This is a genomic window from Burkholderia sp. 567 (assembly GCF_040545115.1).
GTDB classification, from domain to species: domain Bacteria; phylum Pseudomonadota; class Gammaproteobacteria; order Burkholderiales; family Burkholderiaceae; genus Burkholderia; species Burkholderia ambifaria.
In genome coordinates this window covers 114320-159899 of sequence record NZ_JBEPLG010000015.1, presented here as the reverse complement: position 1 = coordinate 159899, position 45580 = coordinate 114320, and the positions used below count along the sequence as shown (strand labels likewise).

Annotated in this window: 36 protein-coding genes, 1 tRNA gene and 2 riboswitches (1 of these 39 only partly in view); of the genes, 14 read left to right on the top strand and 23 right to left on the bottom strand. The window is 68.1% G+C overall.

Features of this window, described 5'->3' with window-relative positions:
- Positions 1-103: 103 nt before the first annotated feature.
- Positions 104-805, bottom strand: a complete 702-nt coding sequence (locus tag ABIC50_RS31825) for an AraC family transcriptional regulator (protein ID WP_471685832.1) — start codon at positions 803-805, stop codon at positions 104-106.
- Positions 806-1001: 196 nt separating this feature from the next.
- On the opposite strand from ABIC50_RS31825, the gene ABIC50_RS31820 reads away from it, so the two are divergent.
- From ABIC50_RS31820 to eutC, 4 genes are all read left to right on the top strand, one after another.
- Positions 1002-2465 carry a mechanosensitive ion channel gene (locus ABIC50_RS31820; protein WP_229061248.1) on the top strand — a complete coding sequence of 488 codons (1464 nt, stop codon included), beginning with the start codon at positions 1002-1004 and terminating at the stop codon, positions 2463-2465.
- Positions 2466-2665: 200 nt separating this feature from the next.
- A complete protein-coding gene (gene eat / locus ABIC50_RS31815) occupies positions 2666-4078 on the top strand; it encodes an ethanolamine permease (RefSeq protein WP_175657302.1) in 1413 nt (470 codons plus the stop codon).
- Between the two features lie 111 nt (positions 4079-4189).
- Positions 4190-5587 carry an ethanolamine ammonia-lyase subunit EutB gene (locus tag ABIC50_RS31810; RefSeq protein WP_105831282.1) on the top strand — a complete coding sequence of 466 codons (1398 nt, stop codon included), beginning with the start codon at positions 4190-4192 and terminating at the stop codon, positions 5585-5587.
- The gene (gene eutC / locus ABIC50_RS31805) at positions 5584-6378 is read left to right on the top strand and encodes an ethanolamine ammonia-lyase subunit EutC (protein ID WP_354168723.1); all 795 of its coding nucleotides are present in this window, start codon (positions 5584-5586) and stop codon (positions 6376-6378) included. Before ABIC50_RS31810 ends, eutC begins: the two co-directional genes overlap by 4 nt.
- 30 nt (positions 6379-6408) lie before the next feature.
- Here the strand turns inward: eutC and ABIC50_RS31800 are convergent, their stop codons facing one another.
- A complete protein-coding gene (locus tag ABIC50_RS31800; protein WP_354168721.1) occupies positions 6409-7293 on the bottom strand; it encodes a LysR family transcriptional regulator in 885 nt (294 codons plus the stop codon).
- Positions 7294-7447: 154 nt separating this feature from the next.
- On the opposite strand from ABIC50_RS31800, the gene ABIC50_RS31795 reads away from it, so the two are divergent.
- Complete coding sequence (locus ABIC50_RS31795) at positions 7448-9064, top strand: MFS transporter (protein WP_354168719.1); 1617 nt, start codon at positions 7448-7450, stop codon at positions 9062-9064.
- 174 nt (positions 9065-9238) lie between these two features.
- Here ABIC50_RS31795 and ABIC50_RS31790 read toward each other — a convergent pair whose 3' ends face one another.
- Positions 9239-9667 (bottom strand): pyridoxamine 5'-phosphate oxidase family protein, encoded by a 429-nt coding sequence (locus ABIC50_RS31790; protein WP_354168718.1) that lies wholly within the window; start codon positions 9665-9667, stop codon positions 9239-9241.
- A 317-nt stretch (positions 9668-9984) separates the two neighbouring features.
- On the opposite strand from ABIC50_RS31790, the gene exaC reads away from it, so the two are divergent.
- The 3 genes from exaC to ABIC50_RS31775 all read left to right on the top strand — a co-directional run bounded on the left by exaC (position 9985) and on the right by ABIC50_RS31775 (position 13585).
- Positions 9985-11511: an acetaldehyde dehydrogenase ExaC gene (exaC, locus tag ABIC50_RS31785; RefSeq protein ID WP_011655645.1), complete on the top strand. Its 1527-nt coding sequence runs from the start codon at positions 9985-9987 to the stop codon at positions 11509-11511.
- 311 nt (positions 11512-11822) lie between these two features.
- Positions 11823-12365, top strand: coding sequence for a hypothetical protein (locus ABIC50_RS31780; RefSeq protein ID WP_175731255.1), 543 nt, complete (start codon positions 11823-11825; stop codon positions 12363-12365).
- Between the two features lie 185 nt (positions 12366-12550).
- Positions 12551-13585 (top strand): helix-turn-helix domain-containing protein, encoded by a 1035-nt coding sequence (locus tag ABIC50_RS31775; RefSeq protein WP_175665532.1) that lies wholly within the window; start codon positions 12551-12553, stop codon positions 13583-13585.
- Between the two features lie 70 nt (positions 13586-13655).
- Here ABIC50_RS31775 and ABIC50_RS31770 read toward each other — a convergent pair whose 3' ends face one another.
- Together ABIC50_RS31770 and ABIC50_RS31765 are read right to left on the bottom strand one after the other, a co-directional pair.
- The gene (locus tag ABIC50_RS31770) at positions 13656-14759 is read right to left on the bottom strand and encodes a glycosyltransferase family 9 protein (RefSeq protein WP_354168716.1); all 1104 of its coding nucleotides are present in this window, start codon (positions 14757-14759) and stop codon (positions 13656-13658) included.
- Positions 14756-16459, bottom strand: coding sequence for a thiamine pyrophosphate-binding protein (locus tag ABIC50_RS31765; RefSeq protein WP_354168714.1), 1704 nt, complete (start codon positions 16457-16459; stop codon positions 14756-14758). The genes ABIC50_RS31770 and ABIC50_RS31765 overlap by 4 nt, the downstream gene beginning before the upstream one ends.
- Before the next feature lie 283 nt (positions 16460-16742).
- Between ABIC50_RS31765 and ABIC50_RS31760 the strand changes: the two genes are divergently transcribed.
- Positions 16743-17204 (top strand): ParC-related protein, encoded by a 462-nt coding sequence (locus ABIC50_RS31760; protein WP_354168712.1) that lies wholly within the window; start codon positions 16743-16745, stop codon positions 17202-17204.
- Positions 17201-17485, top strand: coding sequence for a type II toxin-antitoxin system RelE/ParE family toxin (locus tag ABIC50_RS31755; RefSeq protein ID WP_354168710.1), 285 nt, complete (start codon positions 17201-17203; stop codon positions 17483-17485). Before ABIC50_RS31760 ends, ABIC50_RS31755 begins: the two co-directional genes overlap by 4 nt.
- Before the next feature lie 43 nt (positions 17486-17528).
- On the opposite strand, the gene ABIC50_RS31750 is transcribed toward ABIC50_RS31755, so the two are convergent.
- The 8 genes from ABIC50_RS31750 to ABIC50_RS31715 all read right to left on the bottom strand — a co-directional run bounded on the left by ABIC50_RS31750 (position 17529) and on the right by ABIC50_RS31715 (position 27976).
- Complete coding sequence (locus tag ABIC50_RS31750; protein ID WP_011655650.1) at positions 17529-18917, bottom strand: L-serine ammonia-lyase; 1389 nt, start codon at positions 18915-18917, stop codon at positions 17529-17531.
- A 30-nt stretch (positions 18918-18947) separates the two neighbouring features.
- A complete protein-coding gene (locus ABIC50_RS31745) occupies positions 18948-20084 on the bottom strand; it encodes an alginate lyase family protein (protein ID WP_175676205.1) in 1137 nt (378 codons plus the stop codon).
- 152 nt (positions 20085-20236) lie between these two features.
- Positions 20237-23164, bottom strand: a complete 2928-nt coding sequence (gene gcvP / locus ABIC50_RS31740) for an aminomethyl-transferring glycine dehydrogenase (protein ID WP_354168708.1) — start codon at positions 23162-23164, stop codon at positions 20237-20239.
- Positions 23165-23229: 65 nt separating this feature from the next.
- A complete protein-coding gene (gene gcvH / locus ABIC50_RS31735) occupies positions 23230-23610 on the bottom strand; it encodes a glycine cleavage system protein GcvH (RefSeq protein WP_105831295.1) in 381 nt (126 codons plus the stop codon).
- 114 nt (positions 23611-23724) lie between these two features.
- A complete protein-coding gene (gene gcvT, locus ABIC50_RS31730) occupies positions 23725-24843 on the bottom strand; it encodes a glycine cleavage system aminomethyltransferase GcvT (protein WP_354168706.1) in 1119 nt (372 codons plus the stop codon).
- An 84-nt stretch (positions 24844-24927) separates the two neighbouring features.
- Positions 24928-25061, bottom strand: a riboswitch (glycine riboswitch).
- 32 nt (positions 25062-25093) lie between these two features.
- Positions 25094-25197: riboswitch (glycine riboswitch) on the bottom strand.
- 112 nt (positions 25198-25309) lie between these two features.
- The gene (locus ABIC50_RS31725) at positions 25310-25678 is read right to left on the bottom strand and encodes a hypothetical protein (protein ID WP_175665525.1); all 369 of its coding nucleotides are present in this window, start codon (positions 25676-25678) and stop codon (positions 25310-25312) included.
- A gap of 225 nt (positions 25679-25903) precedes the next feature.
- Positions 25904-26956, bottom strand: coding sequence for an oxidoreductase (locus ABIC50_RS31720; RefSeq protein WP_126226941.1), 1053 nt, complete (start codon positions 26954-26956; stop codon positions 25904-25906).
- Between the two features lie 297 nt (positions 26957-27253).
- A complete protein-coding gene (locus tag ABIC50_RS31715; RefSeq protein ID WP_354168704.1) occupies positions 27254-27976 on the bottom strand; it encodes an SGNH/GDSL hydrolase family protein in 723 nt (240 codons plus the stop codon).
- 280 nt (positions 27977-28256) lie between these two features.
- Here ABIC50_RS31715 and ABIC50_RS31710 point away from each other — a divergent pair, with 280 nt between their 5' ends.
- Positions 28257-30344, top strand: coding sequence for a UvrD-helicase domain-containing protein (locus ABIC50_RS31710; RefSeq protein ID WP_006751043.1), 2088 nt, complete (start codon positions 28257-28259; stop codon positions 30342-30344).
- A gap of 88 nt (positions 30345-30432) precedes the next feature.
- Here ABIC50_RS31710 and ABIC50_RS31705 read toward each other — a convergent pair whose 3' ends face one another.
- The gene (locus ABIC50_RS31705; protein ID WP_011655658.1) at positions 30433-31341 is read right to left on the bottom strand and encodes a c-type cytochrome; all 909 of its coding nucleotides are present in this window, start codon (positions 31339-31341) and stop codon (positions 30433-30435) included.
- A 252-nt stretch (positions 31342-31593) separates the two neighbouring features.
- On the opposite strand from ABIC50_RS31705, the gene ABIC50_RS31700 reads away from it, so the two are divergent.
- Positions 31594-31669: transfer RNA gene (locus ABIC50_RS31700), tRNA-Arg, on the top strand.
- 326 nt (positions 31670-31995) lie between these two features.
- The gene (locus ABIC50_RS31690) at positions 31996-32322 is read left to right on the top strand and encodes a helix-turn-helix domain-containing protein (protein WP_175723733.1); all 327 of its coding nucleotides are present in this window, start codon (positions 31996-31998) and stop codon (positions 32320-32322) included.
- Positions 32323-32711: 389 nt separating this feature from the next.
- Here the strand turns inward: ABIC50_RS31690 and ABIC50_RS31685 are convergent, their stop codons facing one another.
- The 4 genes from ABIC50_RS31685 to ABIC50_RS31670 all read right to left on the bottom strand — a co-directional run bounded on the left by ABIC50_RS31685 (position 32712) and on the right by ABIC50_RS31670 (position 36751).
- On the bottom strand, positions 32712-34112 hold the full coding sequence (locus ABIC50_RS31685; protein WP_354168703.1) for an RNA/DNA-binding domain-containing protein: 1401 nt from the start codon (positions 34110-34112) through the stop codon (positions 32712-32714).
- 264 nt (positions 34113-34376) lie between these two features.
- Positions 34377-35489: a DUF3396 domain-containing protein gene (locus ABIC50_RS31680; RefSeq protein WP_354168702.1), complete on the bottom strand. Its 1113-nt coding sequence runs from the start codon at positions 35487-35489 to the stop codon at positions 34377-34379.
- A gap of 9 nt (positions 35490-35498) precedes the next feature.
- Positions 35499-36227 (bottom strand): VRR-NUC domain-containing protein, encoded by a 729-nt coding sequence (locus tag ABIC50_RS31675; protein ID WP_006751049.1) that lies wholly within the window; start codon positions 36225-36227, stop codon positions 35499-35501.
- The gene (locus ABIC50_RS31670) at positions 36224-36751 is read right to left on the bottom strand and encodes a PAAR domain-containing protein (protein ID WP_354168700.1); all 528 of its coding nucleotides are present in this window, start codon (positions 36749-36751) and stop codon (positions 36224-36226) included. The genes ABIC50_RS31675 and ABIC50_RS31670 overlap by 4 nt, the downstream gene beginning before the upstream one ends.
- Before the next feature lie 415 nt (positions 36752-37166).
- Between ABIC50_RS31670 and ABIC50_RS31665 the strand changes: the two genes are divergently transcribed.
- Positions 37167-38753 carry a TIGR04222 domain-containing membrane protein gene (locus ABIC50_RS31665; RefSeq protein WP_354168698.1) on the top strand — a complete coding sequence of 529 codons (1587 nt, stop codon included), beginning with the start codon at positions 37167-37169 and terminating at the stop codon, positions 38751-38753.
- Positions 38754-38780: 27 nt separating this feature from the next.
- Here the strand turns inward: ABIC50_RS31665 and ABIC50_RS31660 are convergent, their stop codons facing one another.
- The 5 genes in view from ABIC50_RS31660 to ABIC50_RS31640 are tightly spaced (at most 60 nt apart) and all read right to left on the bottom strand, a layout consistent with a single transcriptional unit that may run on beyond the window.
- Entirely contained in the window at positions 38781-41567 is a 2787-nt protein-coding gene (locus ABIC50_RS31660) for a glycosyltransferase family protein (protein WP_354168696.1), read from the bottom strand.
- Positions 41564-42772, bottom strand: a complete 1209-nt coding sequence (gene rffA / locus ABIC50_RS31655; protein ID WP_229061301.1) for a dTDP-4-amino-4,6-dideoxygalactose transaminase — start codon at positions 42770-42772, stop codon at positions 41564-41566. The genes ABIC50_RS31660 and rffA overlap by 4 nt, the downstream gene beginning before the upstream one ends.
- A 60-nt stretch (positions 42773-42832) precedes the next feature.
- A complete protein-coding gene (locus tag ABIC50_RS31650) occupies positions 42833-43483 on the bottom strand; it encodes a class I SAM-dependent methyltransferase (protein ID WP_175657329.1) in 651 nt (216 codons plus the stop codon).
- 8 nt (positions 43484-43491) lie between these two features.
- Positions 43492-44199, bottom strand: coding sequence for a WbqC family protein (locus ABIC50_RS31645; protein WP_126226952.1), 708 nt, complete (start codon positions 44197-44199; stop codon positions 43492-43494).
- Positions 44200-44204: 5 nt separating this feature from the next.
- Positions 44205-45580, bottom strand: the 3' portion of a protein-coding gene (locus ABIC50_RS31640; protein WP_342612645.1) for an NAD(P)/FAD-dependent oxidoreductase. The gene runs 10 nt beyond the window's last position; only the last 1376 of its 1386 coding nucleotides appear in the window; its start codon lies beyond the right edge, outside the window; the stop codon is at positions 44205-44207.

Sequence of the window (45580 nt, the reverse complement as noted above, 5' to 3'; positions counted from 1 at the left end):
CCGAGCCCCGAGCCCCGAGCCCCGAGCCCCGAGCCCCGAGCCCCGAGCCCCGAGCCCCGAGCCCCGAGCCCCGAGCCCCGAGCCCCGAGCCCCGACCCGTCGATCAACGCAGCGGCAAATGAATCTCGGTGCGCAGGTCGGCCGGCGCCGCATCCATCGGCGTATTCAGATACAGCTCGAACGGCGGTGCGTCGGCGGCTCCGCGGCCCGACTGACGCAGCCAGTCGCCATATAGCCACTGGTAGGCCGCCTTCAGGTCCGCATAGGGTCCCGTATGCAGCAGCACCGCGTACTCGCCACCGGCGACCGTCACGCGCTCGACGGGCGGCGTCGGCTCGACATCCGGCGCGCCGTCGGCCGGCACGAAGCACGCCTTCGCGCGCAACTGCGCTTGCGGCGTGGTATCGGGATCGTCGTAGAAGATCCCGATCATCTTCGCGCCGGGGCCGATCAGCCCGTGCTGCGCGACCCACGCGCCGATCTGCCCGAACGCGTCGCCGATCTTCAGGTACGCGCCCGTATGCGGCACCGCATAACCGCGCAGTTCCGGCAGCCGCCGGATCTCGACTTCATGCCTGAACATGTCTTCCTCTCCTCTCTGTAACGGATAAATCGGACGGTGGACTCGCCCCGTCGCACCATCCGCCCGATCGACTCGCCGCACAGCGCGCGACGCGTGTCGCATGGGGACCCACGCCACCGCTCCGGCTTTCGTCTCGACGCTCCCGCGTGCATCCCCGGCACGAATCGACGCCACGGTAGCACGCCGCCGATCGATGAATCTTGCGGAGATACGTAGGACCACAAAATCTGCCCCTTTTTATTTCGAACAAATTGGGTCTCGTCCCCGTCGATCTTGTCTAAAGTTAAAGACGGTGAAATCGGGTGAACGTGTCATTTTTCTCGGGTAAGTTGGTCGGGCCGCACCGCACGGTTTTCGAAGTACGCAGGTAGTTCGTCGATGTCCAATGGCAACGCCACGTTTTTCGGGAGAATAAGAAATGGATGCTTCCAGCTTCATCACGTCGCTGCAGACCACGTTAGGCGGATACCTGCCCAAGATCGCCGGTGCGATCGGCATCCTGGTGATCGGCTGGCTGATCGCCGTGGTGGTGCGGGCCGGCACGCTCCGGCTGCTCAACGCGCTGAAGGTCGATCAGCGGATCACCGAAAGCACCGGCCAGGGCGCACGCGTCGAGCGGATCATCGCCGGCGGGCTGTTCTGGCTCGTGCTGCTCGTCACCGCGGTGGGCATCTTCAATGTGCTCAACCTGTATGCGGTATCCAATCCGTTCTCGCTGCTGGTCACGCACATCGTCAACTACCTGCCGAACCTGATCGGCGGCGCGGCGCTGACGCTGATCGCGTGGTTGATCGCCTCGCTGCTGCGCAGCCTCGCGAACCGCGCGCTGCGAGCGAGCAAGGTCGACGACAAGCTGTCCGAAAGCGCGGGCATGCAGCCGATGAGCGGCTATCTCGGCGACGTGCTGTTCTGGCTCGTGATCCTGATGTTCCTGCCGGCGATTCTCGGGTCGTTCGCGCTGTCCGGCCTGCTGTCGCCGGTGCAGGGGATGGTCGACAAGCTGCTCGCGATCGTGCCGAACCTGTTCGCGGCCGCGGTGATCGGCGTCGTCGGCTGGATCGTCGCGCGCGTGCTGCGCGGCCTCGTGACGAACCTGCTGGTCGCGGCCGGCGCCGACCGCCTCACCGCGAGTCTGGACAGCCCGACGCCGGTGCGCGTGTCGAGCCTGGTCGGCACGATCGTCTACGTGTTCGTGTTCGTGCCGACGCTGATCTCCGCGCTCGACGCGCTGAAGATCGACGCGATCTCGATTCCCGCCACCAACATGCTGAACCAGTTTCTCGGCGCGGTGCCGGACATCGTCGCGGCGATCGTGATCGTGCTGGTCACGTACTATTTCGCGCGCTTCGTCGCGTCGCTCGCGCAGCGGCTGCTGGAAGCCGCCGGCGTCGACGGGCTGCCGGCCATGCTCGGCGTCGAGCGCGTGTTTTCGGGAATCCTGCAGCCGTCGGTGCTGGTCGCGCGGCTGATCGTGTTCTTCGCGATGCTGTTCGCGGCGGTCGAGGCCGCGAACCGCCTCGGCTTCACGCAGGTGCGCGACGTCGTCACGCTGTTCATCGAATTCGGCGGCCACGTGCTGATGGGCGGCGTGATCCTCGTGATCGGCGTGTGGCTCGCGAGCGTCGCGCGCCGCGTGATCGAGCAGGCCGACCGCGAACACAGCGTGCTGTTCGCGCGGATCGCGCAATTCGCGATCCTCGGACTCGTATTCGCGATGGGGCTGCGCGCGATGGGCATCGCCAACGAGATCGTGCAGCTCGCGTTCGGCCTCGTGCTAGGTGCGATCGCGGTGGCGGTCGCGCTGTCGTTCGGCCTCGGCGGCCGCGAAGCAGCCGGCAAGCTGCTCGACCGCTGGTTCAACCAGCGCGGCGGCGGCCAGTAAGCGGCGTCGTGTCGCCCATCCGGCCGCCTCGTGCGGCCGGATGGCGCACGCTTGACGGGCCCGGGCCACAGCCGGCGTTGCCGCCGGCGAAACGCCCGCCCGCATCTTTGCCGAATTTCGATAACACGTCCTTTAATGACTCTCTAGCATCGATTCTCAGTCGCGCGGGCCGGCAGGCCGGCGCCTTTCAGGAGAATCCGATGAAAGCAGAGTCGAATGGCCGGCCCGCCGCCGGCGCCAAATCGTCCGGCCAGCCCGCGCTGCAGCAGACGCTCGGGACCTGGCAACTGTGGGGCATCGCAGTCGGCCTCGTGATTTCCGGCGAATACTTCGGCTGGAGCTACGGCTGGGCGAGTGCCGGCACGCTGGGTTTCGTGATCACCGCGGTGTTCGTCGCGGCGATGTACACCACCTTCATCTTCAGCTTCACCGAACTCACGACGTCGATCCCGCACGCGGGCGGCCCGTTCGCATATGCGCGCCGCGCATTCGGCCCGACGGGCGGCTATCTCGCCGGCGCGGCGACGCTCGTCGAGTTCGTGTTCGCGCCGCCCGCGATCGCGCTGGCGATCGGCGCGTATCTGCACGTGCAGTTTCCGGGGCTCGAACCGAAACACGCGGCGATGGGTGCGTATCTCGTCTTCATGGCGCTGAACATCGTCGGCGTGCAGATCGCCGCGACGTTCGAGCTGGTCGTCACGCTGTTCGCGATCTTCGAGCTGCTGGTGTTCATGGGCGTGGTGTCGCCGGGCTTCGCGTGGAGCAACTTCATGAAGGGCGGCTGGTCGGGCGCCGATCATTTCAGCGTCGGCGCATTCCACGGAATGTTCGCGGCGATCCCGTTCGCGATCTGGTTCTTCCTCGCGATCGAGGGCGTCGCGATGGCCGCCGAGGAGGCGAAGAACCCGAAGCGCTCGATCCCGATCGCCTACGTGGCCGGCATTCTGACCCTCGTCGCGCTGGCGATCGGCGTGATGGTGTTCGCCGGCGGCGCGGGCGACTGGACCAAGCTCGCGAACATCAACGACCCGCTGCCGCAGGCGATGAAGTACATCGTCGGCGCGAACAGCGGCTGGATGCACATGCTCGTGTGGCTCGGGCTGTTCGGGCTGGTCGCGTCGTTCCACGGGATCATCCTCGGCTATTCGCGCCAGATCTTCGCGCTGGCGCGCGAGGGCTACCTGCCCGAATGGCTCGCGAAGGTGCATCCGCGCTTTCGCACGCCTTATCGCGCGATTCTCGCGGGCGGCGTGGTCGGGATCGCCGCGATCTACAGCGACGAGCTGATCCAGTTCGGCGGCCAGACGCTCACCGCGAACATCGTGACGATGTCGGTGTTCGGTGCGATCGTGATGTATATCGTAAGCATGGCGGCGCTGTTCAAGCTGCGCCGTTCGCAGCCGGACATGGCGCGGCCGTTCCGCGCGCCGCTGTACCCGTTCTTCCCGGCGTTCGCGATCTTGGCGGCCCTGGTCTGCCTCGGGACGATGGTGTACTTCAACGGGCTGGTGGCGATGGTGTTCGTCGGCTTCCTCGCGCTCGGCTACGCGTACTTCCTCGCGACCCGTTCGCAGCGCGCGAGCGCGCCGGGCGACGTGGCGCTCGAGGAGTGAGCATGGCGAACCCGCACGGCCGCGCCTGACGGCATCCGGCGCGCCCCGTCGAACGGGCGCGCCGTCGGCGTCCGGCACGGATGAGCAAGGACTGGCAAGGAGATTCGAACGATGGCCTATACGGAGACGATCGGCCCGCGCACGTACCGCTTCGCGGACCTGAAGACGCTGCTCGCGAAGGCGAGCCCGTTGCGTTCCGGCGACCAGCTCGCCGGCGTCGCGGCGGCGAGCGAGGAGGAGCGCGTCGCCGCGAAGATCGCGCTCGCGGGCGTGCCGCTGAAGGCATTCCTGAACGAGGCGCTGATTCCGTACGAACACGACGAGGTCACGCGCCTGATCCTCGACGATCACGACGCGGCCGCGTTCGCGGAAATCTCGCACCTGACGGTCGGCGATTTCCGCAACTGGCTGCTGTCGCCCGTGGCCGACGGCGCCGCGCTCGAGCGGATCGCGCCGGGCCTCACGCCGGAGATGGTCGCGGCCGTGTCGAAGCTGATGCGCAACCAGGACCTGATCGCGGCCGCGCGGAAGCGCCGCGTCGTCACGCGCTTTCGCAACACGGTCGGGCTGGCCGGCCGGATGTCGGTGCGGTTGCAGCCGAACCACCCGACCGATGACGTGAAGGGCATCGCCGCGTCGATGCTCGACGGGCTGATGTACGGCTGCGGTGACGCCATGATCGGCATCAACCCGGCGACCGACAGCCTCGCGGCGATCGTGAAGCTGCTCGCGATGATCGACGGGTTCCGCGAACGCTACGGCGTGCCGACGCAGTCGTGTGTGCTCACTCACGTGACGAACACGATCGCCGCGATCGAGAAGGGCGCGCCGGTCGACCTGGTATTCCAGTCGATCGCCGGCACCGAGAAGGCGAACGCGAGCTTCGGAATCTCGCTCGCGCTGCTCGGCGAGGCGCGCGAGGCCGCGTTGTCGCTCGGGCGCGGCACCGTCGGCAACAACCTGATGTACTTCGAGACGGGCCAGGGCAGCGCGCTGTCGGCGAATGCGCACTTCGGCGTCGACCAGCAGACCTGCGAGGTGCGGGCGTACGCGGTCGCACGCAAGTTCGACCCGTTCCTCGTGAACACGGTGGTCGGCTTCATCGGGCCCGAATACCTGTACGACGGCAAGCAGATCATCCGCGCGGGGCTCGAGGATCACTTCTGCGGCAAGCTGCTCGGCGTGCCGATGGGCTGCGACATCTGCTACACGAACCACGCGGAAGCCGACCAGGACGACATGGACACGCTGCTGACGCTGCTGGGCGCGGCCGGCATCAACTTCATCATGGGGATTCCGGGCGCGGACGACGTGATGCTGAACTACCAGAGCACGTCGTTTCACGACCAGCTCTACGTGCGCGAAGTGCTCGGCCTGCGCCGCGCGCCCGAGTTCGAGGAATGGCTGGAGACGATGGAGATCGCCGACGCGCACGGCGCGCTGCGCGTGGCGAGCGCGCGCGTGCCGCTGCTCGCGGGTGCGAACGACTGGATGGGGATTTCCGCATGAGCGACGCCGTCGAAAAGAACCCTTGGGCGCAGCTGAGGTCGTTCACGAACGCGCGGATCGCGCTCGGCCGCGCGGGCAACAGCTTGCCGACCGCGCCGCTGCTCGCGTTCAACCTGTCTCACGCGCAGGCGCGCGACGCCGTGCATCAGCCGCTCGATGCGGACGCGCTGCGGCGCGAGATCGAGGCGGCCGGCTTGCTGCCGACGCTCGGCGTGCAGAGCGCCGCGCCCGACCGCGACCACTATCTGCGCCGGCCCGACCTCGGCCGCAAGCTGTCGGACGACAGCCGCGGGCTGCTGGCCGGCTACGGCGCGGCGCTGGACGATGCGCCCGACGTGGTGTTCGTGGTCGGCGACGGGCTGTCGGCGTTCGCGGCCGCGAAGCAGGCGCTGCCGCTGCTGCAGGCCGTGCGGCCGCGGCTCGACGCGGACGGCTGGCGGATCGGCCCGGTGGTGGTCGCGACGCAGGCGCGCGTCGCGCTCGGCGACGAGATCGGCGAGCTGCTGCGCGCGAAGGTCGTCGCGATGCTGATCGGCGAACGGCCGGGGCTCAGCTCACCCGACAGTCTTGGCGTGTACCTGACGTGGGCGCCGAAGGTCGGCTGCCACGACGCGCTGCGCAACTGCATCTCGAACGTGCGGCCCGAGGGGCTCCCGCATGCCGCCGCCGCGCACAAGCTCCATTACCTGATGACGCATGCGCGCCGGCTCGGGCTCACGGGTGTCGGGCTGAAGGACGACAGCGATGCGCTGCTGCCGCAGACGGACGCGGAGCGGATCGGTGCGAAATGACGGGGCGGCGGTGCCTGGCGCGCCAGCCGTCTACTTGAACAGCCGCTCGCACAGGAAGTCGACGAACACGCGCAGCTTCGGCGACAACTGCCGGCTCGACGGCCACACGATCGAGAACTGCCCCGGCGCGATCCGGTAGTCGTCGAGCACGGTGACGAGCGCGCCGGTGTCCAGCGCGTCGCGCGCGAGGAAGTCGGGCATATAGCCGATGCCGAGCCCCGCCATGACCGCGCCGCGCAGCGCTTCCATGTTGTTGCAGGTCATCGCGGTGCGCAGCTTCAGCGGCGTGCCGTCGTCCGCGGCCAGCGCCCAGTCCTGCAGCTTGCCGGTGGTCGGGAAGCAGTAGCGCACGCAATCGTGCGCTTCGAGATCGTGCGGCGCCGCCGGCGTGCCGGCCTGCGCGAGATACGCGGGCGTCGCGCACAGCACGAACGCGAACGGGCCGAGCCGCCGCGACATCAGGCTCGAATCCGACAGCGGACCGCTGCGGATCACCGCGTCGAAGCCACCTTCGACGACGTCCACCATCCGGTCGTTGAAATCCAGGTCGAGCTCGACGTCCGGATAGCGTTGCCTGAATTCGGGCAGCACCGGCAGCAGGAACCGGTAGCCGATCACCGGCAGGCTCACGCGCAGTTTGCCGCGCGGGCGCTGCGCGGAGGCCGTCACAGTCGCTTCCGCATCGCGAAAATCCTCGAGGATCCGCTGGCAGCGTTCGTAGAAATGGCGCCCTTCGTCGGTCAGCGTGACGCGCCGCGTCGTGCGATTGAACAGGCGCACGCCGAGCGACTGCTCGAGCCGCGCGATCGTCTTGCCGACGGCGGACGCGGAAATGCCGAGCGCGCGGCCGGCCGCGACGAAGCTGAGCGCTTCGGCGGTGCGGACGAAGGCGGCGATGCCGTTCAGGTTTTCCATCGACATAAGCGGGCCGGCCAGAAGCGGAGAAGAGGCAGATTGCGGAATATTAGTCCGTTATATCCGGAGTCTTGCATGGTTTTTCGCCGATTGAATCGGATTTATCTTTGATCGCTCTGGCGGCGCATCCGCGCCCGCTTTTCGAGGAGCGATGATGGATCACCCGTTTTCACCCGATTCGGCCAGCTCGGCGCGCCGGCGCGCGTGGGTGCTGGCCGCCGTCTGCATGGCCGCCGTCGCGCTGCCGTTGTCGTTTTCGGGCGGCGCGGTCGCGACGCCCGCGATCGGCCGCGACCTGCACGGCGGCCCGGTCGCGATGAACTGGATCACCAACGCGTTCATGCTCGCGTTCGGCAGTTTCCTGATGGCGGCGGGCGCGCTGGCCGACCAGTTCGGCCGCAAGCGCGTGTTCGCGCTCGGCGTCGGCGGCTTCACGCTGATGTCGGTCGCGCTCGCGTTCGCGCCGTCGATGCTCGCGCTCGACCTGCTGCGCGCCGCCCAGGGGCTCGCGGCTGCCGCGGCGCTGGCGGGCGGCACGGCGGCGCTTGCGCAGGAGTTCGACGGCGCGGCGCGCACGCGTGCGTTCAGCCTGCTCGGCACGACGTTCGGGATCGGGCTCGCCTTCGGGCCCGTGCTCGCCGGCGGCCTGATCGCGCACTACGGCTGGCGCGCGATCTTCGTCACGGGCGCGGCGGCCGGCGCGCTATCGCTCGCGTTCGGGCTGCCGCGCATGCACGAATCGCGCGACCCGCACGCGACGGGGCTCGACTGGCCCGGCACGACCGCGTTCACCGTCGTGCTCACGCTGTTCACGTTCGGCGTGATCGAGGCGCCCGCGCGCGGCTGGACGCATCCGCTCGTCGTCGCGCTGCTGGCGGGCGCGGCGCTCGGCGCATGCGCGTTCGTCACGATCGAGACGCGCGTCGCGCGGCCGATGCTCGACCTGTCGCTGTTCCGGATTCCGCGCTTCGTCGGCGTGCAGGTGCTGCCGGTGTCGACCTGCTGCTGCTACATCGTGCTGCTCGTCGTGCTGCCGCTGCGCTTCATCGGCATCGATGGTTTCAGCGAGATCGACGCGGGCTGGCTGATGCTCGCGATCTCCGCGCCGATGCTCGTCGTGCCGTTCGTCGCGGCGACGCTCACGCGCCGGCTGTCGGCCGGCGTGATCTCCGGGCTCGGGCTGTTGCTCGCGGCGGCCGGCCTCGTGTGGCTGGGCGTCGCGCTGCGCGGCGGCGCGGGGCCGGCGGCGATTGCACCGATGCTCGCGATCGGCGTCGGAGCCGGCATGCCGTGGGGGCTGATGGACGGGCTGTCGGTCAGCGTCGTGCCGAAGGAGCGCGCGGGGATGGCGACCGGGATCTTCAGCACGACGCGCGTGGCGGGCGAGGGGATCGCGCTCGCGATCGTCGGCGCGGTGCTCGCGACGCTCGCGCATGGCGATTTGCGGCGGATGGCGGCCGGCGCGTCCGGCACGTCCGGCGCGACGCTGCGGGCCGCCGCGCGGCTCGCGACCGGCGATCTCGCCGGCGCGGCGGCCGTGCTGCCGGGCGTCGATCGTGCGGCGCTGCTCGCGAGCTATACGCACGCGTTCGACCGGTTGCTGATCGGGCTCGCGGTCATCACGGTGCTGTGCGCGGGCGTGGTGTTCGCCTTTCTTGGCGCGCGGCCGGCGGTTGCGGAGGAGCGCGGCGATGAAAGCGACCATGCGCGTGCCGACGCACCGGCGCGGCGCCGGGCCGAGCCGGCTTGTGCGGAGGCAAACGGGCGGTGAACGGTGGGGGCGTCGACGGGGGCTGGCGCTTCCGCGGGAGCGGTCGGGTATTTCGTGCGCGTCACCCCGCTGCAGGAGGAGCCGGCTCCCGCGTCATGTCGGCACGCGCGGTGGGCGCCGCCGCGTCGGTGTGCGCGCATGCATCCGCCGTTTCAACGGCGACATGGCGCAACATCACGCCAGCACGAGCGGCGGCAGCCCCGCTTCGGCGCGCGGGTGCGCGCTTTCGACGTCAACGACCACGTAACGCAGCGCGGCCGGCCACAGGTGCGCATGGCTTCCCGCATCCTCGTCGATCGTCGCGCGCCCTTGCACGAGCCACGTCGTCTGCCGGACGAAATCGACGAACAGCAGCGCAATCGCCGGATTCACGAGCAGGTTGCCGATCGTGTTGAACAGGTTGTTGCCCGCGAAGTCGGGCAGCACGAGCGTACGGCGATCGGGCAGGTCGACGAGCGGGGCGAACGAACCGTCCGCGCGCGGTTGCCGGCCGCGATACGAGCAGTCGCTGTCGCCCGCCGCGTTCGCGGTCGCGACGAGCAGGAACGCCTGTTCGCGGATGAACGCGACGGCATCGTCGCTAAGGGGGCCCGAATCGTTCATGGTGTCGGTCGGCGTGTGGCCGCGGCGTGCGGATTTGCATTGCTCACGCAAGCGACATGCCATGCGGCGCGCGTGGCGCTCGGCGACGCCTGCACAGATGCGCTGTGAAAAATCCGAACACCCGCCGCGCCGCTGTGCCGTCGCGGTGTTCAGAATCGGCACACTCGTTTTGCGTGCGCCGGCACCGCGCCCGGCGGGCGGCCGGACGCACCGCTCCTGTTCCGTTTTCGGCCCGTGTGGCACGCATGTTGCGTAAACCGTGCAGCGCGATCCAACCGGCGCTGCATTCACACAAGCACGATGAACAGGAGACATGTATGAACCCGTTTGACCTGAAACAACTGGGCCTCGACGTCGAATATCCGTACCGTCAGCAGTACGACAACTACATCGGCGGCAAGTGGGTTCCGCCGGTGAAGGGCGAGTATTTCGAGAACGTGTCGCCGATCAACGGCAAGCCGTTCTGCCGCGTGCCGCGCTCGAGCGCCGACGACATCGAGGTCGCACTCGACGCCGCGCACGCCGCGCGCCGCAAGTGGGGCAAGACGTCGGTCGCCGAGCGCGCGAACCTGCTGCTGGCCGCCGCCGACCGGATGGAAAAGAACCTGAAGCTGCTCGCGGTGGCCGAGACGATCGACAACGGCAAGCCGCTGCGCGAGACGATGGCGGCCGACCTGCCGCTCGCGATCGATCACTTCCGCTATTTCGCGGGCTGCATCCGCGCGCAGGAAGGCGGCATTTCCGAGATCGACGACAACACCGTCGCGTATCACTTCCACGAGCCGCTCGGCGTCGTCGGCCAGATCATCCCGTGGAACTTCCCGCTGCTGATGGCCGCGTGGAAGCTCGCGCCGGCGCTCGCGGCCGGCTGCTGCGTGGTGATGAAGCCGGCCGAGCAGACGCCCGCGTCGGTGATGGTGCTGATGGAGCTGATCGGCGACCTGTTCCCGGCCGGCACGATCAACATCGTGAGCGGCTTCGGCAAGGAAGCGGGCGAAGCGCTCGCGACCAGCAAGCGGATCGCGAAGATCGCGTTCACGGGCTCGACGCCGGTCGGCAAGCACATCCTGCGTGCGGCGGCCGACAACCTGATCCCGTCGACGGTGGAGCTGGGCGGCAAGAGCCCGAACATCTTCTTCGCGGACGTGCTCGACCAGGACGACGCGTTCCTCGACAAGGCGCTCGAAGGCCTCGCGATGTTCGCGCTGAACCAGGGCGAGGTGTGCACGTGCCCGTCGCGGATCCTGATCCAGGAATCGATCTACGAACGCTTCATCGAGAAGGCCGTCGCGCGTGTGGAGCGCATCAAGTCAGGCCACCCGCTCGACATGCAGACGATGATCGGCGCGCAGGCGTCGCAGCAGCAGCTCGACAAGATCCTGTCGTACATCGACATCGGCCGCGACGAAGGCGCGCAATGCCTGACGGGCGGCGAGCGCACGGCACCGGGCGCCGATCTCGGGACGGGCTACTACGTGAAGCCGACGATGCTGTTCGGCAACAACAAGATGCGCGTGTTCCAGGAAGAGATCTTCGGGCCGGTCGCGTCGGTGATGACGTTCAAGGACGAGCAGGAAGCGATCGAACTCGCGAACGACACGTTCTACGGGCTCGGCGCGGGCGTGTGGACGCGCAACGGCACGCGTGCGTACCGGATGGGCCGCGAGGTCGAGGCGGGCCGCGTGTGGACCAACTGCTACCACCTGTACCCGGCGCACGCGGCGTTCGGCGGCTACAAGCAGTCGGGCATCGGTCGCGAAACGCACAAGATGGCGCTGTCGAACTATCAGCAGACGAAGTGCCTGCTGGTCAGCTACCAGGCCGAGGCGCTCGGGTTCTTCTGATCGCCGAAGCAGGGGGCGAAGTGCCGGGGCCGGCCGGGCGGCGGGGGATGCTGCCTGGTTCGGTTGCCGGTTCACGATTGCCGGTTGCCGGTTGCCGGTTGCCGGTTGCCGGTTGCCGATTCCGGGCGAGGTTCGACGCTCGGGTGACGCATCTGCCGCCGTCGAGCGGTCCCCGCAGCGATGCAATGCGCCGCCGGCCGCTCGCCCGGCACTTCGCCGCTTTCGCCTCGAGACATTCGACTCGCGGCGTTGCCCACCCCCGGCAGTCGCGCGGCCGCATCGCGCACCGGTGGGCCCCACGGGAAACCAGCATGGCAGAACCATCCCGATCCTATCCGCGCCACCCGGTGTTCCACGCGGGCGAGCTCGACGCGCATCACCGGTTCGGCGTTGTCGACGAAGCCGAGCGGATGAGCGACGTCGTGACGACGCGGCTGAGCATCGGCGTGCGCCAGTTCGTCGAGTCGCAGCCGTTCATGTTCGTCGGCACGACTGGCGGCGAGCCGGCGCGCGTGACCTGCGACATCGTGCAGGGCGTGCGCGACGCGAACGGCGATCTGTGGCCGGTCGTGCGCGTGATCGACACGAAGACGCTGCGTTTCGCGCTGCCGACGCCCGGCGACGGCGACCGGATCGATGCGCGCGAATGCGACGGCCGCGGCGTCGGGTTGCTGTTCATCGATTTCGTGCGCGGCATCCGCTACCGGATCAACGGCCGCGCGACGCTGCGAGCCGATCTGCCGGAAGCGGACGCGGCGCCCTGGCCGGCCGGCAGCCCGATCGTCGAGCTGGCGGTCGCGCAGGCGTATGGCAACTGCGGCACGCGGGTCGTGCGGGTGCAGCCGCGCACCTAGCGAGGGGCCGGGCCGCCGGCGGCATGCATGCCGCACCCGCGCGGTGCGCGGCACGCCGCCTCCGGGTGCGCCCGCATGGCGCGCGGCGGCCGTACGGCGTGCAATGACGGGCTTGTCGCCGGGCCGCGCGGTTCGGCACGGGACTTGCGTGATGGACGCGGTCCCGGGCAGGTGAGGAGAACACGATGGAGCAACGAACGGAGTGCATGGCCGAACCGACGGCCGAGGACACGCGGTGCAGCGCACAGGGTGACGATGCGCTGGCCGGCCAGGCCGTGGTCAGCGTCGCGCACGACGCCGACGAGCAGGCGCGCAACCTGATCGGCTGGCGGCAGACCTACGACCAGCTCGCGGCCGGCCGCTTCGTCGGCACGCTGACCGAGCTGCCGCTCGACACGATGAAGCTGTTTCGCGAATCGACCAGCCACCTGCTGCGCCAGGCGTGCGAGGTGCGCGGCGACGCGTACTGGTTCGGCATCCCGCTGGTGAGCGACGGCAGCGCGCGCGTCGATGCATGCCGCATCGGCCCCGGCGCGCTCGCGTTCCGGCCCGGCAACGTCGAATTCGAATTGCTGACGCCGGCGCAGTTCTCGATCTACGGCGTCGTCGTGCGCGGCGACGTGTTGCGCCGTTACGCGGAGGAAGTCGAGCACCGCGCGCTCGACGAGCGGCTGTTCACGCAGCACGTGATTCAGGTTGGCGACACGCGGCTCGCGCGCCTCTGCGCGCTGCTCGGCCGCCGGCTCGACGACGCGGCGGCCGTCGGCGGCCCGCTGCCCGACGCGCAGCGCGACGACCTGCAGGCCGAGGTGCTGGGCGCGCTGTTCGACGCGTGCGCGCAACCGGCGGACGACGGCGCTGGCGGCGCGCCGTCGACACGGCGCTGGATCGTCGAGCAGGCGCGCGAGTACGTGCTGGCGCACCGTACGCGCCCGGTCGGCGTGCCCGAGCTGTGCGAGCAGTTGCACGTGAGCCGGCGCACGCTGCAGTACTGCTTCCAGGACGTGCTCGGCATGGCGCCCGCGACCTACCTGCGCACGCTGCGGCTGAACGGCGCGCGGCGCGACCTCTGCGGGCGGGCGGCCGGTTCGGTGCAGGACGTCGCGGAGGCGTGGGGCTTCTGGCATCTGAGCCAGTTTGCGACCGACTACCGGCGGCTGTTCGGCAAGCGGCCGTCGGAGACGCTGCGCGATCGCGCCGTGATGGTCGCGGCCGGGTGAGCCGGGTGAGCGTGGCAGCAGCGCGTGCAGGCCGCTGAAGGTTCGATCTTTCGGGGCGACTTCCGTTTTTCTATTCGGCCGCGGCGCCCCCAGCGGCCGCTTCGCGCGGCGCCGGCCACGGCAACGCATCCCAGTCGATCGCCCGGTAAGCGGCTTCGACCGCCGTCAGATCCTCCGGCCGCTCGCTGCGATGCAGCCCGCGCAATTCGGCCGGCACATCGAGCTCGACCGGCACGCAGTGCGGATAGTCGCGCACGCGCAGCGCCGGCCCGATCGTCGTGAAACAAGCGAGCGTCGGCACGTCGAAGCCGTCGGCGACATGCAGCGCGGCCGTGTCGGGCGCGAACAGCACGCTGGCACCCTTGACCCAGGCAATGAAGTGCGCGGTGTCGGGCGCGTGGCGGCTCACGTCGACGTAAGCCGGATGCGCGACCGGGCCGAACCCGACCACCGGCAGCCCGTAACGCTGCGCGAGCCGCTCCACGAATGCCGCGCGCAGCGCGGGCGGCACGCTGCGCACCGCGGTGCTCGCCGTCGGGCAAAACAGCACGTACGGCCGCTGCCATTCGGCCGGCAGCGCGGGCAGCCGCAGCCGCGCGAGCCAGCGATTGCGCTTCGCGGCGGCCGGCACCGTGGCCGGATCCACCCCGAGCGCGTCGAGGAAGAAATCGATCATCGGCTGCCCCGCGAACGCGGGCCAGTACAGGTGATTGCCGAGATCGATGCACGGCGCGTGCGCGGGCAGTGCGTTTGCGGCGTACGGCAGCGCGCGTGACGGCGCGACGACGTCGGCTGCGAGCGCATACAGCACTTCGACGTAGCGCGGTGCGCGGGCCGGCCGGTACAGCGTGAAGCGCACGCCCGGATGCATCGCGCGCAGCGCGGCGAGCGCGGTCAGCCCGATCACCGAGTCGCCGAGTGCGACACCCATCCCGTTGATCACGTGCACGTCCGATGTGCGGCCGTAATCGCGCCGGAACGGCCGATGAACGGCATGCAGCAGGCCGAGCGCCGCCGCGGCGGGCACGCAGCCTTCCGCGCGATCGCTGCCGTGCTCGACGTCGTACGGCGCGACGAGCGTCCCGTCGGGCGCGAGCAGCGTGCCGGGGAGGACGAGCGCGTCGTCGTGCGACAACGCGAGACTGGCCGGTGCGGCGTGCATGCCCATGCTCATGCGCCGCGCGCCCGGCGGCCCTGCTCGCGGATCTGCTCGAGCGTCGCGGCCGGCGTGCTGGCGTCCTGCGGAATGCGGATCTCGATCAGCGCCGGCAGCCCGCAGGTCAGCGCGCGCTCCAGTGCCGGCGCGAAGTCGGCGGTGCGCTCGACCGTCTCGCCATGCGCGCCGAACGCGCGCGCATACGCGGCGAAGTCGGGATTCGTGAGCCCCGTGCCATGCACGCGCCCCGGATAGTTGCGCTCCTGATGCATGCGGATCGTACCGAAATGCCCGTTGTTGACGACAATCGCGACGATGTTCAGCCCGTACTGCATCGCGGTCGCGAGTTCGTTGCCGGCCATCATGAAGCAGCCGTCGCCGGCGAGCGCGACGACGGCCCGCGCCGGATACAGCGACTTGGCCGCGAGCGCGGCGGGCAGCCCGTAACCCATCGCGCCGCTGGTCGGCGCGAGTTGCGAGCGGAAGTGGCGGTACGCGAAGTGGCGATGCAGCCAGATCGCGTAGTTGCCGGCGCCGTTGGTCAGGATCGCGTCGTGCGGCAGGCGCTCGCGCAGCTGCACCATCACGTCGCCGAGCTGGACGTCGCCGGGCATCGGCAGCGGCGCATGCCATTCGCGGTACGCGCGGTGCGCGTCGGCGGCCGTGCTGGCCCATGCGGGGTGCGCCGGCGGTTCGAGCGCGGCGAGCGGCGCCGCGATCTCCGGCATCCCCGACACGATCGGCAGGTCGGCCGCATACACGCGGCCGAGCTCGTCCGCGCCCTGGTGCACGTGGATGAGCGTCTGGCGCGTCTTCGGGATGTCGAGCAGCATGTAGCCGCCCGTCGTCGCTTCGCCGAGGCGCGGGCCGAGCACCAGCAGCAGGTCGGCGTCGCGAATCCGCTTGCCGAGCGCGGGATTGATCCCGAGGCCGACGTCGCCCGCGTAGTTCGGGTGCGCGTTGTCGAAGGTGTCCTGGAAGCGGAACGCGCACGCGACCGGCAACTGCCAGCGCTCGACGAAGGTGCGCAGGTCCGCGCATGCGTCGGGCGTCCAGCCGCTGCCGCCGACGATCGCGAACGGCCGTTCCGCGCGCGCGAGCCGTTCGCGCAGCTCGTCGAGCTGCGCGGCCGACGGCGACGCCGCGACGCGTTTCGCGGCCGGCACGACCGGCTGCGACGCGCACGCTTCGGACAGCACGTCCTCCGGCAGCGCGAGCACGACGGGGCCCGGCCGACCGGCGGTCGCGACGTGGAATGCATGGCTCAGGTATTCGGGAATGCGGCGCGGGTCGTCGATCTGCGCGACCCATTTCGCCATCTGGCCGAACATCCGCCGGTAGTCGATTTCCTGGAAGGCTTCGCGGTCGAGGTGCTCGCGCGCGCACTGGCCGACGAACAGGATCATCGGCGTCGAATCCTGGAACGCGGTGTGCACGCCGATCGACGCGTGGGTCGCGCCGGGCCCGCGCGTGACGAACGCGATGCCGGGGCGGCCGGTCAGCTTGCCGACCGCCTCCGCCATGTTCGCGGCGGCCGCCTCGTGGCGGCAGACGACCGTCTGGATGCGCGCGGTGTGATCCGCGAGCGCATCGAGTACGGCGAGGAAGCTCTCGCCCGGGACGCAGAACGCGCGTTCGACGTGATTGGCGAGCAACGCATCGACGAGCAGTCGCGCGCCGGTGGTGGCGCTCTGCTCGAGATCCTTGGAATGCGACATGGGCTGCCGTCTCCTTGGGTAGCGGGACGTACAGCTTACGCCCGTTGGCGGGCAGCTGAAAAGTGTCGGATCCCCGGCCAGTTCGGAACGCGCGCCGGGGTTTCGCCTGGCCGAACGGCCGGCTTGTGCCCACGCCCTGGGCGGTGAAAAGTGACCGCTATGGATTGTTGGGTCGGGAATTTGTGTCGACTCGGAAATGGCGTATCCCAATCAACAATAAAGTGGGAGGCCGCTCAATAGTAAAATTCAACGAATGGATGGATAAACCGCATCGAGGATCACCATGGCAACCGAAACGATCGATCAAAAGACGCTGACGGAGCTGGTCGAAGTCGGTGCCGTACGCGCGGCCCGCGTGGTCGGCTGCGGCAACGGCTGGGCGCTCTCGGCCCGTTGCGGCGCGCACGACCGTTTCCTGTCGGCCAAGCGCGGCGACGTGCGGGTGTTTCGCCGTTTTGAAACGCTGGTCGGATTTCTACGCGACATCGGCATCACCCGGTTCGATGTGGATGCGTCGGCGTTCGACCCGGATGCGGCCGGCCGGGCGACCCGGCCCGATCGCGCAGCCGCGTTGAAGGCGGCGCACGAGGCAGCGGCCCACGATCGCTGGTTTCGCGAGCAGGTGCAGCAGGCGCTGGACGATCCGCGGGCGCCGATTGCCGGCGCCGAGGTCAGCGCCGACTTCGCGTCGCGCCGTGCGGCGCTGCGTGAGCGGCTCGCGGGCAGGCGAGGGGATGCTTCTTGACCCTTGCGCTGTACTGGAATCCGAAGGCGTACGAGGATCGCGCCGCGATCATGGACTACATCGGCGAGGACGACCCGCTGGCTGCGCTCGAACTCGACGAACTGCTGGAAGAAAGGGCACGGTCGTTGCCGGCCCATGCCGAGCTGTATCGGCAAGGGCGGCTGGCGGGCACGCGCGAGCTGGTGGTCGCGCCGAACTATGTGGTCGTGTATCGCATCCGCCCAGCCGACGGGATCGTGGAGGTCCTCCGGGTGTTGCATGCGCGACGGCAGTGGCCGTGATGCAGGGGCATCGATCCGCCCCGCATTACCGTCCGACCCCGCATCAGCACTCGACAATATTCACCGCCAGGCCACCCCGCGAGGTTTCCTTGTACTTCGTCTTCATGTCGGCGCCCGTCTCGCGCATCGTCTTGATCACCGAGTCGAGCGACACGTAGTGCGAGCCGTCGCCGCGCAGCGCCATGCGCGCCGCGTTGACGGCCTTCACCGACGCCATCGCGTTGCGCTCGATGCACGGAATCTGCACCATCCCGCCGACCGGGTCGCAGGTGAGGCCGAGGTTGTGCTCCATCCCGATCTCGGCCGCGTTCTCGACCTGGCGCGGCGTGCCGCCGAGCACGGCCGCGAGCGCGCCGGCCGCCATCGAGCACGCGACGCCCACTTCGCCCTGGCAGCCCACCTCCGCGCCCGAAATCGATGCATTCAGCTTGTACAGAATGCCGATCGCCGCGGCCGTCAGCAGGAAGTCGATCACGCCCTGTTCGTTCGCGCCCGGCGTGAAGCGCGTGTAGTAGTGCAGCACCGCCGGAATGATGCCGGCCGCGCCGTTGGTCGGCGCGGTGACGACGCGGCCGCCGGCCGCGTTTTCCTCGTTGACGGCGATCGCATACAGGTTGATCCAGTCGATCATCGACAGCGGATCCTGCAGCGCCTGTTCGGGGTTGCCGGTCAGCGTGCGATACAGCTGCGGCGCGCGGCGCTTCACCTGGAACGGGCCGGGCAGGTTGCCGTCGGCGTCCGGGTTGCCGATCCCGCAGCCGCGCGACACGCACGACTGCATCACGGCCCAGATCTTCAGCAGCCCGTCGCGCGTCTCTTCCTCGGTGTGCCACGCGCGCTCGTTTTCCCACATCAGCCGCGCGATCGACTTGCCGGTCGCCTCGGTCAGCGCGAGCAGCTCGGCGCCGGTGCGGAACGGGTGCGTCATCTGCTCGGCCGCGCTCAGCACCTTCGTGTTCGGCGCGCCGGCCGTCACGACGAAGCCGCCGCCGACCGACAGGTAGGTGCGCTCGACCAGCACGTCGCCGTTCGCGTCGGACGCGCGCAGCTTCATCCCGTTCGGATGCTCGGGCAGCGCCTGCCGGTAGAACGCGATGTGCTCCTTCAGCACGAACGGCACCGGATGCGTGCCGAGCAGCGCGAGCTGCTTCGACTTGCGGACGTCGTCGAGCCGCGCGTCGATCGTGTCGGGATCGACGGTGTCGGGCGCGTCGCCGAGCAGGCCGAGCATCACGCCGCGGTCGGTGCCGTGGCCCTTGCCGGTCGCGCCGAGCGACCCGTACAGCTCGACCTTCACGTTGGCCGTCGCGTCGAGCAGCCCGTCGCGCTCGAGGCCCTGGACGAACATCAGCGCCGCGCGCATCGGTCCGACCGTATGCGAACTGGACGGGCCGATGCCGATCTTGAAGAGGTCAAACACGCTGACTGCCATTTTGATACCTGCCTTGCTTTGAGAATGATGCTAGCGCGCCTGCAATGGCAGGCACGCGGCCAGCCATGCGGGCGGCATGACGGATAACTGCCGCGCGACACGGGCATAGCGCCCGTCGAGCCGCGCGGCCAGATGAAAGAGTTCGGTGGCGTTTTTCGGGTCCCACTGCCCCGTGTAGCCCGGCAAGCCGGCTTCGCGGCGCTTCGCGTCGAACGGCACCGGCGAATTCACGAATTCCTCGTGCGTCTTCTCGCCGAGCGCGTACGGCACGAGCCAGTCGAGCGCGGCCGCGAGCGACGCGCCGTTCGCGCCGCGCTCGCGCAGCCAGTTGCGGTTGAAGCGGCGCGCGGCGAGCGCGGCCGTCACCAGCGGCTGCAGGTCGTACACCGCGTAATGCAGCGCATCGCGTTCGTCGAAATCCCAGGTCTTGCCGTCCGGACCAATGTTGTCGGCGAGATGCTCGACGAACAGCCGCTGCGCGGCGTTCATCATCTTGCGGTCGCCGAGCGTGAACGCGGACAGCGCGATCAGCTTGATCCGGTGGCTCTGCCAGTTGTTGCGCCATGTGCCGGTGAGCGGGCGCTTCTGCGCGTCGATCTGCGCGACATAGCCGGCGCCGAGCTTCGCGATGAACGCGGCGGTGGCGTTGCGCGTCTTGACCGGCAGCGCGCTCGCCGTCATGTCGTACGCGACGATCAGGCTGTCGAAGCGCGTCTCGTCGATCGGGTTGAAGCTCGGCTGGTAGGTCGACACCCACGCGGACAGGAAGCGGTCGACGAGCTGCAGGTAGCGTGGCGCATTCGTCACGCGCCACGCGAGCGCGGCGTCGCGCATCAGCTCCATGTCCTTCAGCGCGTCGGCGCTCTGGTCGTAGATGCCCTCGTGCGGCAGCGTGCCCTCGGTGTGCACGCGCGGCATCGCCTTCGGCTGCTCGCCGATGCGCGCGTCGACGCTGCGGATCAGCGCCTGCACACCAGGCTCGGCCTGGATCGTTTCGCTCGCCTGCAACGCGGGCGCCGCGCAGAAATTCATCGCTGCATGCGCGCTGCCGGCCGTGCCGAGGCCGACGGTAGCGAACGACAGCGACGCGACGAGCAGCGGCACGAAGCGGCGCGTGCGCGGCCGCTCCTGCGTTGCACCCTGGCCCGGAAACATCGGACGCACCATGCGGAACTCCTTGATTGGCTGGATCGCGTGTGATGTTAGCCGGATTGGCGGGCAAGCGTGAATCGATTGGCCGGGCGGCGAACGCAAAAACCGCACGCAACCGATGGTTGCGTGCGGTGTGGTCACGATCGGACTCCGGCGCGCGGCAGGCGTTATGCGTAGTCCGACATCGGCACGCACGAGCAGAACAGGTTGCGGTCGCCGTAAGCGTTGTCCGCACGGCCGACCGGCGGCCAGTACTTGTTCGTGCCGAGCGATGCGACCGGGTACGCGGCCTGCTCGCGCGAGTACGCGTGCGGCCACTCGTTCGCGGTGACGACGGCGGCCGTATGCGGCGCGTGACGCAGCGGGTTGTCCTCGCGATCGGCGCGGCCTTCCTCGACCGCGCGGATTTCCTCGCGGATCGCGATCATCGCAGCGATGAAGCGGTCGAGTTCTTCCTGCGATTCCGATTCGGTCGGCTCGACCATCAGCGTGCCCGGCACCGGGAAGCTCATCGTCGGCGCGTGGAAGCCGTAGTCCATCAGGCGCTTCGCGACGTCGTCGACGCTGATGCCGCTCGTTTCCTTGATCGGGCGCAGGTCGAGAATGCACTCGTGCGCGACCAGGCCGCCCGGGCCCGAATACAGCACCGGGTAGTGCGGCGCGAGGCGCTTCGCGATGTAGTTCGCGTTGAGGATCGCGGTCTCGGTGGCGGCGGTCAGGTTCTTCGCGCCCATCATCGCGATGTACATCCACGAGATCGGCAGGATCGACGCCGAGCCGTACGGCGCGGCCGAGACCGCGCCGATACCGTCTTCTTCGCGCGTGTAGCCGGTCGAACGCTGGTTCGGCAGGAACTTCGCGAGGTGCGCGCCGACCGCGACCGGGCCGACGCCCGGGCCGCCACCGCCGTGCGGGATGCAGAAGGTCTTGTGCAGGTTCAGGTGCGACACGTCGCCGCCGAACTGGCCCGGCGCGGTCAGGCCGACCATCGCGTTCATGTTCGCGCCGTCGACATACACCTGGCCGCCGTGCGCATGGACGATCTCGCAGATCTCGCGCACGTTCTGCTCGAACACGCCGTGCGTCGACGGATACGTGATCATGATCGCCGCGAGGTCGTTCGCGTGCTGCTCGGCCTTCGCCTTGAGATCGGCGATGTCGACGTTGCCCTGCGCGTCGCATGCGACGACCACGACCTTCATGCCGGCCATGTGTGCGGAGGCCGGGTTCGTGCCGTGGGCGGAAGCCGGGATCAGGCATACGTCGCGATGTGCTTCGCCGCGCGATGCGTGGTACGCGTGGATGATCAGCAGGCCCGCGTATTCGCCCTGCGAGCCGGCGTTCGGCTGCAGCGACACGGCCGCGTAGCCGGTGGCCGCGACGAGCATCTGCTCGAGCTGGTCGATCATCTCGCGGTAGCCGACGGTCTGCTCGGCCGGCGCGAACGGGTGGATCCTGCCGAACTCGGGCCACGTGACCGGCAGCATTTCCGACGTCGCGTTCAGCTTCATCGTGCACGAGCCGAGCGGGATCATCGAGCGGTCGAGCGCGAGATCCTTGTCCGACAGGCTGCGCAGGTAGCGCAGCATTTCGGTCTCGGAATGGTGACGGTTGAACACGTGGTGCGTCAGGTACGCGCTCGTGCGCTCGAGGCCGGCCGGCAGCGCGACGACGCCGGCGAGGCCCGCGTCCAGCGCGTCGACGGACGGCGCGGTGCCGCCCGCGGCCTGCGCGAACACGGCGAGGAGATCGGCGAGGTCGTCGCGGGTCGTCGTTTCGTCGATCGACACGCCCACTTGCGTGTCGCTCACGCGACGCAGGTTGATGCGGCGGGCCTTCGCGAATTCGTGGACCTGCGCGGTGCGCGCGCCGGTGTCGATCGTCAGCGTGTCGAAGAACGTGTCGTTGATGGGCGCGAAGCCGAGCTGCTTCACGCCGGCGGCGAACAGCGCCGCGATGCGGTTCACGCGCAGCGCGATCGTCTTCAGGCCGTGCGGGCCATGGTAGACCGCATACATGCTCGCCATGATCGCGAGCAGCGCTTGCGCGGTACACACGTTCGATGTCGCCTTCTCGCGGCGGATGTGCTGTTCGCGCGTCTGCAGCGCGAGGCGCAGCGCGGGCTTGCCCTGTGCGTCGACGGTCACGCCGACGAGGCGGCCCGGCATCTGGCGCTTGAATTCGTCACGCACCGCGAGATACGCGGCGTGCGGGCCGCCGAAGCCCATCGGCACGCCGAAGCGCTGCGTGTTGCCGACGGCGACGTCCGCGCCCCATTCGCCGGGCGGCGTCAGCACGGTCAGCGCGAGCAGGTCGGCCGCGACGACCACATGGCCGCCGGCCGCGTGGATCGCTTCGGTGAGCGCGCGGTAGTCGCGCACGTCGCCGTTGACGCCCGGATATTGCAGCAACACGCCGAACGCGTTGGCCTGCGCGGCGTCGGCCGCCGGGCCCGTCTTGACTTCGATGCCGACCGGCAGCGCGCGCGTGCGGATCACTTCGAGCGTCTGCGGCAGCACGTCGTCGGCGACGTAGAACACGTTCGACGTCGGCTTGCCGGTGCGCTGCAGCAGCGTCATCGCTTCGGCCGCGGCGGTGGCTTCATCCAGCAGCGATGCGTTCGAGATCGCGAGGCCCGTGAGGTCGGCGACCATCTGCTGGAAGTTCAGGAGCGCCTCGAGGCGACCCTGGGAAATTTCGGGCTGGTACGGCGTGTAGGCCGTGTACCACGCCGGGTTTTCGAGCACGTTGCGCAGGATCACGGCCGGCGTGTGCGTGTCGTGATAGCCCTGGCCGATGTATGAGCGGAACACCTGGTTCTTGTCCGCGAGGGCACGCAGCGCGGCGAGGGCTTCGGCCTCGCTCTTCGGCTGCGCGAACGGGCCGAGCGGCAGCGTTTCGGCGCGGCGGATCGAGGCCGGGATCACGGCGTCGATCAGGGCGGCGCGCGACGCGAAGCCGAGCGTGTCGAGCATGGCCTGCTGGCTGGCGGCATCGGGGCCGATGTGGCGTTCTGCGAACGCGTCGTGCGTTTCGAGCGCGGCGAGCGAGAGGGGCGTGCGGTTCATCAGACGGTCCGGGTGTTCGAGCTTCATGGCGTGACTCTGGTCCCGCGCGGGCCGGCTGGCTGGCCGGCCGCGCGCGGTTCGGGTAAGGAAAATTAGTCGATCAGCTTGCCGTATGCGTCGGCGTCGATCAGCTTGTCGGTCGATGCGCCGTCCGCGAGCTTGATCTTGAAGAGCCACACGGCGTATGCGTCGCTGTTCACTTCTTCCGGCGAGTCGGCGGCTTCTTCGTTGATGGCGATGATCTCGCCGGACACCGGCGAGTAGATGTCGGATGCCGCCTTCACCGATTCGACGACGCCGACTGCGTCGCCCGCGCTCACCGACTTGCCGACTGCCGGCAGCTCGAGGAAGACGATGTCGCCGAGCGTGCTCTGCGCGTGATCGGTGATGCCGACCGTCAGCGTGCCGTCGGCTTCGGTGCGGATCCACTCGTGTTCGTCGGTGTACTTCAGATCGGCCGGGACGTTGCTCATCGGATGCTCCTGGATAAAAGGTATGTTCGTTATGCTGGCGCGCCGCCGGGGCGCGCCGGATGGGGTTGCGCCGGGCGCCATTTCCCGGCTTGCCGGGAGGTGGCCCCCCGGTCGTTACGCAGCGAGGACCTTGCCGTTGCGCACGAACGGCAGTTTTACCACGCGCGCGGGAAGTTGCTTGTCTCGAATCTGCACATGTATGGTGTCGCCGACGTGGACCGCCGCTGGCACGCGTGCGAACGCGATCGATTCCTGCATCGACGGCGAGAACGTGCCGCTCGTGATCTCGCCTTCGCCGTGCGGGGTGACGACCTTCTGGTGCGCGCGCAGCACGCCGCCCGCCTTGCCGTTTTCCTTTTGCAGGATCAGGCCGACGAACGCGGCGCGCGTGCCGTCGCGCTCGAGCGCGGCACGGCCGACGAAGTCGCGCGGTGCCGACAGGTCGACCGTCCATGCGAGGCCCGCGTCGAGCGGGGACACGGTCTCGTCCATGTCCTGGCCGTACAGGTTCATGCCGGCCTCGAGGCGCAGCGTGTCGCGCGCGCCGAGCCCGCACGGACGCACGCCGTTTTGCTGCAGCGCGGTCCACAGCGCTTCGACGTGCACGGCCGGGACGATCACTTCGAAGCCGTCTTCGCCGGTGTAGCCGGTGCGCGCGACGGTGAGCTCGGCGAACGGCGTGCCGGCGACCCGCGCGGCGTTGAACGGCTTCAGTTCGCTGGTGGCGGCGCGCGCGGCGGGCACCGTCGTCCAGACCTTTTCACGGGCGTTCGGGCCCTGTACGGCGACGATCGCGAAATCGCGGCGCGGCGCGATGGTCAGGCCGTAGCCGCCTTGCTCGTTGAGCTGGTTGAACCACGCGATGTCCTTCTCGGCCGTGCCGGCGTTGACGACGACGCGGAAGAAGTCTTCGGTGAAGTAATAGACGATCAGGTCGTCGATGACGCCGCCCTGCGGATTGAGCAGGCACGAGTAGAGCGCCTTGCCGGGGGTCTTGAGCTTGCCGACGTTGTTCGCGATCGCGTGCTCGAAGAACGCGCGCACGCGGCTGCCGGTGAAATCGACGACGCACATGTGCGACACGTCGAACATGCCGGCGTCGGTGCGCACGGCTTCGTGTTCTTCGATCTGCGAGCCGTAGTTGACGGGCATGTCCCAGCCGCCGAAGTCGACCATGCGGGCATTGAGCGCGCGATGCGCGGCGTTGAGCGGGGTGTGATTCAGTGCAGTCATCGAGGCCTCAGGCAAGGCGCTTGCGCGCGGGTCAGAACGGCCATGTGCCGACCGCCGCGGCCGTGTGCCTGCGAGCGATCCGGTACATGCCCCTCTGTCCTCGATACCTGAGAGATTGCGCTGCGGCCGTGAGCCTGCGAACGCGCGCCCCTTCGGTGGGCAGCTTGCCCGCGCCGCATGGGCGCAACGGGCTACTGCCGCTCTCCAGAGTGCGGGGAGTGCGGCCCGCGCAATGCGCGGACGGGATTCCCCGACGCGGTCGGTCCTTTTGCCTGAGAGTTTGCGGGTGTGCCCCTTCGGCGGCGCGACCGGCGTTCCTAGCTACGCGGTCACACGCTCTCCCGACGCGTGCGGGCGACTGTACGCGAGCGGGTGGGCGTTGTCAATTTGAGCAAAAGAATGTCGCTTCGCGACAAGCGACGGCGTGGGGCGCCGCCGCTTTTGCCGGGGCCGGCGGGCGCCGGCGTCACTCGCCGATCGCGCGCGCGGCCGTGTCGAGTTCCTGGTTCAGCACGCGCTGCTCGTCGCCGGACAGGCCGCCGTTGTGCTGGGTCGACATGTCGTTCGCTTCCTGGCGGATCACGTCGAGGCGATGGTGCAGCTGCGCGCCGTACGGCGGCGGGTAGTAGCCGCCGTTGACGCGCGTGTCGATCCGGCGGTGCAGGTTGTCGATCCGGCCCTGGACCTCCTGCATGCGGTCATTCGCGATGACCTGCGGATTCGGTCGCGGGGGAGGCGGCGGCGCCTGCCGGACCGGCCGCTGCGGCTGCACGACACACGCGGCGAGCGAGGAAACCAGGACGCAGCATGCCGCTGCGCGAATCAACCGTTGCATCACATTCTCCTGACGGTTTGGAGTCGGATCGACTTTTTGAGAAACGCGTCAGACCGGTCGACCGCTGACTTTCGTTCCCGCACCATTTGTAACGGAATGTTCGGGGCAGGGCGCCGTGGGGCTGACGCATGGCCGCCGCCGGCGTGCGGGGCGGCGCGCAATGGCGCGGATTGCCGCGAGATGGCGGCTTTGTGGCCGGAGCGGCATCGACCCGGCCGGCGGCCGTCAGACGATGCGGCGCACGAATGGTACCCGACGGCCTTCGTGCTCGCTCTGCGCGGCAAGCTCGATGATCGTCATCACGTCGACCGCGTCCTGCGGCGTGACCGGGAACGGTGCGCCGTCGTGGACCGACGCGGCGAGCGCGCGATAGAACTCCGCATACTGGCCGTCGAGCGTCGGCACCGGCCGCTCGACCTCGACCTCGCCTTCGAGCGTGCGCAGCACGCCGGGCGGGTTGCCGCCGCCGAACTCGACGTGGTCGGGCGTGAGGCCAGCCTTCAACTGGTCTTCCTGCGTATCGAGCCCGAACTTCTGGTAGCTGCCGCACGTACCGTGCAGCGTGAAGCGCGCGGGCTCGATCGCCGACAGCGCGCTCGCGTGCAGCGCGACGTCCTTGTCCGGATAGCCGAGCAGCAGATGCACGAAATCGGGCGCCGTGCCGTTGTCGCGGCGCGTCTTGACCGTCGCGCTGACCGTGTCCGGCAGCCCGAACAGCGCGAGCGCCTGGTCGATCAGGTGCGGGCCGAGGTCGAGCAGCAGGCCGCCGCCGCGGGCGGGCTCCTCGCGCCAGCGCGTGCGCGGGGTCGGCCGGAAACGGTCGAAGTGCGACGCGAAATACGTCAGCCGGCCGAGTTCGCCGGATTCGACGATGCGGCGCACGGTGAGGAAGTCGCCGTCCCAGCGGCGGTTGTGGAACGGCGCGAACAGGCGGCTGCGCGCGTTCGCGAGCCGCGCGAGCGTGAGCGCTTCGTCGGCGGTGAGCGTGACCGGCTTGTCGACGACGACGTGACGGCCGGCTTCGAGCACCTGGCGCGCGAGCGTGAAGTGGGTGTCGTTCGGCGTGGCGATCACCACGCAGTCGATATCGTCGAGGCCGAGCAGCGTATCGAGATCGGGGACGATGCGCGCGCCCGGATACGCGGCGCGTGCGCGATCGGGCTGCCCCGTCGCGATCGCGGCGACCTCGGTGCGGCCGCTCGCGGCGATCACGGGCGCGTGGAAGGTCGCGCCGGCGAAACCGAAACCCATCAAACCAATCCTGAGCAATGACGACATGGCGATCCCTGGCTGCGTACGAAACGAAAGGATGGCGCGCCGTGGCGGCGCGTGGATGACCGGCTATTTTGGCATGGCGCGGCGGCACGCATCGCGGCCGTCTGCAAAATGCGCGGGAGGAGGCGGCGGATGCGCGGTTGTGGCCGGCGTTTGGCGCGGCATCGGAAGGGTACTGGCGTGCGGTTGGTCGTGCGGCGGCCGCATGGGGTCGCCGCACGCAGGCCGTCAGCGTGTTGCGAGATCCGGCGCGCGCTGCCGCGGCGTGGCGGCGGCATGGGGGCGTCGGCCGGAAGGCCGTCAGCGTGCCGCGCGAGCCGGCGCCCGCTGCCGCGGCAGTGCGTCGGCCACTTGCGCGGCCCACGCGGCGCAGGCCACCGCGCCCGGATGAAAGCCGTCGGCCGCCATCAGGTGGCGCTCGAGCGGCAGCGCGACGCGCAGGAACGTGCAGTTCGGCTGGGTCGCGGCCCAGTCGGCGAGCGCGGCATTGAGCCGCTTCGCGCGCAGCCCCAGATACCACGCGAGCGGCTGCGGCAGCGCGGGAAAGCGCTCCATCGGCGGCACCGCCGACAGGATCACGTGCCCGACTTCGAAGCGCGCGGCGAGCAGCCGCACGAGCTCGGCCTGCTGCGCCTGCCAGCGGGCCGGCGGCACACCGCCCGTCACGTCGTTGACGCCGAGCGAGGTCACGGCCACGTCGAACGGCTCGGCCGGCTCGGTCGCGAGCCAGTCGACGAGCTCCCGCGTGGTCAGGCCGGTGCGCGCGAGCAGCTTCCAGCCGACCCGGTGGCTGGCTGCGAGCGTGCGCGCCAGCTGCCCGGACAGCGCGTCGTGCTGCGACGCGACGCCGACGCCTGCGGCGGCCGAATCGCCGACCACCAGCACGCGCAGCGGCGGGCCGTCGCCGGCCACGCCGTCGCGCGGGCCGGCCGCCTCGGGCAGCCGTGGCGTGACACGGCGCACGTGGCGCCCCTGGAGGAACAGCAGCGGGCCGAGGGCGGCGGTGGCGAACGGGTATCCCATGAAATCGATCCAGTAACGATGCTGGCGGGCGCAGCGCGCAGACGCGCCGACATGCGTCCATTGTGGCCGATCGGGCCGCGGATGGGGCCGGATTGGCCGATCGGACAGGGGACGAAACGGCAGCCTGCCTGCGCGATCCCCGTGCGGCGGGGTTCCCGAAAAGTGCGCCGCCGACGTGTTAACATGCGCGTCCTGCCCCGTGTGTCCGCCTGCATTCCAGGCCTGCCGCGCGCGGCATCCTCCCGGCGTCTCGCCGTCAACCGCAACATCATCCGCCATCATGTCCGCAGGCCTCAACCCCGCTCAGAACGAAGCGGTGCGCTACCTCGACGGTCCCTGCCTCGTGCTCGCCGGCGCGGGCAGCGGCAAGACCCGCGTGATCACGCAGAAGATCGCGCACCTGATCGAAGCGAAAGGCTTCGAGCCGCGCCACATCGCGGCCGTCACGTTCACGAACAAGGCGGCCGCCGAAATGCGCGAGCGCGTGTCGAAGCTGCTGGAGGGCAAGACGCTCACCACGCCCGGCAAGGAAGGCCGCAAGGTGCCCGTCAATCAGCTCACCGTGTGCACGTTCCACTCGCTCGGCGTGCAGATCCTGCGCCAGGAGGCCGAGCACGTCGGGCTGAAGCCGCAGTTCTCGATCATGGATTCGGACGACTGCTTCGGGATGATCCAGGAGCAGATCGGCACCACCGACAAGGGCCTGATCCGCAAGATCCAGAGCACCATCTCGCTGTGGAAGAACGGCCTGATCATGCCCGACGAGGCGATGACGATCGCGGCCAACGAGGACGAGCACCAGGCGGCGCTGGTCTACCGCAACTACGTCGCGACGCTGCATGCGTACCAGGCGGTCGACTTCGACGACCTGATCCGCCTGCCGGCCGAGCTGTTCGCGAAGAACGAACAGGTGCGCGACCGCTGGCAGAACAAGCTGCGCTATCTGCTGATCGACGAATACCAGGACACCAACGCGTGCCAGTACGAGCTGCTGAAGCAGCTCGCCGGCCCGCGCGCCGCGTTCACGGCGGTGGGCGACGACGACCAGGCGATCTACGGCTGGCGCGGCGCGACGCTCGAAAACCTCGCGCAGCTCGGCAAGGATTTCCCGAAGCTGCACGTGATCAAGCTCGAGCAGAACTACCGGTCGACCGTGCGGATCCTGACCGCCGCGAACAACGTGATCGCCAACAACCCGAAGCTGTTCGAGAAGAAACTGTGGTCCGAGCACGGGATGGGCGACTCGATCACCGTTACGCCGTGCAACGACGAGGAACACGAAGCCGAATCGGTCGTGTTCCGGCTATCCGCGCACAAGTTCGAGCGGCGCGCGCAGTTCCGCGACTACGCAATCCTGTATCGCGGCAACTTCCAGGCGCGAATCTTCGAGCAGGTGCTGCGGCGTGAGCGGATCCCGTACGTGCTGTCGGGCGGCCAGTCGTTCTTCGACAAGGCCGAGATCAAGGATCTGTGCGCGTACCTGCGCCTGATCGCGAACGCCGACGACGATCCCGCGTTCATCCGCGCGGTCACGACCCCGCGCCGCGGGATCGGCAACACGACGCTCGAGGCGCTCGGCTCGTTCGCGGGCCAGGCCAAGGTGTCGCTGTTCGAGGCCGTGTACATGGGCGGGATCGAGGCGCGGCTGTCCGCGCGGCAGGTCGAGCCGCTGCGCATGTTCTGCGACTTCATCCAGCGCCTGACCGATCGCGCGGACAAGGAGCCCGCGACCGTCGTGCTCGACGACATGATGGAGGCCATCCACTACGAGGCCTACCTGTACGACGCGTTTGACGAGCGGCAGGCCCAGTCGAAGTGGCAGAACGTGCTCGAATTCCTCGAATGGCTGAAGCGCAAGGGCACGAAGCCCGAGACGGAAGCCGTCGACGGCGAGGCGGAAGGGTTCCATAACGCGGACGGGCTCGCCGATACCGGCAAGAACCTGCTCGGCCTGATCCAGACCGTCGCGCTGATGTCGATGCTCGAAGGCAAGGACGAGGATCCGGACGCCGTGCGGCTGTCGACCGTCCATGCATCGAAGGGCCTCGAGTATCCGCACGTGTTCCTGGTCGGCGTCGAGGAAGGCATCATGCCGCACCGCGGCGGCAGCGAGGACGACGGCCCGATCGACAGCGAGCGGATCGAGGAGGAGCGCCGGCTGATGTACGTCGCGATCACGCGTGCGCAGCGCAGTCTGCATCTGAACTGGTGCAAGAAGCGCAAGCGGGCGCGCGAGACGGTCGTGTGCGAGCCGTCGCGCTTCATCCCCGAGATGGGGCTCGACGAAGCACCGCCGCCGACGCCGGAAGAAGCGCCGATGACGCCGAAGGACCGGCTCGCGAGCCTGAAGGCGTTGTTGCAGAAGTGACGTGCGCGGCGGCCTTCGATTCGGCCTCGGCAAAACAAAACCCCCGCGATGCGCGTGCACCGCGGGGTTTTTTTCTGGCCGGCAGGCGTTACTTCGACGCGTTGACCATGTAGTCGACGGCCGCCTTCACGTCGGCATCGGACGCGTTCGACCCGCCCTTCGGCGGCATCGCGCCCTTGCCGTGCAGCGCGTAGTTGTAGACGGTATCCATCGACTCCTTCAGGCGCGGCGCCCAGTCGTCCTTGTTACCGAACTTCGGCGCGCCGAGCACGCCGGCCGCGTGACACGCCTGGCACACCTGCGTGTACAGCGCCTTGCCGGCCGATGCGGCGTCGGCGCTGGTCGGTGCGGCCGCGGGCTTTTCGCCGGCCTTCGGAATCGCGGCGATCGCGGCCATTGCGGCGGCGGCTTGCGCGTTGGATGCGTCGGCGCCCGATGCGCCTGCCGTGGCCGCCGCGCCCGCCGCGCCGCTGGCTGCCGGCGCCGCATTGGCGGCCGGGGCAGCCGGCTCGGGGAAGTTCGCGCCGTCGTTGTTCGCCATGTAGACGATCGCACGGGCGATTTCATAGTCGCTGACGTCGTCGGGGTTGGTGCCGCCGCGCGGCGGCATCGCGCCCTTGCCGGACAGCGCCGTCTTCAGCAGCGTGTCGAAGCCCTGCGAGATGCGCGGCGCCCAGTCGTCCTTGTTGCCGACCTTCGGCGCGCCGGCGGCGCCCGTGCCGTGACAGGTCACGCACACGGCCTTGTAGACTTCCTCGCCGGTTTTGTACGTGCGGGGCGCGTTGGCGTCCTTCACGTCGACCTTCGCAATCGGTGCGATGCGCGCGGCGACCTGCTCGTCGGAGAGCGCGTCCGTGCCTGCGCCCGCACGGAACGCATGGTTGGCATAGGTGGCAAACAGGACGATCACGGCGATCGGAATCGCGAACGACGCAATGATGACGGCAATCAGTTGCCCGGGAGTTTTGACGGGAGATTCGTGGGGTGCTTCGCTCATGCTTGCCTCGTCTCCATTAATAGGAATTGTGAGCGCGGTGCAACGGCAAATGGCAGTCCAATGAAGCACGGACGATTATAGACGGAACGTTTACATCACGGCGAGCGGTGCGAAGGCGCGTGTTTACCCGCACGAAAGAGGGCCGGGTAGGGATTCGGGCGGGCACGGTGGACGCGTCATGGGAAACCGGGTATCCTTGCTGTCTTGCCAATGGTGGGCGGCCGGTTTATCAGGGTCAGTTCACTGTCACACGCGCCCGTAGCTCAATGGATAGAGTACTGCCCTCCGAAGGCAGGGGTTGCTGGTTCGATCCCAGCCGGGCGCGCCAAGTCTAGTAAGGCTCTCAGCGATTTCCACCCTTCGTCGCATTGTCTCGTTGCAGCTGAATTGCAGCTGGCACCGGCACGGGCTCGGCCGTCAGCGGCGTGACCCAAGGCGCTAGGTGATCGGCTGACAGGTGCGCATACCGCTGCACCATTTCCAGCGTTTCCCATCCCCCCAGCCGAGCTGACGAACGAGCAATGCGACGCGTTCGTGCAGGAATACCGGCGAATCGCGAATATGACTACCGGCTGAGGGTTGGCAACTACCGAGTCATATTCAACTGGGACGGTGAGATCAAGGTAGTCGAAATCGAGGGGGTAAAGAAACGCGATGAACTCATGTACTAACATCCAAATCATCAACGGGCCGGACGGAGCGCCGGCTTTTGTGGTGATCCCCTACGCGGAATACATGGCACAGCGCGACGAAGAGCGCGACCTGATTCCGCATGCTGTCGTCAGCGCAACGGTCGACGGGGCGACGCCCCTGCGCGCGTGGCGCGAGTACCTCGGGCTGACGCAGGCCGAAGTCGCGACGCGACTCGGCATCAGCCAGTCCGCCTACGCTCAACAGGAAAGCAGCGAGAAGCTGCGCAAGTCGACGCGCGAGGAGATCGCCGCCGCGCTCGGCATCACGGACGCGCAGCTCGACGTCTGACGAGCAGTCGGTCAGCAGCAAAAAGCCGCTAGGCACTCCGGTGCCGGCGGCTTTTTTTCGCCTGGCGTCATGCGTGACGCCGGCGCGCTCAGGCGGCCTCTGAGCGGCCGGTCGCCGGGGGGGCGCGAGCACGCGGCAGGCCGCTAACCGGCCTGCTGACGCGCGCCACGGTCCCCCGGGGGCCGGATCAGCGCTGGAAGATGGCGGCTGGGACCCGCGCGCGCAGTTGTGACCCCGCCCCACGTGCCCGCAAAAAGGAATGCTTTTTATGCACTCATACGCCCAGCGCCCGGGCCGGCCAGCACGGGCCGCGCGGCGATCGGCGGTCCGATTCCTCTATGCACTTTTATGCGCCTTAGTTATGCAGTCTGCCCGTTGTCGGCTGTTACCTACTCTCCGGCTTTGGCGCCATCTCCCTTTACCAGGATCCACTCGGTCTTGTTGCCTTTCGGAACCATTTCAAGGATTCCCGAATCCCGCAAGCTGTAGAACACATTTTTCATTGCGTTCTCTGACTTGATGCCAGTAAGTTCTCGCCCTTGCTTGTTCGTTATTCGGTCATTCTTCTTGATGAACTCAATGACCAATTCTTCGGGCTTCGCAAGCGGTGTGTGTGGAATTGTCACCACAACCGAATTTTCGACTTCCTCGATGATCGGATCCTTGAGTTTCCATTCCTTCATTTTTTGAAATGCGGTATTCAAGCCTTCACCCATATCTTTATTTGGTGCGATCTTGTAACGCGATAATGTGCGGACGATCTGTTTATTTCTCGAATACCGAACATCCAGGATATTATCCACGGTTACAAACCCCGGAAGGCGACCAGGGCTTTGCACTTCGATTCTATTGTCGAAAATTCGGATGTGAACGTCGTCCGATATCGAATAGTCTCGATGGATTATAGAATTTACTACAATCTCCCAAATCGCTTCTGGCGGATACGAAACCTTCTTTAGGCCATCGACGGTCCAAATGCTAATGCTTGACATAATGTTCGCGATTGCATCGACCACCGTTTGAATAAGCTGGTACGCCGGACCTTCATAAAGGTCCGACGATGCAAGGTGATCTCGCTCCGGATCGTCCTCCTTAGTCTCATAGCGAGTGATACGAACGCCGGCTCGAGTAGGTACCATTGCAGACGGATTGCCCGAAAATAGTACGAGTCCGCAGACCTTCGGGTCCCAAGTTTTAAGGTCGATTAGGTTTTCATTAACTGCAAAATTAAGGGCGTCAGTTTTAGGTGAGAAATCGACGAGGAAGCGCTGCATCTCTGCGGAATCTACAATCGCCTCTGCTGGAATATTGCGAACTGCAGTGTCTTCGAAAGAGGCAAGTCCTTTCGCGAATTTGAGCGCGACCAGTTTCTCCGCATCTTTAAGAGGAAGTGATTGCGCGCCTCTTCGAATGAATACTTCTTTTGCGGAGGTCTGATGGACTTGTGCACTTTTGTCGACGGATATCGAAAGCACATATCCTGGCAAATCTTTTGCGACGAGAAATTCCATCGAAGCCGGAACTTGTGGTGCGACATCATGCAGTGCTTGCAGCAATCCATTGAAGCTCTCGATGGAATCCATGCCGCGCCACCTCTTCTCCGGAAGAGGGTCAACTTTGTCGTCCTCGATGCCAATCAAAACGTCACCACCATCGGCATTCGCAAAAGCGACTAGGATCTTCTGCAGTCCGGCGCCAGATACTTCGGCCGACTTCTTGTCGAAAAAGTGGCCCTCCTTGCGGTTAATCAAAGCAATCGCCTCTTCTGTCGACAAGGCACGAGTGAGCATAGCGGTCTCCAGCGTGTGTATGTAATCGGTTATGCGGGCTCAGCGAAGCACTGTACATCTTATCCAGGCTGTGCGGCACCAGTCGGGGCAAGTGCCGTCCTAGCTGCGTTTCCGATCGAAGGGCGATCCTTGTGCGACAAGGCGGAGACGTCTGGGCAGTCGGTACTAGTGGGAACGTGATATTTCGCTAAGTCTTTGTTATTTTTAAATATTTCAAGTGCTTTGTAATTAACTAATGCATAGGCCCGGGCGAGTTGAGCAGCGTTACTCATCGTGCAGTTTCGGCGTTTTGTGCAGCTCGACCCAGAAGTCGTTGAGCTGTTCATCCGACACATCAAAGCGGCGCAGCCATCCCTCGGTCGCGACGACCGTATTGAGCAACGGCGCAGTGCTATCGAGCGTCCCGTCCTGCAGGGTATCGACCGAATCCGCAATGATCGGCTTCAGCGCGCGATTCAGAATGACGTACGCGGCCGGCGGCGAGACGGGGATTCCCGGTCCGTTGGACACGCCGGACTCTGGCGCGACGCCGGCCTTGATCAGTAGGCCGCCGTCACTGAATGGCTGCCGGGAGAACCAGTCAGGCGGAAGCATGAGCGACGATGCGCCGCCAGCCGCGCGAACGAGATCCCCGTCGAGCGCGTTCAGCCAGTCGACGGTCTTGATCTTCGTGTAGAGCTTGCGGATAGTCGACCGCATCGGATCGCCGATGTCGATGCCCGGCCCGAAGCGGCGCGCGTAGAAGTACTCACTGGCTTCGTTCGGCCGGCGCCCCATCGGGGGCACGTTCACGGCCAGGCCGCCGTGCCCGTGGACGGTCGGTAGATCCTTCGCGAAGGCGTCGAACAGCGCTTCGAACACGCCCGGTCGCTGGACGAGAAACGCACGCGGCACCGTGAAGGCCAAGCCGTCGAGCCCACGCTTGCGCGCGGCTTTCCCTTCGCTGAGCGCGAACACGGTAAATTCGTAGAACCCGGTGGCGAGCTTGTGCTCGGCGCTCGTCATCGCGACCGCGAGCGTTTCGTCGGCGGGCACGCGGGCTGCGATGCTCTCGAATCCCGGCGCCTTGTCGTATTGGGCCGGCTCTTCGCCCTCGACGTACAGCCAGCGCAGCGGACCCGATTTCGACGCCGGTTCGCCAGCGGCCGCCTCGAGCGCGTGGTGATATTCTTCGATCGCCGCGTTGTATTGCTTGAAGCAGCGCACCAGTGCCTGGCGCACGTCGGGGGCGAACCCGTTGCGGAAGTACAGCACCCCCCGCACGACCAGGGCGGCACCCGTGATTCCCTTGCGGTGCGCAGGTTCGTACAGGCCGAAAGGCATCGTGTCCGCACGGCGCGGATCCTTTGCCCAGGCTGCGATTTCGTCGTTTGTCATGGCGGCAGATTACAAAGCGGGGAGCGGCGGCAGAGGCATGGGCGGGAGCGGTGGAGCTCCCGGCGCACTGGTGCCGGTCCCGAACAGTTCGTCCAGGTCAGATTGTGAAGCGGTTTGCTTCGAGCGCGAAGTTTCCTTCTGTCCGTTGTCGTCGCCGCATCCGCAATCAGCAGCGCCGAGGTGGACGAACTTGGAAGGGCCGCCGGCAATTTCGATGTAGTCGTCCTCCTGGTCGGGGCCATACGCATCCCCGGGAAACTTCATCTCCACGACCGTCTTGATATTCGACTGCACCGGCGGCTGTGACGGGTCGTTCACGATGACGACGTCTGGCCGTCGGACGTCGCCTTTCTCGTACTTCTTGCCCTTGCTCGGCCACACGTCCTTGATCCACCCGCGAATCCCCGTATTGGGCTCGAGCGGATCGGCGTAGTCCATGATCGGCTCAGGCGGATCCGTCGTCATATCGTAGGGCTGTTCCGGACGGTATTCAGTCGGAACGCCCGTTTGCATCTTCGACACTTCGTTCGGCAGCCCGAGCCGCATCTCAACGCACCGCTGCCGCTGGATGGTCCCGGCTTTCGTCGCGACGCCAATGCGTCGGCACTCGCAGAACGTGTGGCACAGAACCTTGCGGTCTTTCGGCGAGAGCTTGGCTGCGCTTACGCCGACTTGGGTTGTCTGGCCGCCCTGGCTCATGCCCCCGGCGGACGAGCCCGGGGAGTAGCCACCGCTCATTCACTGCTCCCTGGTTGCTGGAACGACAGAGACGACGCCTGATGGCTGCTGAGCCAATCCGTGTGGCCGCTGGCATCAGTTGTGCCTTGGATCGTCTGGCCGTCCGCGGATGTCACCGTGTACGGGTGATTCGCGATCGGCGCGCGCGTCTTGTCGTCGACGAGCTGGAAACGTCCACGATACGCACCGTCATCCTGCGCGATGTTCTGCGCCAGAACGCTCTTACCAGCGCCGATCGAGCCGCCCGCGCCGGACGTCGGCTCTACCGTCGCCTGGCCCTGTGACGCGATCAGCGTTGCACCGCAGGCTGTCTTGTCGCCCTCGGTGGCCACCGCCCGGCTACCGAAGGTCATGCTGCGAACCCGGACGCCAACAATCGGATAGACGCCGCCGCACTTCGGGCACGACACCATGTCGCCTTCGAGAGCGAGCGGTTTGCCGAAGACGACGTTGGTCGACGTGCAGGCGAGTACCCGGCCGCCGTGGTCGGTCGTGTCGCCTTCGCGGATGAATGCTGAACTCATGTCGAATCCTCACAGGAAATCCGCGGCGACTGTAGCACGTGCTCCAGACACAACTATCCTGTAAGAGTTACCGGGGCGAAATGATGAGAGGGTTACAGCGGGGAAGGAAGTGCCGCAAACTGTTTCACGGAGCCTTGACCGATTCGATCCCAGCCGCGCGCGCTAAATGCCCTGATTCCAAGCACCGAACTTCCCGATCCGTTTTCCCCGAATTCGCTGAAGCGTTGAATTGCGCAATCGGCCAAGTCCGTGTGGCTTCCGATGTCGCGTCATCTCGTCAACGCCGTGGCATCCCGGCATCCACCGCCCATTTCCCGCGCCGGTTCGCTGCCGCGTCGCTATGCGAGAATTCCCCCCACCGACAACTCCAAGCGTCGATCGCGGCGGCCGTCCGCGCATCGCGCCGACTCTCCCGATGGCAGCCATCCCGTCTCTCTCGAGCGCAGGCGATGCCCGCGCGCTGACCGATGCGCAGCAGGCGCTCCTCACGCGCCTGCTTACCTATTCCCCCGACGACCCGCACGCCCCGCAGCCATACAGCCGCCGCCTAGCCGAAGCGGAAGGCTGGACGCACGCTCACGCACTGGCCGTGATCGACGAATACAAGCGCTTCGCGTTTCTCGCGCAGACAGCCGGACACCCGGTCACGCCGTCGGTCGCGGTCGATGCCGCATGGCATTTCCATCTGCAATACACGCTCGAGTACTGGGATGTATTCTGCGCCGGCGTGCTGCGCGCGCCGCTGCATCACATGCCCGGCACCGGCGCGCCGGACGAAGCCGCCGTGTACGCGCGGCGCTACCAGGACACGCTCGACAGCTATCGCCGCCTGTTCGGCTGCGAACCGCCCGCGTCGATCTGGCCGCGTCCCGAACGCCGACCGACCGACGCCGGAACACCGCACACGAATGCAACGAATGCAGCGCCAGGCACGAACAGGCCGACAGAACCGCCGTCCGCCGCCATTCCGGCAGGCCGCCGTATCTGGCGCGACCGGCTGCCGAAGGCCATCGTGCCGGCCGCTGCCGCGAGCGTCATCGCGACCGCCGCATCGGCGCGCGATTTCGATGTCCTGAACTACACGGGGCCGCAGTTTCTCGCGTTCTACCTGCCGGTCTGCATCGTCGCGCTGCTGCTGATCGTGGTGCTGCAGCAGATCGAATACCGCTGCCGGCGCCGACGCGCGCAAGCCTTCTCGTCGGGCCTCACGGCCGAGGAGGCCGCCTGTCTCATGGGCGACGAATCGCGGGCCGTGCAGGTCGCGACGCTGTCGCTCGTCCAGGCGGGCGCGATCGACCTGTCGATGGGCGGGCGGCTGGGCGCGCGCGTGCGCAGCGTCGATCCGACGCGGGGTGGTGCGTATGCGGACGAGTGCGCGTGGCTGGCCGCGCTACCGGACGGCGAGGCCAGCTTCGGCGCGTTCCGCCAGTTGCTTGCGCGACGCGTGTCCGATTACGCTAACGCGCTGCGCGGGCGCGGGCGCGGCTGGCTGTGGGAAGCAGGCGAGATGCGGGTCGCCCGAATGGCTTCGCGCGCGATCGCGCTTGCCGTGCTCGGCACGGGCGCGGCGAAACTCGCGGTCGGGCTGAGCCGCGGCCGGCCAGTGCTGCTGCTCGTGCTCAGCATGGCCGTGTTTGCGATCGCGTACCGGATCGTCACGCGACGCCTGACGGGATTCGGCCGCGGCGGCCTGACGGTCGGTGCGAGAACGGCGCTCGCCGAACACCAGCGCGCACGCCGTGACGAGCCCGATTCACCGGACGCGGTGTTGTGGGCAACCGCATTGTTCGGCGCGGGCGCGCTGGCCGGCACCGCGTGGGCCGCGCATTCGATGGCGCTGATGGCGCCGCCGCCGGTACCGCCCATGGCCGCGCGCGGCGGCGGCTCGTCCGGTTCCACGTCCAGCTCCTCCGACTCGAACTCGAATTGCTCGTCGTCGAGTTCATGCAGCTCCAGCTCGTGCAGCTCGAGCAGTTGCGGCGGCTGTTCATCGAGCAGCTGACGCACGAAGCTCCGTGCGCCGCCGTCGTCAATCGATCGCGGCGTCCGCGATCGCGATTTCCGGCGCGCTGGCGCCAATCTCCATGTCCGCCGCGTCGATGATCGCGACCCAGTCGAACGCGGGCATCGCGGCCAGTTGGTCGGCGGTGGCCGCGTACTCCTGCGCCGACGTGCTCAGGTAACGCAGCCGGTCGGTCCACTCGGGCAACGGTCCGGACGACGTCGTCAGCACGACACTCAGCAGATCCTGTTCGGCACGCGCCGCGACGATGCGCAGCGCGGCCTGCACGCGCTCGGCGTCGCCGGCGGCGTCGAGGATCAGCGCACCGGGAATCGGCGCATCTCGCAGCGGCAAGCGCACGGCCGTGCCTTCGCGTTCGGCGCACATCCGGTAGATCTCGCGAATCAGCGGCAGGCGCACCTGCAGCGCGTCGTGCTTGCACACGCGCGCCTGCGCGGTACGCGCGATCCGCCGGCGCAGCGCCGGCTGCGTGACCGCGCGCTCGAGCGCGTCTTCCCATGCGTGCGCGGTATCGCCGGCGAGCAGCGCGTCGTCGCCGTCGTTCAATGTGATGCGCAGGGCCGGCCGGTCGCTCGCGACGACGGCGATGCCGGCGGCCGCGAATTCCTGCCGCTGGATCGCGCTGGTCGCGCCATCGTCGGTATCGGCGAGGGGCATCAGCGCGACGTCCCAGTCGAGCGCGCGCAACTGCTGCGCGTAGGCGCGGTATCCGTCGGGTGCGGGCCGGAACTCGGCCGCTGGATGATCCGCCCAGCCGGCCGGCACCTGGGCGCCGAAGAACTGCACGGCGATGCGGCCGGCATGACGCTCGCAGAGCGCACGCAGCGCGGCGTCCACCCGCGCGAAGTTGGCCGGCAGCAGCGATGCGCCGGCGACGCCGATCGTCACGCGTGCATCGCCGCGTGCGGGCACCGGGCGCTGGAACAGGTCGAGATCGACGCTGTCGGGCAGCACGAACACGTTCGGATTCCACGGCCGGTACTGGCGTGCGAGATCCGGCGTCGGGACGATGATCGCGTGCGCGTTGCCGAGCGTGAACGCGATGCCGGTCCACGTCGAGTCGGCCTGCGTCGTCGGCTGCGCGGCGAGCGGAAGATCGGTCGCGTAGATCACGGGCTTGTCGAACTCGAAGATCGCGCTGAGCCCCTTCAGCGGCAGCAAGCCCGGCGTGTGGCGATCGAGCAGCACGGCATCGGCCGTGGCGATCGCCGTGCTGTCGGCCAGGCCGCTGACGAGTGCCCACTCGTCCTCGAGCCGCGCGAACGGCAGCGCGAAACGGCGCTGCACGGACGCGCCGTCGACCGGATCGATCGCGTACGCGACGAGGCGCTTCTTCTGCTGCGCGCGCATCGCGGGCGGTTCGCCGGGTGCCGCAATCGCAGCGAGCGGCCGCCGGCCCTGTTCGGCGAGTCGCGCGTACAGTGCGCCGCGTCGCGCGGGCTCGGCATCGACGGGCAGCGCGTGTACCGCCGCGTTCACGTGACGATACGTGGCGACCATGGCGTCCGAGCGGACCACCAGCGCATCGGCGCGGCGGATCGCGTCGCGCAGGGCGGCGAGCCGGCGCGCGCTACCGGCGATGTGCGGATCGTCGAGCGAGAACGCGTCGAGCGGCCGGTCGAGGTCGCAGACGACCGGCTTGCCGAGCGCGAACATCTGCTCGAGCGCGGCGCCCGACAGCAGGCTCGGCGTCGCGTCGTGCAGGACGATCAGGTCGGCCCGTTGCAGCATGTCGAGGTCGATGCCGTTCGCGCCGACGGGAAAGTCCACGGTCCATTCGCGAGCGGGCAGCGCGAACCGCGCCGCGATCTGCGCTTGCGCGGCCGGCTCCGCGCACACGACGGCCATGCGCCGCGTCGCGGGCGCGGTCGCTCGCGCGGCGGCCGCACCGTTCGGGCCGCCACGCTCATCGAGCTCATCGGCGCGCGCCTGGGTCTTGTCGACGAACTGCCGCAATTGCCGCCAGAACGTCGTCTCTTCTTCGCGATACACGTCGCGCGCTTCGTGCACGGTCGCCTTCGCGTGCGCGACTTCGTGCGGATCGAGCCCCCACGCGATGCCCTTGCCGCCCATCACCCAGCGTTCCGCATTCGGCATCGACGCGTCGTTCAGGATGCAGACGACCGGGCAGCCGCACAGCAGCGCCTCGAAGGCCGCGGTGGACCACTCGTACAGGTACAGGCATTCGACGCGGCGAAACAGCTCGGCGAGCTCGTGCGCGGAGCGCGGCGCTACGCGGCCCGAGATCTCGATCGAGTCGGCCGTCGCCGGATGCAGGTTGCCGCCGCGGCGCAGATGCCGGTTCAGGAACACGGCCGTGCCGCTGCGGGCCGCGTCGTCGACACCGTCGCAGTGAAAGATGCGCGTATCGACGAGCGGCATTCTCAGCAGGTCCGCTTGCCATCCGTCGGGGACGATCGACGGCCCGAACGCGAACACGAGATCGGTCGGTGCGAGGGCGATCGGCTTCGCGTTGATGCGGCCCGGCTCCGCGAGCAGGTAGCGCGCGACGCAGCGCGCGTTGAACGGGTTCTCGTCGACGATTTCCGGATAGACGGCGACCGGGCTGCGGCCCGCGGCGCCATGCGCGTGCGCGACTTCCGGCGTCAGCAACGGCGTGCGCAAATCGCGGTGCACGACCGTCGTGTTGACATAGGCCTCGCAGCCGAGCAGGTTCAGCGCGTGGCACAGGTAGTGCATCGCGCGCACGCCGCCGGAGGTCTGCAGGTACGGCGGCGCGAAGACGTAGTACGGATGGCCGAGCGACGCGAAGATGCGGGGTGAGTCGTTCATGAAAGGGAGGGCTCGAGGTGCGGCGAAGCAGGACGGACGGCCGGTCGCGCGCCGCTGCGGTAGAAGTCGGATACCACCTGAAGGACGCGGTCCTGCTCCGCGTCGCTCATCGCGTGGTACAGCGGCAGGCGCACGAGCCGGTCGGCGACGTCGTCGGTCACCTGCATGCCTGAGCCGCAGCGGCCGTAGCGGCGGCCCGCCGGCGAACTGTGCAGCGGCACGTAATGGAACACGGCGAACACGCCCGCGGCGCGGATCCGCTCGAGCAGCGCGGTGCGCTCGCCGAGGTCGCGCGCGAGGAAATAGAACAGATGGCCGTTGCCGGCTTCGCTCAGCGGCATCGCGGGCAGCGTGAGGTGGCCGGCGTCGTGCAGCGGCCGCAGCGCATCCTCGTAGCGCTTCACGGTCGCGCGCCGCTGCGCGGTGATCACGTCCGCGTGCTCGAACTGCGCGTACAGGAACGCGGCGATCAATTCGCCGGGCAGATAGGACGAACCGAGGTCGACCCACGTGTACTTGTCGACCTGGCCGCGAAAGAACTGGCTGCGGTTGGTGCCTTTCTCGCGGATGATCTCCGCGCGCTCGACGAGCCGTTCGTCGTTGACGAGCAGCGCACCGCCTTCGCCGGCGATCACGTTCTTGGTCTCGTGGAAGCTGAGGCACGCGAGGTGGCCGAGGCTGCCGAGCGGCTTGCCCTTCCAGGTCGACTGGATCGCCTGCGCGGCGTCCTCGACGACCCACAGCCGGTAGTCGTCGGCGAGGTGCGCGATCGTGTCCATGTCGCATGACACGCCCGCATAGTGGACCGGGACGATCGCGCGCGTGCGCTCGGTGATCGCGGCGGCGACCAGTTTTTCGTCGAGGTTCAGCGTATCGGGACGGATGTCGACGAACACGGGCGTCGCGCCGCGCAGCGCGAACGCATTGGCGGTCGACACGAACGTATAGGACGGCATGATGACTTCGTCGCCCGGGCCGACGTCGGTGAGGATCGCCGCCATCTCGAGCGCGGCCGTGCACGAGTGCGTGAGCAGCGCGCGATGGCACCCGATGCGCGCTTCCAGCCACTGGTGGCAGAGCTTCGTGAATGCCTGGTCGCCGGCGAGTCCGCCCTGTTCGACCGCCTTCGCGATGTAGTAGAGCTCCTTGCCGACGATGAACGGCCGGCCGAACGGAATGCGGTCGAGATTGGGAGGAGCGAACATGACGGAACTCCGCGAAGGCGTGAAGAGGGGCAACGGGGCCGGCGGCTTGCGCGTGCGCGCTCAGCCGTCCTTCCGGACGAGGATCGTGAATTCGTACAGCCCGTAGTCGTGCAGCAGCGCGACGTGGCGCGAGTAGCGGCGCTTGCAGCGATCGAACAGCGCGCACGGATCGGCGTAGTACAGCCGCTCGGGACGCATGTGCGGCGGATCGGAATACGACGTCAGGCAGTTGAACGCGAAGCCGAGACGGCTCGTCGCGTGCAGCGTGTCGAGCGTTGCGTGAATGTAGTCGAGCCACGCGTCGTCGCCGTGGCCGCGATGCACGTTGAAGATGCCCGATGCGATGCCGTAGTCGGCGACCGACGACGGCGTGTCGCCGACGTGGAACGACACGTCGCCGCGATCGCGATAGCGCTGCCGGGCCGCGTCGATCATCTCCGGCGACACGTCGTTGCCCGCATACGCATGGCTGCGCCCAGCCGCGTGCTCGTCGAGAAAATCCACCAGCGCGCCGTAGCCGCATCCGAGGTCGTTGACCGAGAAGCCGTCGGCGGCGGGCGCGACGATCTTCGTCAGTTGTGCGAACCGCAGCCGCTGGCCGTCCTCGCCGTTCCAGTCCACGCCGCGCGCGGTCTGGCCGTGCTCGGCCAGGCGCGCGCCGTAATAGGCGGCGACGTCTGCCAGCAGGCCCGAGTGTCGGGAATCGTGCATCGTCATCCTCAGTGTCGGCCGGTCACGACATGCCGGTGCGCATCCGGCCCGCAATGAAACAGCACGTCGAGCACCGTCACGCCGTGGACGAACTCGCCCCATAGCTGCGCGTACGGCGGATAGGCCGGATAGTCGAACCAGCGCACCGCGACCTGCGCGGCGGCGAACCGGCTTTCGTCGAGATAGTCGCGTGCGGCGGGGCCGGACAGGTATTCGGTCGCGCCGGCCTGCAGGCACAGGTTCAGCAGCTTGTCGGTGCGATCGCCTTCCAGCGTGTAGTCGGACGACGACGACATGCGCGTGGCGATGCCGAGCTGCCGGTTGACCCAGGTCAGCATCGCGAGATTCAGCGCGCTCAACGTGTCGTGCCGGCCGTGCAGGTAGAGCGCTTCGAGCTCCGGCGCGTAGCGCGCGAAATGCGGCGCGCGCGCATAGTTCTGGCGCAGCCGCGTCCAGTGCTGTTCGGCCCACTCCGTGCCGTCGATCTCGGTTTCGCGAATGCTCTGGTGATAGCGCCCCTTCACCCGGACCGGCACGGTCAGCCACTGCACGCCTTGCGGCGTCTTGATCTGGTTGCGGTTGCGCCAGTCGCGCCGCGTGTACTGCGCGTCGTCGTACAGGATGAACTCGTCGGTCGCGGCGATCAGGTCGAAGTAGCCCTTCCACGGGATGTAGTTCGACTGGACGATCGCGATGCGTTTGGGCTGCGCAGTCATGTCGTTCAGGCCGGAATGTGACCGTACCGGTACATGTCGACGAGCTCGGGCGGAATCCCCCAGTCGGTCGCGCCGAGCCGGTCGTGCAGCGCCTCGAGGTCCGCGCGGATCGCGCGTTCGAGCTGCTCGACCATGCGGTTGCGCGCGGGCACGAAGTCGTGCTGGTAAGCGGCGTTGATCTGGTGGCGGACCGTCTTCGCGATCGCCGCGTCGCGCGACAGGTTACGGATCAGCGGCCGCTCGGGCGCCAGTTGCGCATAGCGCGAATCGATCGGCAGCCCGCGCATCGCGGCGACGAGGTCGCGGCACAGCACCGGCGACAGGTGGAAACCGTCGCGCTTGGTGCCGCCGAGAATCCACAGGTCGCGCACGCTGGTTTCGCCGATCAGCGGATACAGGTCGGACGTCGTCGGCCGCCAGCCGACGTTCACGTTGACGAGATTCGCACGCGAGAATCGCGAGTTGATCTGGTCCATCGCGGATTTGAGCAGCGTGTACGCGCTGCCGGCGTGCCCGTGCTCGTGCGGCACCGGGCTGATGTAGTTGCTGGCGCCGACGAGCGTGCGGTCCGGGCCGTACGGCGCCGAATAGACGCCGCACGCGAGGCCGCGGTTGGTCGTGCGCACGCAATGCGTATGCACGTTCTCGCTGCTCTGCAGCTCGATCGACATGCCGATCCCGTAGAACAGCCGTTGCACCGGCAGCTCGGGCAGGCTCGCCTGCAGCACGCGCGTCAGGTTCGCGCCGTTGCAGAGCACGAACCGGTCGGCGTCGAGCGTCGTGCCGTCGCTCAGGCGGGCACCGGCGACGCGCCCGCCCGCGACGTCGATGCGTTCCACTTCCGCCGACACGAACGTGACGTTGCCGGCCGCGGCCACGCTGGCCTGGAGCGCGTCGAGAAACTGTTTCGGGTTCGCCCAGCCCTCGCGCTTCAGATACACGGCGTTCAGCGCGCGGAATTGCGGTTGCGGGTGGTAGTTCGGGATGCCGGCCGGATCGACGGCCTCGCACGGTTCCTCGAACTCGCGGCAAAAGCGCCGCATCGCCGCGAAGTTCTCGTCGTCGAGCGCGTCGGTCGCCGCGTTGTTGAGCACGTAGGTGCCGAAGCCGTGCGCGACCGCGCGATCCGGCGTGCAGATCTCCGCAAATACGTCGGGCCACGCGGCAGTCGCCGCGCGGCTCAGTTCGAACTTGAAGCGGTCGATCGGCGTGCCGAGCGAATCGCCTTCCAGTTCGGTGAACGAGTTGAGCATCGCGGCGGCCGCGCGGGTCGCCGAGCCGGGGCGCTGCGCCGGGCCGACGACGACGAGCTCGATGCCCGGCTCGGCGCGTTGCCAGGCACGGGCCGTCATCAGCCCGAGGATGCCGTTGCCGAGGATCG

Bases quoted from the DNA above. Each gene is read 5' to 3' on its own strand.
- eat (WP_175657302.1), top strand. From the start codon at position 2,666: ATGAAAGCAGAGTCGAATGGCCGGCCCGCCGCCGGCGCCAAATCGTCC.
- ABIC50_RS31650 (WP_175657329.1), bottom strand. From the start codon at position 43,483: ATGCACGATTCCCGACACTCGGGCCTGCTGGCAGACGTCGCCGCCTAT.
- ABIC50_RS31685 (WP_354168703.1), bottom strand. From the start codon at position 34,112: ATGCTCACTCGTGCCTTGTCGACAGAAGAGGCGATTGCTTTGATTAAC.
- gcvP (WP_354168708.1), bottom strand. From the start codon at position 23,164: ATGAAGCTCGAACACCCGGACCGTCTGATGAACCGCACGCCCCTCTCG.
- ABIC50_RS31770 (WP_354168716.1), bottom strand. From the start codon at position 14,759: ATGAGCATGGGCATGCACGCCGCACCGGCCAGTCTCGCGTTGTCGCAC.
- ABIC50_RS31760 (WP_354168712.1), top strand. From the start codon at position 16,743: ATGGCAACCGAAACGATCGATCAAAAGACGCTGACGGAGCTGGTCGAA.
- ABIC50_RS31690 (WP_175723733.1), top strand. From the start codon at position 31,996: ATGAACTCATGTACTAACATCCAAATCATCAACGGGCCGGACGGAGCG.
- ABIC50_RS31750 (WP_011655650.1), bottom strand. From the start codon at position 18,917: ATGGCAGTCAGCGTGTTTGACCTCTTCAAGATCGGCATCGGCCCGTCC.
- ABIC50_RS31675 (WP_006751049.1), bottom strand. From the start codon at position 36,227: ATGAGCGGTGGCTACTCCCCGGGCTCGTCCGCCGGGGGCATGAGCCAG.
- ABIC50_RS31765 (WP_354168714.1), bottom strand. From the start codon at position 16,459: ATGTCGCATTCCAAGGATCTCGAGCAGAGCGCCACCACCGGCGCGCGA.
- ABIC50_RS31800 (WP_354168721.1), bottom strand. From the start codon at position 7,293: ATGGAAAACCTGAACGGCATCGCCGCCTTCGTCCGCACCGCCGAAGCG.
- ABIC50_RS31775 (WP_175665532.1), top strand. From the start codon at position 12,551: ATGGAGCAACGAACGGAGTGCATGGCCGAACCGACGGCCGAGGACACG.
- eutC (WP_354168723.1), top strand. From the start codon at position 5,584: ATGAGCGACGCCGTCGAAAAGAACCCTTGGGCGCAGCTGAGGTCGTTC.
- ABIC50_RS31810 (WP_105831282.1), top strand. From the start codon at position 4,190: ATGGCCTATACGGAGACGATCGGCCCGCGCACGTACCGCTTCGCGGAC.
- rffA (WP_229061301.1), bottom strand. From the start codon at position 42,772: ATGTTCGCTCCTCCCAATCTCGACCGCATTCCGTTCGGCCGGCCGTTC.
- exaC (WP_011655645.1), top strand. From the start codon at position 9,985: ATGAACCCGTTTGACCTGAAACAACTGGGCCTCGACGTCGAATATCCG.
- gcvT (WP_354168706.1), bottom strand. From the start codon at position 24,843: ATGACTGCACTGAATCACACCCCGCTCAACGCCGCGCATCGCGCGCTC.
- ABIC50_RS31680 (WP_354168702.1), bottom strand. From the start codon at position 35,489: ATGACAAACGACGAAATCGCAGCCTGGGCAAAGGATCCGCGCCGTGCG.
- ABIC50_RS31670 (WP_354168700.1), bottom strand. From the start codon at position 36,751: ATGAGTTCAGCATTCATCCGCGAAGGCGACACGACCGACCACGGCGGC.
- ABIC50_RS31820 (WP_229061248.1), top strand. From the start codon at position 1,002: ATGGATGCTTCCAGCTTCATCACGTCGCTGCAGACCACGTTAGGCGGA.
- ABIC50_RS31645 (WP_126226952.1), bottom strand. From the start codon at position 44,199: ATGACTGCGCAGCCCAAACGCATCGCGATCGTCCAGTCGAACTACATC.
- ABIC50_RS31790 (WP_354168718.1), bottom strand. From the start codon at position 9,667: ATGAACGATTCGGGCCCCCTTAGCGACGATGCCGTCGCGTTCATCCGC.
- ABIC50_RS31745 (WP_175676205.1), bottom strand. From the start codon at position 20,084: ATGGTGCGTCCGATGTTTCCGGGCCAGGGTGCAACGCAGGAGCGGCCG.
- ABIC50_RS31705 (WP_011655658.1), bottom strand. From the start codon at position 31,341: ATGAGCGAAGCACCCCACGAATCTCCCGTCAAAACTCCCGGGCAACTG.
- ABIC50_RS31720 (WP_126226941.1), bottom strand. From the start codon at position 26,956: ATGTCGTCATTGCTCAGGATTGGTTTGATGGGTTTCGGTTTCGCCGGC.
- gcvH (WP_105831295.1), bottom strand. From the start codon at position 23,610: ATGAGCAACGTCCCGGCCGATCTGAAGTACACCGACGAACACGAGTGG.
- ABIC50_RS31710 (WP_006751043.1), top strand. From the start codon at position 28,257: ATGTCCGCAGGCCTCAACCCCGCTCAGAACGAAGCGGTGCGCTACCTC.
- ABIC50_RS31725 (WP_175665525.1), bottom strand. From the start codon at position 25,678: ATGCAACGGTTGATTCGCGCAGCGGCATGCTGCGTCCTGGTTTCCTCG.
- ABIC50_RS31795 (WP_354168719.1), top strand. From the start codon at position 7,448: ATGGATCACCCGTTTTCACCCGATTCGGCCAGCTCGGCGCGCCGGCGC.
- ABIC50_RS31715 (WP_354168704.1), bottom strand. From the start codon at position 27,976: ATGGGATACCCGTTCGCCACCGCCGCCCTCGGCCCGCTGCTGTTCCTC.
- ABIC50_RS31665 (WP_354168698.1), top strand. From the start codon at position 37,167: ATGGCAGCCATCCCGTCTCTCTCGAGCGCAGGCGATGCCCGCGCGCTG.
- ABIC50_RS31780 (WP_175731255.1), top strand. From the start codon at position 11,823: ATGGCAGAACCATCCCGATCCTATCCGCGCCACCCGGTGTTCCACGCG.
- ABIC50_RS31660 (WP_354168696.1), bottom strand. From the start codon at position 41,567: ATGAACGACTCACCCCGCATCTTCGCGTCGCTCGGCCATCCGTACTAC.